A 57,671-nucleotide genomic window follows, 5' to 3' on the forward strand; every position below is an offset into this window, starting at 1 on the left:
TCGGTCCGCCCCTGGGGAATCTGCTTGCGGCGGGAGTCCTGGCGTTATTGGGTGCGGTGCTGTCCGAGGACGCCTTCCTGTCGTGGGGTTGGCGTGTCGCGTTCGGGCTGTCGGCGCTGCTCGTCGCGATCGGACTGGTATTGCGGCTGTATGTCGCGGAAACCCCGCTGTTCGAGCGGACCCGAGCGGCGACCAGCCCGCGCCTGGTCCGGATGCCGCTGAGTGTGGCGATCCGGGATCACTGGCGCAATATTCTGCTGGCGGCATTCACCCGCTTCGGTGAGAACGCGGGCTTCTATATCTTCTCGCTGTTCGTGATCACCTACGTCACCCAGATCAAGGACCTCGACCGCGGGATCGGGTTGACCGCCGTAATGATCGGTATGGCAGTCGCATTGGTGACGATCCCGATATTCGCCGTCCTCGCCGACCGGATCGGCCGCCGCCCGATCTACGTCGGTGCCTCGCTGGCGACCATTGTGTGGGCGTTCGCGTTCTTCGCGCTGCTCGACACCCGCCGGACCGGCGCGATCATTCTCGCGGTCGCCGTCGGACTTCTGATCTTCGCCGCCTACAGTGCGGTGATCGGAGCTTTCTTCTCCGAGCTCTTCCCGACCGAGGTCAGGTACTCGGGGGTATCGCTGGCTTACAACCTCGCGTCGGTACTGGCCGGATCGCTGGCGCCGATCATCGCGATCGCGCTCTACGACCGGTTCGGCAGCGGATACGCGATCGGCATCTATCTTGCCGTGATGGGCGCGATCTCGCTGGCAGCCTCGCTTATCGCCCGTGAGACTCGCACCGTCGACCTGGCCGACATACCGACCGAAGAACCACACCCGCAAACCACCGACACACCAGCAGTAGTCATTCCGTAGCTCATCGAAAGGGCAGTCTCATGACGACTTCGAAAACCAGCGTGGCATCAGCGCCCGAGCTGGCCTACGAATGGTTGAAGAACACGATAGTGACCCTGCCCCGCGACGAAGAGATGTTCCTGTCCGAATCCCAGGTCGCCGCGGCGTCGGGTACCTCGCGTACTCCGGTGCGAGAAGCGTTGCTGCGCTTGGAAGCCGAAGGCTTCATTCGCCGGGTCCCGCACAAGGGTGCCTTCATTCCCGCACTGTCGGACAGTGACATCGAGGCCGTCATGCAGGCGCGCCGAGTAGTAGAGGAATGGTCGGTGACGGAGGTGGCTCCCAACCCCGGCCAGCTGCCCGCCCGGCTGCGCGGCCTGGTCGACAGTCAGGAAGCCGATACCGATCCGGTCGACTTCATCGCCCACGACCTGGAATTCCACACAACCATCATCCGCGCTGCGGGCAACCCGCTGATGCACGACTTCTACCGGTCGCTGCGGGACCGGCAGATGCGGATGGGCGTGCGGATCGTCATGGACGACGACGACCGCAAGAAACAAGTGCTTATCGAACACGCCGCGATCGTCGATGCGCTCGCGGCCAAGGACCATGCCGCCGCGGTTCAGGCCGTACGTGAACACCTCGACACCACCCTGTGCTCACTGAAGCAGCCGCGACTCTAACCGTCAGTGAAGGAATGCCGATGAAAATCGCTCTGGCCCAGATAGCCAGCCCGGATACCGAAACACCGGCCGACCGGCTGGAACGAGGCCGCCGAGCGGTGGCCGAAATATCCGAGGATGTCGAGCTCGTTGTCCTGCCCGAATTGTGGCGGGTCGGCTACAACCACTTCGACAACTATCCCGCGGCAGCGGAATCCCTGGACGGACCGACCGCGCAGGTGATGCGGGCAATCGCCCGCGACCGTGGTTGCTACGTCCATGCGGGGACCATCGTCGAGCAGGCCGACGCGGGCAAACTTCGAAACACCGCAATACTTTTCGGCCCAGACGGCCGACTCGTGCACCACTACAGCAAGATCCACGTCTTCGGATATCAATCCCGTGAGGCGCAGCTGCTCGAGCCGGGACACGCTATCGATGTCGCCGACACCCCATTCGGTGCGGTTGCGGCCACGACCTGCTACGACCTGCGCTTCCCCGGGCTGTGGACCGAACTTGTCGGCGCGGGAGCGCAATTGGTCATCGTTCCCGCCGCGTGGCCCGCCGCCCGGCTCGCGCATTGGCGGCTGATGACCTCGGCCCGCGCTGTGGACAACCAGGTTTTCGTCATCGCTTGCAATGCCACCGGCACCCATCAGGGCGTCGAGCTTGCCGGCCACAGCCGAATCGTCGATCCCTGGGGCGAGGTGATCACCGAAACCGATGACGCCGAAGGCATTTCCATCGCCGAGATCGATCCCGCCGTCGTCGACCGAACCCGCACGGAATTCCCGGTGCTGACCGACCGGCTCGACGACTACAGGTTCCTCAATACCCGAAAGGTTCTCGCGTGAACGCAACAATCACCGCCAACGTCCTGAGCTTCGAGGTGCTCGGCACCGGCAACACCATCCGATTCGGCACCACCCGCACTCTGGTCGCCGGTTACACCGGGCGTGACGAGGCGGCGGTGCGCCACCATATCGATGAACTCGCCGCGATCGGCGTCGCACCGCCCGAGCGAGTGCCGATGCTCTATCCGGTCGAACGTGACAGCGTCACAACCGCGGCCGGCACCATCGTCTCCGGCACCAACACCTCCGGCGAGGTCGAACCGGTCATCCTCCGGCACGACGGCAAGTTCTATCTGGGTGTCGGTTCCGATCACACCGATCGCCAACTCGAAACGGTCGATATCGGCGCCTCGAAACGTGCCTGCCCCAAGCCGATCGGGGCGGTAGTCGCCGAAATCGGCACCTGGGACGACTTCGACTGGGATGCCTGCGTCGCGCGCAGCCGAGTCGACGGAAAGCCTTACCAGGACGGCACTCTCGCCGCGCTACGCCGCCCGGCCGATCTGCTCGGGATCGTCGCCGAGCGGCTCGGCGAATCCGACGCCGACCTCATCTGCTTCGCAGGCACCCTGCCACTGCTCGACGGCAAGTTCGTTGCGGGATCCACGTGGGAGCTCGAACTCGTACTGCCCGACCGACGAGTGCTGACCCACACCTACACCACTAAAGGAGAGTGACCATGCGTACCGGAGCCGACTATCTCGCGTCACTGAACGATGGGCGCGTTGTGCTCGTCGACGGCAAGCAGGTCGATGATGTGACCACCCATCCGGCGTTCGCGCCCGTCGCGCACACTATCGCCGAATTGTTCGACCTCGCAGCCGATCCCGTCAACGGCATGCAGTACACCGCACCCGAGACCGGTGCCGTCGCCAACCGGGTGTTCGGCATTCCGCGCAGCGCGGAGGAACTGCGCCTGCGCCGCGCAGCCATCCAGACGTGGGCCCGGCACACCCATGGCTGGGTGGGCCGCAGCCCCGACCATGTCGGCACCTTCCTGGCCTCCTTCGCCGCGCACCCGGAAACCTTCGCCGAGGGAACACGTGACTTCTCGGCCAATGTCACCGCGTTCTACCAGCGGTTACTGAACGAAAACCTCTACCTCTCGTATGCGATCATTCCGCCACAGGTATCCCGCGCCACCACGGCCTCGGGTTGGGAGGGGGAGTACCTGCAGGTCGGCGTGGTCAGTGAGACCGAAGACGGCATCATCGTGCGTGGATCGCAGATGCTCGCCACCGGCGCGGCCATCGCCGACGAGATCTTCGTATCCTGCATCAAGCCACTCGGTCCCGACGATCAGGACTTCGCGGTGTCATTCGTCGTCCCGGCCGCCGCGGACGGACTCAAACTCTATTGCCGCAGGCCATACGCGCCGGCCACGACCAGCAGCTTCGACTATCCGCTGACAAGCAGGTACGACGAGCCCGATGCCCTGGTCGTCTTCGATGACGTGCTCATTCCCTGGGACCGGGTGTTCGTCGACCGCGACACCAACGGCGTGCGCCGCCAGTTCTTCGACACCGGCGCCCATGTGCTCGGCAATTGGCAGGCGCAGATCCGGTTCGACACAAAACTGCAATTCATCGCGGGCGTCGCTCGTCGCGTCACCCAGGTCAACGGTGTCGACAAGATCCCCAGCGTCCAGGAGAAGCTCGGGGAACTCGCGGCACTGGTCTCCGGTGTCGAATCCGCCGTTCTGGCAGCCGAATACACCGCCGAGCCCGATTCGGCGGGGCAATGGCTGCCGGGAAAGCGGGCGCTCTACGGGTCGATGGGGTTGCAGGCCGAGATCTATCCGCGAGTACTTGCCATCCTGCGCGACCTCGTCGGCGGTGGTGTGCTGCAACTGCCTTCCAGTATCGAGGATATGACCAGTCCGGTCACCGCCGCGGACGTCGCCCGTTACGTGCAATCGCCCGGGGTGTCGTCGGAGGAACGCGTCAAGCTTTTCAAGCTTGCCTGGGACATCATCGGCTCCGAATTCGCCGGACGGCATCAGCAGTACGAAATGTTCTACGCCGGTGCGCCATTCGTGGTCAAGGGTGCCTACACCTATCGCAACTACGGCTACGAAGAGCCCTTGGGGCAGGTCGAACAGTTTCTCGGCTCATACAAACTCGAAACCGCCTGAAAGGAAACCGCCACAATGGCCAAGCCCGAACTCGAGTTTTTTCCCGTCACCGACATCGAATACACCGTGTGCCCCGGTGACAATCCCGCGATTACCGAACGCGTCCTCGCCCGCGACCTGGAAGGCAAGGTAGCCAGCAGGATTCTGCGCTATGAACCCGGCGCGGACTCCTCGCCGATGGGTGTGCAGAAGCACGATTTCTGGGAGGAGGTGTACATCCTCGAGGGTTCGTTCACCGACCTGACGCTGGGACAAACCTTCACCGCGGGCATGTACGCGTGCCGCCCACCGGGTATGCCGCACGGCCCGTGGCGCACCGACGAGGGCGTACTCACCGTCGAAGTCCGCTACCGCAGTAGGTAGGCCGATCATGACACTCCCGGCATTCCACTGTCCGACACCGTTGGATATGCGACGCAGTATGGGCCGCTTCACCACCGGTGTCGCCGTCGTCAGTGCCGACGACGGCTCCGGCGAACCGTCCGCGATGACGATCAGCTCGCTGACTTCGATCAGTCTCGAGCCCGCGATTCTGCTCGTCTCCCTCACCCAAGGTAGCCGGACCACCGACGCGGTCGAAGGCAGCGGTCGGTTCGCCGTGTCCATCCTCAGCTCCCGTCAGGAGGCACTCGCGCGTCGATTCGCCACTCGTGGCGGCGCGAGATTCGACGGCATGCCCTACGACGTGAGCCAGTCGGGCCTACCCCTGATCCAGGACGCCCTGACCCAGCTGGAATGCCGGGTCCACACCGCCCACGACATCGGTGACCACCGCGTCTTCTACGGCGAGGTGACCGATATGCGTTGGCGTGACGGCACCGGATTGGTGTTCTACTCCGGCCGATTCGGCGACTTCCTCGACTTCGGCCACGACCAGGTGCCCTGGCTGTACTGAAGGACGGGCCGTGTGATCAAGACTGGCCCGTCTCGCGGTTGGTCTTGATCACACGCGGCTTACTGCCTGTCCCGATACCGACGGCCGTGACCGTGCCGCGATCAACTACCACCCGGTGGGATGACCGGTGCGGTCAGTCGTGGGCCGATGCTTGCATCACCTGCTCGGCGAATACCGGATTCGCCCGCACGATCACGTACTCGCGGTCCGCGCTGCGTGCGATGTGCCGGATCGGGCGAATACCGGTGAACGTGGCGGTGATCGCCATCAGTATCACTGGTGCGCCCAGCCCGATGACGAATGCCAGGACCACTCCGGAAGCTGGTTACGACCGCCGGGCGGGCGAGATGGCGTCGGCCAGCAGCCGCAGCTGCTCGGTGGCCGCGCCGAACAAGAATTCGCCGCGTTTGGCGGCGAGGAAGTACCGGTGCACCTGGTAGTCCAGGAAGATCCCGATGCTCGCGTGCACGTGCACCATCGTGTGTGCGACGCGGTGACCCGCCTCGGCCGCCCAGAACTTCGCAGTGGCGATTTCGGCGTCGGCGGGCAAGCCCTGGAATTCGCGCCAGGCGGCCTGCCACAGAGTCAGGCACACCGCCTCGACATCGATGTGCGCGTCGGCCAAGCGCTGCCGGACGGCCTGGAACGAGCCGATGGGCTTGTCGAATTGCTTTCGGGTCAGTGCGTATTCGCTGGTGAGTTCCAGTGCGCGTGTCAAGACACCGAGCTGGTGGGCACAGGCGGCGATGGTCGCCCGGCGATGCGCCCATTCGGCCGCACCGTCGCCGGGCGTCCCCAGAGTCGACCCGGTGCCGACGGTGACGCCGTCGAGTTCGAGCAGCGCCGCATCGGTGCTGTCGACGACGTGTTGTCCGGTGGCGTGCAGACCGGGGGTGTCACGGTCGAGTACGAATAACAGCGCTCCCTGCGGGGTTGCGGCTTCGATCAGAAACGCGTCGGCGAATGCCGCGGCGGGAACGGCACTGTGGGTTCCGCTGATCTGCCAGCCAGTCGCGGCGGATTCGGCGCGGAACCGGTTCTCTTCGGTGGTAAGTGCCACCGCAAGCGTGGCGGTTCCGGACGCGACGGGCGCGACCCACCGCTGCCACTGCCGGTCGTCACCGAATGTTGCGATCGCGGAGGCGGCCACCGCCACGCTCGTCAGGTAGGGGGCCGGGGCAAGGGTCCGGCCGATCTCGATGAGCACACTGCACTGCTCCGTCAGACCGAGCCCGCCGCCGATCGGAGCCGGCAGCGCGGCCTCGATCACTCCGGAGCTGGTCAGCGCTGCCCACAGCGACCGGTCGAGACCGGTGCCGTCCGGTGTGTTCTTCGCCGTCCAGTCGGTGAGCAGCGCGCGGGTCAGCCCGGCGAGATCACTTTGTTCTTCGGTGAAACTGAAGTCCATAACGGGATTCCTTTGGGAGAGGTCAGCGGGTAACGGGAAGTCCGAGAGCGGTTTTGGCGATGATGTCGCGCTGGACCTCGTTGGTTCCGCCACCGAAGGTGAGGATCAGCGACGATCGGTGGAAACGTTCGATCCGGCCGCGCAGTACGGCGCCCGGTGAGTCGGTGCGCACGATCGCTGATGTGCCCAGCACCTCCATCAGCAAACGGTATGCCTCCGTGGCCAGTTCGGTGCCGAACACCTTGGTGGCCGATGCGTCCGCGTGCCCGAGTTCGCCAGAGTCGGCGGCCCAGGCGATGCGCCAGTTGCGCAGCTTCAGGTATTCGATGTTGGCATGCACGCGGGCCAGATGCAGTCGAACCCATTCGGCGTCGATGACGCGCGAGCCATCGGCGCGAGTGGTTCGTTCGCACCAATCCCACACCTGTCGCAGCGACTCCTGCAGTGGCGCAGCGGAAGTCAACGCAACTCGCTCGTGGTTGAGCTGATTGGTGATCAGTGGCCAGCCGGCGTTCGGTTCGCCCACGATGTTGGTGGCGGGGACACGGACGTCGGAGTAGTAGGTGGCGCTGGTGCCGGGGCCGGCCATCGTGTGAATCTTGGTCCAGGAGAAGCCCGCTGCGGTGGTGGGCACGATCAGGATGGATAGGCCACGATGCTTGGACGCTGCTGGGTCGGTGCGTGCGGCCAGCCAGATGTAGTCGGCGTATTCGATGAGGCTGGTCCACGCCTTTTCGCCATTGATGACGAACTGGTCTCCGTCGCGGATCGCGCGCGTGCGCAATGAGGCGAGATCGGTGCCCGCCTCGGGTTCGGAATAGCCGATGGAGAAGTGCAGGTCGCCCTGTGCGATGCGTGGCAAGAAATACGACTTCTGTTCCGGGGTACCGAATCTCATGATCGTTGGGCCGACGGTGTTCACGGTCAGGAACGGGAACGGCACCCCTGCGGAGGCGGCTTCGTCGTTGAAGACGAGCTGGTCCATCGCCGGTCGGTTCTGCCCGCCGAACTCCTCGGGCCACCCCAGGGTGAGCCAGCCGTCGCGTCCGAGGGAGCGAACGACTTGTTTGTATGCCTCGGGTGCACCGTATTCGCCGCCCTGGCCTTCCAATGCCGCACGGATTTCAGGTGATATCAGGTCGGCAAAATAGGCGCGCAGGTGTTTACGTAGCCGCTGTTGATCCTTGGTGAAATCGATATTCATCCGCATCCCTCACTTCAACTTTTCGATTCTTTTCCAAAACTAGAACATGTTATTGCAAGATATGAAGTGTCGATCGCGGCAGGAAAATGCAGGCGGCATGGCAACAAGATGTCACGACCGCCGCAGCTGGACTCGGAATCTCCGGTGCTTCTCATGCAAGTCGTGGCCTGGTTGCTGTCGCTACACGGAGATAGGGGAATCTTGAAATGAAACACGTTCATCAGCTCGTTGCTTTTTGCGGGAACGGCACGAGGGCGCGCCGGAGCGTACCGAAAATGTCCGATACTCCCGCTAAGCTGTTGTCCACCTACGAGATTGACCGTGCGATCATCAAAGGCAAGCTGTCTGGTATACACGGGGAGGCCGAGGGTGAACTACGAGGCGACGGGATCCGCGCGACACGAGCTGAGAAATCTCGATGGCGGCGAGGGCATCGTGGAACTGCTCGCGAGGTCGCGACAGCTGATCGACCGTGCGATGGATGAATGCCGCGATGATCGTGCTGGCTCCCACGATATCGTGCGGGTGCGCCCGGGGGAGGGCTGGGAGCAGGAGCTTCAGCGGCTACTGCAACGGGCACGCAAGGAAGCGATGCTGGTGGTGTCGAGCCCGCTGCGCATCCAGCCGCACTATCAGTCCAGCCGGACGCTGGTGGAGGAGCTCCTTGCCGCGGGACGCGTGGTCCGTCTGCTGTACTCATGCCACTACGTCGAAACTCGAAGCCTGGACATGCTGTTACGGCATCCGCAGGTACACGCTCAGACGCGGGTGGTCGACGCGGACTTCTACAACATGATCATTATCGACACGCAGGTCGCCGCCATCTGGGGCGGCCTCGGGGAGCAGCGGCCACACGGATTCGTGGTCCGCGATACGACGTTGTTGCGAGTGATCCACCAGCTCGCCAGAATCCTGTGGGGATCGGCCTCGGACCTGTCGGTACATCTAGGCTCGCGATCGAACGAGTTCGATGACACGGCACTCGCGGTCCTGCGCGCGCTCAATCAAGGGCTCAAAGACGAGGTCGCCGCGCGCCACCTGTCGGTGTCGCTGCGGACCTACCGAAGATATGTGGCCGATATGATGGTGCGATTCGGTGTGACCACCCGATTCCAAATCGGTGTTCGCGCAGCGGAACTCGGTCTGCTCGAATCGTCCTGACGGGCACCGTGGCCGCCCGCGGTCGCGTCACGCACGGTGCTGCGTTGGGACAGCGCGGCGCTGGAGTGAGTCCGGTGTCGGGATTCTTGCCCGACGTCAGGCGGTTCGGTGCCACCCGTTTCAACTATGTCGGCCGGTCGGCGGCTCCGAGGGCCGATTACTCGCAGGAAGATGTCGCCTCCGTCCGGTAGTACCGGACGCTGCTGGCCGTTACGTGCCACCCGTGATGTAAATCCTCAGCGCGCGCATACATTCGGCTGGATCCTCCGCGCCGAATTTCCTGATGCATGGCGGTTTGCGCTCGTTCTCTCGAGAAGGCTGGTAGATGGATTTCGGATTCGATGAGACACAGCTCGCCGTCGACGAGGCGGTCCGCGGCGTGCTTTCGAGACAACCGGCTCCTGCCGATGCGTGGCGGATACTGTGCGACGGCGGCCTGCATGTTTTGGGGTTCCCGGAGGAATACGGTGGCGCAGGGCTGGGCGCGGTCGAAGTGGGAATTGTGGCTCGGGCGCTGGGCGAAGTTGCTCTTACAACACCCTTGCTGGGCACGGGCATTGCCGGGCTTGTGGCCTCGCGAGCACGGGCCGCGGATGTAACCGACTGGTGCAAGGGCGTGCTCGACGGGCAGGTAACGGCGGTCAGCGCGGGGATCGCGGGCGGCGGTGACCTGCCCGTGACGACGGCAGACATGGGGACGCAACGTCATACGATCACCGGCCGCTTCGCCGCCGCCCCACATGCGGAGCAAGCACGATGGCTCCTCGCACCCACCGCCGGCGGACCTGTCCTGGTAGATATCGACGACCGGACGGCGACCGCAACTCCGATCGAATGCTCGCTGGGCACAGAACAATCCGACGCACACCTCGACATGCAGTTCGAACTCGTCGATGCGAGATGCACAGCGCTGTTGCCGGTGCGTGCCGACCGGCCGGATCTGTATACCGATCTGTATCGCGCGGTCTTCCTGTCCTATGCGAGCGGACTGCTCAGCGGCGCACTGAAACTCACTGCCGAGCACCTGGGGTCGAGAACCCAGTTCGGGCGCCCGTTGGCCACATTCCAGGCGGCCTCGCAAGAGATCGCCGACATCTACGTTCTGGCCACCGCATTGGAATCGGTGTCGTTGTTCTGCAACTGGAGCATCGACAATGGCGGTCGGGCCGGCACCGAACTGGACGCGGCGCTGTTCTTGTTCGCCGGAGAGGGGCGTGCGGCGATGCAGATGTGCCACCACCTGCACGGGGGACTGGGTGTCGACGTCACCTATCCGATGCACAGGTACTTCTCACTCGCCAAGGACGTGGTCCGGCATTGCGGCGGTGAGAGGCAGAATCTCAGGAGGTTGGGTACCCGATGTTCATCGCTCTGACACCCGAACAGCAGTCGTTGCAGCGCGAGATCCGTTCGTACTTCGAAACTCTCGTGAGTGAACAGGACGCGCGGACCTTGTTGTCCGACCGGCACGGCGCGGTCGCGAAGCGGATCGTGCGACAGCTGGGCGAAGACGGCTGGCTGGGTGTGGGTTGGCCGAAGGAGTTCGGAGGCAAGGGATTCGGTGCGCTCGAGCAGCAGATCTTCGAGTCCGAGGCGGTGCGGGCGAGTATCCCGCTATCGTCGGTCACCTTGCAAACCGTAGGCCCGACGCTGCTGCGTTACGGCACCGACGAGCAGAAACAGCGGTTCCTGCCCGGAATCCTGCGTGGTGAAATCGAATTCGCGATCGGCTACACCGAACCGGACGCCGGCACCGATCTGTTCTCGCTGTCGACCACCGCGAAGAAGCAACCCGACGGTTGCTACATCGTGAACGGCCAGAAGACCTACACGACCGGCGGGCACACCGCGGATTACATCTGGTTGGCAGCTCGAACCGGTACGCGCGAGTCGCGGCACCGTGGGCTGTCCATTCTGATCGTCGACACTGCCGATCCGGGATTCGGTTGCACCCCAATCATTTCACTCGACGGCGCGCATCACACCAATGCCACCTACTTCCACGACGTGCGTGTTCCGGCATCGATGTTGGTCGGCGAGGAGAATAACGGCGTCAAATATCTGATCTCCCAACTCAATCACGAGCGGGTGATGCTCAGTCCGTCCGGTCGGATCGCCGCCATCTACGATCTGGTGTACAAGTGGGCCGTCTGCGCCGGGATGCTCGACCGAGACGATGTGCGGGAATGTTTGGGCGAGATTCTCGCGGTGCTGAAGGTCAACGACATAATGAATTGGCGGGTAGTGGCATCCACAGGCCCGGACGGGCCCAGGCAAGCGGATGCGTCAGCCTCCAAGGTCTTCCACACCACCCGGGTGCAACGCGTCGCCCGCATTGCCGAAGACATCATCTACGCCTGGGGAGACCTGAGCGACCCGTCCACAGCGCAGACCCTCAAAGCGCTGGACGTTCATGCCAAACGGAATGTCGTGATCACGTTCGGCGGCGGCGTCAACGAGGTGATGCGGGATATGGTTTCCGAGGTAGGCCTGGGTCTGCCGAAGGTGGCCCGGAGATGACAATTCGCACGGCAGAGGCATCAGACCTCGGCTGCTTCGAGACCGAGTGGGTACGCCTCGCCGATCACGCCGGCGGTACGCATCAGATGGTGACGGACCGGCCGCCGGTCACGTGGAGCAGATCGAGCTTTCCCGCGTCGGAGGTCGCGGCTGCCGCCGTGTAGGTCACCACGCGTAGGTCCGCGCCCGGAACGAGGAGGACATCGCAGTCGAGCCGGAGGTCGCCGACCTCCGGGTGGCTGATCGTCTTCTGATCTGTTACGTGCTGAGCTGCTGTCGCTGTGGCCCAGTATCGAGCGAACGCCGGGGAACTTTCGCGCAGGTTCTGCACGAGTTGGTCGAGTCGGGTGTCGGTGGGATAGCGAGTCACCGCGTCCTTGAGGTCGGCGACAATCGACGCCGCGAAGGCGTCTTCTCCGCGTTCGGACCGGAATGGACGTATCGAGGCACGCGCGGCGCCGCTACCGAAGACGGCGAGCGCGAGATTCCGCTCGGGGGCCGGGAGCGCGCCGGGATCGCCGTGCAGGGCTGTCCACATACTGTTCCACCACACGAGGGTCCAGTCGGCGGTGAATACCCCGATCGGGATGTCGCCGAGTCGTGCGGTGAGTCGCTGAATGCTGGCAGGCACATGGGTGCTGATGGTCCCCGTCCTGCGGCGGTAGCTGCCCGGCGCTGCGATACAGCTGATCGCGCTCGGCGCGGGAAAGCTGCAGAGCCCGGGCGAGAGCGGCGACCACCTGGGGCGAAGGGTTGACGGCGCGCCCCTGCTCCAGGCGCAGAATGTAGTCGACCGAGAGCGCGGCCAGCTGTGCGAGTTCCTCACGGCGCAGTCCCGGAGCACGACGGCCGCCGGCGACGGTGAAGCCGGCGTCGGCCGGGGAGAGACGGTCGCGCCATGCGCGCAGAAGTTCGCCGAAGCCGGCGCGGGAAGAAGCCATGGTTCCATTCTCACCGCTCGGCACCCGACGAGCCTGGGTACTGCTGGTCCTAGTGACGGTCACTGTACTGGTTGACCCAGGCACGAGCGACGAATGTAGGTGACACCCCAAGCAGTAGACCAGCCGAGGAGACCTCATGCACACCATCGTTATGACCGGCGCAAGTCGCGGGATCGGGCGGCTCGCCGCAGAGCAGATCCTGCGGCGGTCGCCGGATGTACACCTGGTCGTTGTCGCCCGAGGAACATCCGGGGCACAGCTCTCGGAGGAGCTCGGCGCGGGTGGACATCAGGTCTCGTCAGTCTCGGCGGACCTCGCCTCGCTCGAGAGTGTCCGGGCTGCCGCAACCGAGATCCGGGATCGGCTCGCCGCCGGTGACCTGCCGCCGCTGCGCGGCTTCGTAGGTAACGCTGGCATCCAGTACACGAACGCTCTCACCGCAGGGCCCAACGGGTTCGAATCGACGTTCGCGATCAACGTGCTCGCCAACCACCTGTTTGTCCGTCTGCTCGAGGACCGCTTCGCCGCGCCGGCCCGCATCGCGATCACCGTCAGCGACACCCACTTCGGCGATTTCCGGCACAACCTGGGCATGGTGCCCGGACCGGTCTGGCAATCCCCGGATGTTCTCGCCCGCATCGGTGCGTTTCCAGAGCCGGACACCGCGACCGCTGGTCGCACGGCGTACTCGACGAGCAAGCTTGCCGCGATCTATCTCGTGCACGAATACGCTCGTCGGCTGCCCACCGGGATCGATGCGGTCGCCTACAACCCGGGATTCGTCCCCGGCACCGATCTCGCCCGCGACGCGGACCCCGTGTCCCGGTTTGTGATGCGCCGCATCATGCCGATGATGACCCTGACACCGTTGGCGACCAGCCGCAGGGCTGCGGGGCGATTCCTCGCCGACGTCGTCCTGGGCACCACCGAGGCGCCGACCGGGTCCTACGTCGACCGTAGGCATGTGACCCGGTCGTCGGAGGAGTCGTATGATCCGCAGCGCGAAGCCGAAGTCTGGGAGACCGCCGAACGCGTCATCGCGGCATACGTCGACTGATCCGGAACTCCGCGCACACTCCCGTCGGCGGCGACGAGAGTGTGCGCTGCGGACCGGCAGCGATCGTGTGGCGAGCCGGTGCTCCGGCAATCAGTTACCGGTCGAGCAGCAGATCCTCATCATCATCGTCGACGACCTGCCGGGCGACCTCGACGAAACGCTCGGCCCTGCCGCCGTTGATCCGGGCGAACAGATGAGATTCGAAGATCGACTCCTGCCCTTCCGGGGAAACCATTCGGAACAGGTACCGGCCAGCGGTTCCGGTGTTCGTGCTGATCTGTTCCAACACCCGCATCTCGCCGCCACCGGCAACCATTCGGCGCATCTCGCGCACATGTGCGAGATACTCGGATCGTCCGTATACGCGGCCGTTGATGCGTTGTACGAAGTTCGGCGTGACCAATCTGTCAAGAGTGTCGTCGAGCGACTCGGCCGTTTCATCTCCGTAGAGCAGTTCGGTCAGCGCGGCGGGCAGATCGAATTCTTGGTTCATGTCAGTCTTTCTGCTGTTCAGTTGGATTCAGGAGCCGCGGCGGCACGATCGAGGAGCCCCTCGAGGTCGATCTCTCCTGCTGCTGTCTGGCCGCCCTCGTCGACGGTGCGCCGCATCCGGGCCACCACCTCGGGTGGGGACGGGTACACCTTGGCATGCGCATTGGCCTCCTCGGGGAGGTTCGGCACCGGGCCACTGGCCTCGGCGGCGTCGATCGCTTCGACCGCCGCAGCGGCGACACCGTCCGGTAGCGCGGCGATCCGGCGCGCCAGGTCGTCGACGTAGGCATCGAGCTGGTCGGCTGGCATGGCGCGGTTGATCCAGCCGTACTTCTCGGCAAGCTCGGTGCCGTACAGGTCGCCACTCAAGACAACCTCGATAGTGCGGGCGCGGCCGAGCAGTCGGTTGAGGTATTGAGTGCCGCCCCCGCCGGGGAAGATCCCCATGCGGGTCTCCGGCTGTCCGAGCCAGGTCTGGTCCGCTGCGGCGAATCGCATGTCGGCGGCCATCGCGAGCTCCACTCCGCCGGCGCGCAGCCGGCCCCTGAGTTTGGCGATCGTCACCTGAGGCAGACGCCGGAACCTCTCATGGAGCTGCTGCAGGGGGTTGAGGGTGGGGTCACCATCCGGATCGCTCAACGACGTCAGTTCCTCGGGGTCGAACATCCACTTGAAGTCCGCGTGCGCCGCGAAGAACTCGGGGTTGGCGCTGGTCAGCACGATCACCTTGATCGCGCCGTCGCGCTCCGCGCGTTCGACGAAGTGCCGCAGATCGCGGGCTACGGCGACGTCGATCGTGTTGACCGGGGGATTATCCAGGGTGATGGTCGCGACGCCGTGGTCGACGTCGACCCGCAGTGCCGAGTACTCGTACGAGTCGGTGGTCATAGGAAACTCCGATAACGCCGGGACGGCGGTGGTCATCGCCGTCGGTTGATCTGAACAGTTACACCGTATGTGTACGAGAATGCGCGTTTGTATGACTGAATGAGTCATATTCTTTGCCGAATAGCTCACCTTTCCGTGCTCCGTGGTTTGACGGCGACTAGGAGTCTTCGTAGCCTGATGGACATGGATCTGCTCGGTGACTGGCTGACTGTGGCCGGTGTCCACGGAACTGTCGGCGCCCATCTCGAGGCCGGTGGCGACTGGGGCGTGCGATGGGATGGCCAGGGTGATGCAGTGATCTATGCCGTGACCGCTGGTGCGGCATGGATTGAGCCGGAGGGGCACACGCCGGTCCAACTGGTGGCCGGTGACGCCTATCTGGTCGCGTCCGGGACGCCACACGCACTCGCCTCCAGCGCGGGTGCGATGCCGCGGCGTTGCGATACGCGGAGCGCGAACTCCACGTCAGGCGCCGGAGTGATGCGGCTGGGCACCGCATCTCCCGCGACCCATATCCTGGCGGCCCGCTACTCCTACGACACCGCGATCACCACGCAAGTGCTCGCTCTGCTGCCGACGACGGTCCACCTCCGTGCCGACTTCGGAGCCAGCTGCCTCGGCGATACCTTGCGCCTGCTCGCGCGTGAGCTCGGCCTATCACGCCCGGCAGCCGGCCTTGTCCTGGATCGGCTGGTCGACATCATGCTGGTGCAGTTCCTTCGCGTATGGATCGATAGCGCCGCGGAGCGACCGGACCATGGGCTCTCCTCGTTGCTGGGTGCTGCCACGGACTCGATAGTGGGCGAGGCGGTCGGCCTGATCCACGCCGAACCTGCCCGGCCATGGACCGCGGAGACCCTGGCCGCCGCCGTCGCGGTGTCGCGAGCCACCCTGATCCGCCGTTTCGGCGAGGTCGTGGGAACGACACCGTCCGCGTACCTCGGCCAGTGGCGGATGGATCTCGCGTCCCGACGACTCCGCGATACCGACGACCCGGTCGAGGCCGTGGCACATGACGTGGGCTACACGTCGGTTCCCGCATTCACCAGGGCCTTCACCCGCGCACACTCCCGATCGCCGGCTCGGTATCGGCGGTCTACAGCCGAGTAGTTCACGCGCTACCGGACATCGCGACGTTCCGGTTCAACCGGATCTGGTTGCGAGCGCGCTTCGATCCGAAGCATGTAGTCACGAATGATCGAGACGTACTCGTTGCGAAGTGGCTCGTGTTCGAGGTATCCCATGTGGGCCGCGCCGGACTGCGTGACATGTTCGGAGTCGCGGATCCGGTCGGCGATGTCCGCGAGGTGCGAAGGGACGCACTCGTCGAACTCTCCGCCGAGTACCAGCGTAGGAACGCGAATCCGTTCGAGCTCGTCGAATATGTCCCAATCGTGCAGGACTCCGGTCACGTGGTAATCCGCTTGTCCGATCATCGTCCGGAACGTTGTCAAGCTCATAAGATCCGGTTCGAGCTTTACTGTCGAGGTGCGCACAATGCATGCGCGCATGTATTCCTCTTGGGCAACGAGGTAGTCGGGATCGTTCATCTCTCCGCTCAACTCACGTCCGTAGGTGCGCTCCAAGACATTGCCCGGTAGCTTCGCCAGTATTTCGCGAACCTCGTTCTCGAACCTGGGTACGCTCGCCAATCCATTGGCGCAGATCAGACTCGTCCACTCGGGTGCCCGCTGTGCGGCGAACTGAAGGCCGAGCATGGCACCCCAGGAGTGGCCGTAGACGTGCGGGCGTTCCAGACCCAGGCCTTCGGTCACTGCACCGAGTTCGTCGAGAAAGCGACTCACTGTCAGCAGCGCGGGGTCTTCTATCGGATCCGAACGTCCCACCCCGAGCTGGTCGTACCAGATGACTTCACGTTCTCGCGCGACCGGCTCGAAAGCTTCGAACAGTGGATCGCTGGGGTAGCCCGGTCCGCCGTGAATGAGCAGAAGCGGCACGCCACCGCTGCCCATCCTGCGATACCAGACTTTGCCTCCTGGTACGGAGATCTTTCCTTCGTCCATTGCTATCAGCCTCGTACCTGAACGGCGGAACGGAGGGTATCGCTGTCGACCGGTACATCGTAGGTGTACTCCTCTATTCGGTCGATGAGAAGCCCTTCGAACCGAAGGTACATCGCAGCGTGGATTTCGCTATGGGACCCGTCGTTCAGAACCAGGTGAAGTATATTCTGCTGGAGAACCTCATTTGAATTCTGGAACTGCCGAGTAACGTCGTATCGCAGCGAATCGACGGTAGCGACAAGCGGTCTCAGCTGTTCTATCTTCTCGTCGATCGTCAGTTCTCCTTTGCCGTCGTTGTGCCACACGGTGGCTGTGCTGGTGCACATCGACCGCATATTTTCGAAATCGCACGCTTCCAGATATCGCAGGCACTGAATCGCCGTCTCGCTGATGTTCGTTCCCATGTCAATTTCCCCTTGCTTTGCTCGATGTCTAATGCGGAACCGGCGAAACGCCTTTGTATCCCGTTGTCTCGGCGTGGAGGCAACGGACTTCAGTGTATGGAGAAATTATCAAAATGTAAGTCTTGACTTACCTTTCGATATCAAGCAGTAGGGTCCGGTCATGCGAAAAGTCTGTCCACTCGGATCCATCCGGCTCGGAATTGTCGCCCGGTTTATATCTATGCCGGGAGAAGGCCGGACAGTGCGGCGGCGAAGTGCTCGGCGGCTGTGTCGTGGAAGGTGATTTCCCGGCCGGTTGCGGCGGAGAGTGCTTGGGCGATTTCGCCGTGGGGCACGGCGCGAGGTCCAGTCAATGTGTAGGTCAGTGCGTGACCGCGCAGGCCGAGTCCGGTTGCGTGCTGGCGGTGGGGATGAAAGACAGTGCGAGGGCGAGAAGGATGAACGCTGCCTCACCCAGGAACGCAGTCGTGAAGGAGATATCTCCGTGTGCCCCCGCGGCGCCGATGGCGATCCCGGCCAGGGCTGCGAGCCCGACCGCACTGCCCAGGTGCTGGGCAGCATTGACCAGCCCACTGAGCAGGCCTGATTCGCCTTCGCCGCTATCGCGCACCGCCGTTGCCATAGCGTTGACGACGCCGAGGCCGAGACCGCCGCCGATCAGCAGGAACGAGCCGACGAGATGCACGGAGAGGCCACTGGTCGCCGGATTCAGCGCCAGCCATACAAGGCCGGCGAACAGCAGGACGAGGGCGACCGGCACCGCGCGGGACAGACCGATGCGTTTTGCCAGCAGTGGCGCGAAGGCGCTGCCCACGATGATCATGACCGCGATGGGGATCTGTGTCATCCCGGCCGTCGTCGCGCTCATTCCGAGTACTTCTTGCTGGTACCCGGGCAGGAAGAAGAACAGGCTTGTCAGCGTGGCACCAAGCAGCATCATCACCACGCTCGCCATGACCACCGGCTTCCTGCGGAATACGCCGAGCGGGACCAGGGGATGTGTGGAGCGCTTTTCGGCGATCACGAATGCAACCAGGCAGGCGAGGCCGATCGCGATACCGGCGACCGTGCTGGGCGCATCCCATCCGCTTTCGGAGGCAGCGACCATGCCGAGCGCGAGGGCGGTGATTCCGGCAGTGGCGGTAATGGCGCCGAGTAGGTCGAACCGGCCGGCCCGGCCCGGGACCGGCGGCACCGAGCGCGACACGATGATCGCGCCGATGATGCCGAACGGCACCGGAGTCCAGAACACCGACTGCCAACCCAGCAGATCGGTGAGTGTTCCACCGAGGAAGACGCCGAAGAGACTGCCGGCACCCGTGACAGCGCCCCAGATGCCCAGGGCGCGAGTGCGTTCCGCAGGAGTCTGGTAGAGGACGAGTACAAGTGCGAGCGCGGACGGTACCACGATCGCGCCCCCGATCCCCTGCCCGATCCGCCCGGCGATCAGCATGGGCACGCTGGTGGCCAGGGCGCAGAAAGCCGATGCCGCGAGGTAGATGGCCATTCCGGCCATGAACACTTTCCGGCCGCCGAGCACGTCGGCGAGACGGCCGCCGAGTAGCAGCAGACCGGCGAACGCCACCAGGTAGGCGTTCACAACGACGGTCAGTTCGGCGGCCGAGAGTCCGAGACCTTCGCGGACGGCCAGCCCGGCGAGGTTGACCATCGAAGTATCGAGAACGATCAGGAACATGGATGTCGCCAGGCCGAGCATTGCCACATTGCGTGGTACTCGCAGGCGAGCATGCTCTGTGGTGGGCAGGGTTTCACTGCTCATTATTTCGCATTTGCTGTTCATCATTTTCGCCCTTGTCCAGTGAGTCTTTGCTGCGTTTCGATAGTGAGTGATCACTATCAAACGGGTAAAAAAATCCGCGCCCTCCAGGTCAGGATCCGGAAGCCAGGAAGCGATCGGCCCACGCATCGTGTTCGGCCCGAGCGGGCAGGTCCATGGATGCGGCCACCATGTACAACATGCCCGCCGCGAAGAAGTCGTGTGCCCGGTCGGTACCGACCTCCGGCATGGCCTCCATCTGCTCGAAGATATCGCGCGTCGATCGGTGCATCAGGTCGCGGATGCTGGGATCCTCGCAAGCCGCGTACCCCTGGAGCAGCATGAGCATCAGCTCGCGGTTTTCCATCAGTACGCCCCAGGCATCCGCCATCGCCCGCAGCGGATCGCCGTCCGCCGCCTCACCCGTGACGATCATCTCACGGGCAACCGTCGCGAACGTCTGCTCCAGCACCGCGACGAAAAGCTCCGGCTTGGTGGAGAAGATCCGGAAAAGGTTCGGGTGTGAGATCCCCGCCTCCTTGGCGATGTTCACGGTCGAACCGCCGTGTAATCCCTTGTGGCTGAACTCCTTCAATGCCGCGGCGAGGATCTGCTCACGGCGCTGCTCGATGCTGACCCGTGGTCTCCGCTCTGCCGACATGTTTGATAGTGAACACTCACTATCGTATCGGTGTCAACCCCAGCGATGTCGCTCTCGTCGGATATCGTCGAACAGCACCATGTGCGGCTTCAGCGCCGGGGCCGTGCGATACCGGTGTGCTGCTGCTACCTCCGAAGAGCCGGAACGGTAGGCATCGACGCGGTCGCCGAGTTCTACTTGGCCGAGCAGGGTATTCATGTTGGTGACGGCTTCCCCACGGGGCGCTGCTGCGCGACCGTGGGGGCCCTCGATGACGTTCTCCAACACCGTGCGGTGCGGGGGTTCGGTCAGCCGTCGACCGCTTCGGTGTTGGTGTCGTCCGGAGTCGGGTCGGGGGCTCCCGACGGTGTGGCTTCGGTGTTGGTGTTGTCCGGAGCCGGGCCGAGGGCTCGTGGCGGCGCGCTCAGGGCAGTCGCCGCGCCGAGTCCCGCCCCCAGCCCCGCACCGATGGCGGCGAGGGGAGCAGCCATGAGGGCAGCGCCGTACGCGGCGCCGACGGGGGCCGCGGCGAGACCGATCGGCGAGAACGGCAAACCGATGGCCAGGCCGAGCGCCCCGCCGACTCCCGCCCCGATGAGCGCGAACGGGCTCGCGAACGCGGCGCCCGCGGCGGCGCCGATCGCGGCGGCGCCGACGGTCTGGCCTGCGACGCGGTCGGAGCGGGTGCGCTCCATACCGACCGAATCGAGGAACGTCGCGAGGTTGGCCTCGGTGATCGCTGCGCCGTCGTTGAGCTGAACAGCCTGCTCCCGGGGAAGCCACTCCGGTGAATCGACCTGCACGTCACCGAACCGCAACGCGCCGGGGGGTGGTGCGATCGCCGGTACCGGGGCGACCTGGGCGGGCGCGTGCAGCGCCTCCAATGGCGACAGGTAGTCGTTCTTCGGTATCGGTCGCGCCCACTGCAACGAGCTCAGCGTGTCTTCCGGGATACGGTTACCCCGGTAAGGGTGCACGTTCGGGGCTTCGGCGGCGGGCCACTGCGGGGACTGGTTCGCCTCCGCCGTCTGGTCCGTCTCCGCCGTCTGGTTCGTCTCCGCGGTCTGGTTCGTCTCCGCCGTCTGGTCGGTCTGCACCGTTTCGTCGGTGGAATCTTCGCCGACGGAATCTGCGTCGGGGGCGGGGGCCGTGTGCTCGGTCTGGCTCACCGGGATGTACCGGTCGGGCTCGGCGTTCGCGGTGCCGTTCCCCGCCAGCGTGAGAACTACGGGAACCGCTCCCGCTATGACCACGGACCCCATCTTCTGCCGACGTGGGCTGACTGCTCTGTGCTTGCCGGTGCCCATCTATCACCTTTCATCTCATCGTGAAAGAGAAGTTGTCGCTCCACATTCGGAGCCGCCGGATGACTCGGATTGGTGGAACGTTCTGTGATAAGCACTAAAACCTGCTGAGACCAGGATTTTCAGATTGTTCAGCGCCATGGATTCCGCGCATCGACACACTACCGGCCGCATGACGCGAGCTCGGCGGCTGCCACCGCCTCCGCACTGATAGGTTGCCGGCGCCGACGAGACGGATGATGGCGGTGCGGTCGGGGAAGATACCGACGATGTCGGTCTGGCGGTGGTGGTCAGCCTTTGAGCTCGGGGAACTGGTCGTCGCGCCACTCGCCCGGTTCGCCTTCTTCGGTGGCGAGCAGGTCTTCGCGGGCGCGTAGTTCCACCCGGCGGATCTTCCCGGAGATCGTCTTGGGCAGCTCGAAGAACTCCAGCCGCCGCACCCGTTGGTACGGCGCGAGGTGCTCGCGGGCATACCGCAGGATGGAAAACGCGGTGTCCTTTGTCGGTTCGGCCCCGGGCACGAGCGCGATGTAGGCCTTGGGCACCGCCAGCCGGACCGGGTCCGGGGATGGCACCACGGCGGCCTCGGCAACGGCCGGGTGCTCGATCAACACCGATTCCAACTCGAACGGGCTGATCTTGTAGTCGCTGGCCTTGAACACGTCGTCTGTGCGCCCGATGAAGGTGATGTAGCCGTCCTCGTCCCGGCTGGCGACGTCCCCGGTGTGGTAGAAACCGCCTGCCATCGCTTGGGTGTTGCGTTCCTCGTCGTCACGGTAGGCGGTCATCAGGCTCATCGGGCGCTGCTCGAGGTCCAAGCAGATCTCACCCTCACCGATACCGTCCACCCGTCGCCCGCTCGTGGGGTCGACGAGGACCACCGGGACCCCCGGCAGCGGGCGACCCATCGAGCCGGGCCGCACCGGCGTGCCCGGAGTGTTGCCCACCTGGGCGGAGGTTTCGGTTTGCCCGAACCCATCCCGGATGGTCAGTCCCCACGCCCGCTCGACCTGGCTGATGACTTCGGGGTTGAGTGGTTCGCCGGCGCCGATGACCTCGCGCAGGTCGGTGGGACGCTCGCCGAGTTCGGCGTTGATCAGCATCCGCCACACCGTGGGCGGTGCGCAGAACGTGCTGACCTGCCGCTCGCGCAGCCTGCTCAGCAACGCGGCGGCGTCGAACCTGCCGTAGTTGTAGACGAAGATGGTGGCCTCGGCGATCCACGGTGCGAAGAAGCACGACCATGCGTGCTTGGCCCAGCCCGGCGAGGAGATGTTGAGGTGCACGTCGCCTGGCCGCAGGCCCAGCCAGTACATCGTGGACAGATGACCGACCGGGTACGACACCTGGGTGTGCTCAACCAGTTTTGGGCGTGAGGTGGTGCCGGAGGTGAAGTACAGCAACAGGGTGTCCGACGGCGCGGTGCCCGGATGTGGCATGGGGGTGTGCTCGCCGTGGGCCGCGGTGCGCAGATCTGCCCAGCCCGGCGCCTGGCCGACGCTGATCCGCGTGTAGTCGCCGGGGACGTCGTCGAACTTGGCCGTGTCGGCGGCGTTGCAGATCACGTAGCGGGCGCCGCCGCGCGCGATCCGGTCGGTGAGTTCGGCGGGGCCAACCGCGCTGGTGGTCGGCATGACCACCGCGCCGAGTTTCATGATCGCCAGCATCGACTCCCACAGCTCGACCTGGTTGCCGAGCATCAGCACCACCGGGTCGCCCTTGGTCATCCCGCGCGCGGCGAGCCACGCCGCCAGCAGGTCCGAGGCACGCGACATCTCTGCGAACGAGCGCACCGTTTCGGTGCCGTCCTGCTCGGCGATCACCAGTGCCGGGCGCTCGTTGCCGCGCGCGATGGCGTCGAACCAGTCCACAGCCCAGTTGAAGCGTTCACCGAGTTCCGGCCAGCGGAACTCGGTGACGGCGCGGGCGTGGTCCTCGCGCAGCGCCAGCAGTTGGTCCCTGCTCGTACGGTAGGCCGTGGTCGCATCCATCGCCCATATCCCTTCTCGGTCTCGCCAGCTCCTCGCGTGCTCGCCCGTTGATTGTGTGTGCGGTGAGGGCCGACGTGATACCCGCAAATGGGGGTAGCGGCGTGGACTCGTATTCGCGGTGCCGGTGGTGGGCGGGGACCGTCCACAGTGTCCGCTACGGCGCGGTGCGAGACGAGCGACTGATCGGGGACCGGACGTTGTGGGCGGCCGGAGTGATCGCGACGCAGCTGGAGCGGGACATCGCTGCGGTAGCGCAGCCCTCGTGCGTGGAGCATGAGTGGTATGTCGCGGCTGTAGTCCAGGAGTCATCGTCATCGATCGGTTCGTGGTCATCGGGGGAGGCGGCAACCGTGGGCCCCGGCGTGTCCGGAGGATCGCCGGCTCCTGTTCACAGTCAATCCGACGTTCGTGGCGATGAAGACGAGTACTTCCGCAATTTCAGTGTCTTCGAACAGGACGACCATCGCCAGCGAAGGTGATCTTGACGTGCGCAGAATCCGCTGCCACTCCGGCGTTTCCTAGCTGAATCAGATCCACTGCCGTGGTCCGCGGCGGCACCGACTCAGCGCCGCACTTGGGCCGCGGGCGTAGGAGATCGCCACCGCTGGCACGTCCGCCCATTCCCTTGACCACCCGGATCCTCCCATGTAATTATCTTAGCGGTAAGATAATTACATGGAGTAATGCCCATGTGAGTTCGGATGAACAGGCCACGCGCAAGCATGAAACGGTGCGCACTGACGCCGAGGCCGTCCCGGTCATGGCGACACGTTGACACGCACATCGAGATCCAAGAGGCAGTTGGGAAGAACATATGAGTAAGGCCAAGACAGTCCTCGTGGTCGGCGGAGGTATCGCCGGATGCTCGGCCGCGATCGCTCTGGCAACAAAGGAATCCACGTCGCCCTCATCGAGAAACAATCCGAATGGCGGTTTCAGAGCTCAGGGATCTTCGGCTACAGCAGCGGGCTCGAGAACTTCAAGCACCTCGGGTAGTCCGGGTACGTGATACCCGACGGGCGAAACGTCTATCTCGATCACCTCGGGCATCCCATCGTCGACGTCTTCTATCCCACTGGCCCTACCGTCCGATCAGCGGCGATTCTCGGCATCAAACGGGCAGAAATGCACCGCGTCCTCACCGAGCGCCTCGAACGAATGGGCGTCGACATCCGGCTCTGCACCACAGTCAGACACATAGCGAACCCCGCCGACCCGCTGCGTGACATGAATCCGGAAATGACATCGTTTCGGGAAACACCGACCTGGGTGAAGGTTCTCGGCGAACATGTCAGCCTCCCGCGGAGCTGCGGAGGCGGGTGATGGAAGGGCAGGCATACGGCGCCGAGCTGCTGTGCCTCAATCACTCCTGAACGTCAACAGCGGGTCTCGCCGTCGTCGAGGTCGGCGAGCAGGCGCCTGCGGACGCTGGCTGGTCGCTTCGAGCCGGGCGACTTCTCGATCCCCGTCACGCGTGCGTGCGACGTCGATCAGCACTTGTTCAGTGGCCAGCCGGGCCCGGATATGCGGCGCATACTCGCTGGTGGTGAGGAACTTCGGGCAGGTCAGGATCAGGTCGCACTCGCACGGACCCTCGGCGGGCAGCCGCAGGCAATGCTGTCGAGGTTCGCCGGGTATGTCGAGTACCGCTTGTTCGCGGCGGCAGATTTCGAATTCGAGCGTGTCTCGTCCCTTTGGGGTGTGTAGGAGGCCATTGACGACGGCGTACTGGTGGGTCGGTCCGATATCGGCGAGTTCGGTACGGGTGCAGGCGATCTCGGACAGCGGCGATTGCTGACCCAGGCACCCGGGTGCCTGGCGCTTCGTCCAGCGAGCGTAAGGGGCTTGACGAGTGACTGTGTTTGAGATTACATCTTAGCGGTAAGCGTCTTTGCGCTCACACAAATCGAAACACCCATAGGATGCTCATGACGACGACCGTATCGGCCAATGTGGCTGCGACAGCGGAGATGATCAGCGCCCGCCTCGAACGCCTGCCGATGAGTAGGTGGCATGTCAAGGCTCGCGTGATCGTCGGGGCCGTCACGTTCTTCGACGGCTTCGATCAACTGATGATCGCGTACTCGCTTCCCGTCCTCATTCCGAAATGGGACCTGACTCCCAGCGGTATCGCGTGGGTGATCGCGATCGGTGGTCTCGGGATGCTTGTTGGTGCGCTTGCCGGCGGGTGGTTGGCCGACCGTGTAGGCCGACTCAATGTGATCATCGCTTCGTTGGCTCTCTATGCGGTGATGAGCCTGGGCATGGCGTTCACCGACAGTCTGGTGCTCTTCCTCGTGTTCCGGTTCGTGCAGGGAATCGGGCTCGGCGCCGAGGTTCCGGTGGCCGCGAGTTACATCGGTGAGATCACCAAAGCCCACAAGCGTGGACGATTCGTGCTGCTCTACGAGGTGATCTTCCCGATCGGTCTTGTCATGTCGGCGATCGTGTCCGCGTGGGTGGTCCCCAACTTCGGCTACAAGGTGCTCTTCGCGCTCGGCGCGCTTCCCGTCCTGCTCCTGCCACTGATCTGGCGACTGCCTGAGTCGCCGCGTTGGCTGGCCTCCCGCGGCCGCTTCGACGATGCGCACAACGCGATGACGCGCATCGAGGACGAGGTCACCGGCAAGTACGGCAAGACGCTCCCTGCTCCGCAGCCGTTGTCGGCGGTCGCGGTCGACGCTCGTCACGGACGGTTCCGTGAAGCATTCCAGGGCGTCTACCTGCGTCGCACCCTGATGCTCGCCGGGATCTGGGGCTGCGCCTACTTCGTCAACTACGGCATCGCGTCCTGGCTGCCCTCGCTCTACCACTCCGCATTCGACGTCAGCGTCGAGACCGCTCTGCACTACAGCATCGTCACCAGCGTCGCCGGCCTGATCGGCTGCGTCCTCGTCGCCTTCCTCATCGACAACCTCGGCCGCCGCATCTGCATCACCGCATCGATGGTCTTCTGCTCGAGCTTGCTCTTCCTGCTCGCCGCCACCGGCGCCGACACCGCGACGAAGGTGCTGTTCTGGTCGGCCGGATCCGCCCTCTTCGTCTTCGCCGTCAACATGGCGCTTTACGTGTACACCGCAGAGTTGTACCCCACCCGGATGCGGGCTATCGGCTGCGCCATCGGCGGAGCGAGCGGACGCCTCGGCATCATCGTCGGACCGCTCGCCGTCGGCGCCATCCTCGACGGGGGTGGCACGCTCACCGTCGTGTTCGGAATGTTCTCCGCGGTCGCCCTGATCGGTGCCCTCGTCGTCGGCTTCTTCGCCGTCGAAACCCGCGAGAAGACCCTCGAGGAGATCTCCCAGTGACCATTCTCGACACCGCACCACAGACACTGCCGTTCGTCCCGGTCGCAGACCGGATCCTCGTCGCCGGAGAGTGGCGGCAGGCGAGTGGCCCGGCCTTCGCGGTCACGGACCCGTCGAACGGCGAAACCCTCCAGGTGATCCACCAGGCCACCGCCGACGACGCCGATGAGGCGATCCGGAAGGGCCGCGCCGCCGCCGACGACCCGGCGTGGCGCGCGCTGCTCCCGCACCAGCGGGCGAAGTGCCTGCACCGCATCTCCGATGCCATCGAGGCGAACACGTCCCGGCTCGCGCTGCTGCAGAGCTACAACACCGGCAAGACGGTCGCCGAGACCACGGCACTCGTCGGCAGCGCCGCCGCAACGTTCCGCTACTTCGCAGCCGTACTCGAGACCTCGGACGAGGACCTCACCGCCCCGCGCGGCAACTTCCTGACGATGAGCGTCCTCGAGCCCATCGGGGTGATCGGCGCCATCGCGCCGTGGAACTCCCCGGTCGCCAGCGACGCGCAGAAGATCGCCCCCGCCTTGGCGGCCGGCAACGCCGTCGTCCTCAAGCCCGCCGAGTGGACGCCGCTGGTGTCCCTCGAACTGGCGCGGCTGATCGACGAGTCGGGATTGCCGAAGGGCCTCCTGTCTGTGCTGCCGGGCAAGGGGTCCGTTGTCGGTGACGCCATCGTCCACCACCCCGAGATCGGGAAGGTGACCTTCACCGGCGGCACGAACACTGGACGGTCCATCGCCCACTCGGCGGCGGAGAAGCTGATGCCGGTGTCGCTGGAACTCGGCGGCAAGTCGCCGACCATCGTCCTCGACGACGCCGACCTCGACGCCGCCGTGAACGGTGTGATGTACGGGATCTTCTCGTCCACCGGGCAGAGCTGCATCGCCGGGTCCCGCCTGTTCGTCGACCACCGCATCTACGACGAGTTCGTCGAGAGACTGGTGGCCAAGACGTCCCGGCTTCGCCTCGGACCCGGCCGCGACCCCGACACCCAGGTCGGGCCGATGGTCCACCCCAAGCATCGCGACAGCGTCGCCGCATACGTCGACCTCGCTCGCGAAGAGGGCGGAAGAGTGTTGTGCGGAGGGAAGATCCCCGACGACGAGCGGCTGCGCGACGGCGCGTACTTTCTGCCGACGATCATCGACGGGCTGCCCAACGGTTCACGCACCTGCCAGGAGGAGATTTTCGGACCCGTCCTGGTGGTCCTACCGTTCGACGGCGACGCGGATCTGGTTGCACAGGCAAATGATTCGGTATTCGGGCTGGCGTCGGGCATCTGGACCGGCGACTACCGTCGCGCCTGGAAACTTGCCCGCCGACTACAGGCCGGCACCGTGTGGATCAACACCTACAAGCAGTTCAGCATCTCCACGCCGTTCGGTGGCATCAAGGAAAGCGGACTCGGCGTGGAGAAGGGGCGCAGCGGTATCGCCGCGTACTCCCGGCAGAAGAGCATCTACTGGGGTCTGGAGGCAGAACCCAATCCGTGGGCGGACTGAACCTCGCGTGACCGCCAAGGCGCGAAAGAAACTCAGCCCCAAAACTTACGGAAGTGAGTCTTCACCGATGACCATGCACGACAAGAAAGTCGACCATATTTCTCATGGCTACTCGCGAAGGAGTGCGTTCGCGCTGTTCGGAACGGGCCTGGCGACCCTCGCCGCCACCAGCTGCGCGGCCCACGCCACGTCATCGGATGAACACTACGATTCCCCCCTCCCGCCGGATGCCTACGAACTCACCGGATCGGTGGAAGGGTACAACACCAAGCTCATCCTTCTCGGCACAGCAGCCGGGCCGCTGACCGTTCCGGGACGCAGCGGAACCGCGACGGTACTGATGGTCGGGGATCGCCCGTACCTAATCGATGCTGGCCCGGCGTCGAGTCGCAAACTGGGGCAAGCCGGGATATCGGCGGCCGATCTCGGCGGCGTCTTCATCACACATATGCACAACGACCACATCGCCGACCTGTTCAACATCTTCTGGTTGCCGGGCGTCACTTTGGCCTACAAGTTCACACAAACAGTCCCGATCTTCGGTCCCGGATCCGCTGGCGCACTGCCCATTCCCTATCAAGGAGGCTCGATTCCGATCCAGAGCCCGTCGCGCCCAACTCCCGGCATCACCGAGATGCTCTCCGGCCTCCGCGATGCGTATGCGTACGAGATCAACATCCGTAACACAGAAAAGGCCGCACAAGCCGACTTTGGCCAGTACATCTCGGCACACGACATCCTGCCTCCGCCGTCGGCTGGCGCCTCCTTCGACAACACCGCACCCACCATGGAACCGTTCACCGTGTTCGAGGACGACCTCGTTCGCGTGACCGCGATACTCGTTCCGCACGGACCCGTGTTTCCTTCCTATGCGTTCCGCTTTGACACCGACGACGGTGCGGTCACCTTCTCGGGTGATACGGCCAAGTCGGACAACGTGATTCGCCTTGCTGCTGGAACCGATATCCTGGTGCACGAGGTTGTCGACATCGATTACTACGCGCGCACAATGAAAAGCCCAGCGATGATCGAGCATATGGTCGAAACACACACCATCGCCGCTGACGTCGGTCGAGTGGCGAGTGCCGCCGGAGCCAAGCATGTCGTTCTCTCGCACATCGGGCCCGGCGATCCCCGCGAAGTCGACGACGACCAGTGGGAAAGAGGGGTTCGGTCGACGTTCACAGGGCCGATCACGGTGGGGCATGATCTCGTGCAGATCGCGGTCGGTCGTCGTTCTGGGCCGTGAGGACGCTCTGCGACACCAGCACGTGATGCTGGACAGCGCCCTGGTTCGCGTACCTGCCAGGAGGAAATCCTTGGACGGGTCCCGGTCGTTTTGCTGCAGTTGGCGAATCATGGGCGAACTGAACCTCGCGTCACAGCCAAATTCGCGAAGGGATTCAGCGCCCAAAATTTATATTACTGCTAAGATAATGACATCAAAGATGCTGAAGGGAATGACATGAACGAGGCTGTTGCACGACTGAGATGCCTGCGCTCGGTCGAACTGCGCACGCAGGCCAGCGCCGAATCCACCGAGTTCTACTCGGAGGTGTGGGGACTTCATGTGGTCGAGCATGGCGTGAACGGCGCTTGGCTGCGAGGGACGGGTGAGCAGCACCACGCGCTGCAGCTCACCCAGGCGGCACGAAACGGCCTCGGCCGCATTACCTTCGCGGTAGCAACACCGGCCGAGGTGGACGAGGCAGCCCGCCGCCTCGAACTGCGGGGCGTTCCCATCGTCAGCGGCCCCGGCCCCACCAACGACATCGGCGGTGGCTACGGGGTCAGTCTCGTAGATCCCGAAGGCAGGGTGATCGAACTCCTCGCGGACTCTCTCGCGGTGCCGAAACTCGGCCAGGACGACGCCGTTCCGGTCGGCGTCACCCACGTCGTCCTCAACACCGTCGACATCGATGCCGCGGTGAAGTTCTACTGCGACGTACTCGGCATGCGGGTGTCGGACTGGTCCGAGCACCAGATGGCGTTCCTGCGCTGCAACTCCGACCATCACAGCATCGCGTTCAATCAGGCCGAGTGGACGTCGGTGAATCACGTCGCCTACGAGATGCCTACTGTCGACCACTTCATGCGCGGCATCGGCAGGCTCCGCCATCACGGCACCGTTCCGCTCTGGGGTCCAGGCAAGCACGGCCCCGGCGACAACACCTTCTCGTACTTTGCCGACCCGGCCGGGCTGGTCTGCGAATACACGTCCGGCATTGCGCAGGTCGACGAGGATCGGTGGCTGTGCAAGGTGTGGCGCCGGGTGCCGGAACTGTCCGACCTGTGGGGCACCGCCGGTCCGCCATCCAAGCAGGTCCGCGACCACATGGCCGGCGTTTCCGACCCCGGCGCGTTCGAGCGGTTCGACCTCGGGCGGGTGTCGTGACACACGTCGTCGAATCCGGTTCCGGGCCCACGCTGCTAATGCTGCACGGGATCGGCGGCAGCGCAGACAGTTTCGTGCCGCAGTTCGATGAACTGTCGTCGTCGCTGCGGCTACTCGCCTGGGACGCGCCGGGATACGGTCGCAGCGCGGACCCCGGACGTCCGTTCGACCTCGACGACTACGCCGACGCCGCTGCGGACGTGATCCGCGAGCACTGCGGCGAGGCGGGTGCCCACGTCCTCGGAATGTCATGGGGCGGGGTGGTCGCTACCCGCCTTGCGATGCGGCATCCCGACGTAGTGCGCAGCTTGCTGCTCGGCAGCTCCACCGTGGGATCGGGTGCCGACGAGCCGAGTGCCGCCCGGATGCGTTCTCGCGCTGCAACACTCGAGCAGCAGGGCGTGGAAGCCTTTGCCGCCGAACGTTCCCCGCGGCTGCTGTCCGGATCAGCGAGCGAGGTGCTCGTCGCCACGGCCACGCAGATCATGGCCGAGTCGATCCGGATGCCCGGCTACGGGTACGCCGCCGAGTCGATGGCGACCACCGATCACACCGCCGATCTGCCGAAGATCGACATCCCCACGCTTGTCCTCAGCGGGGACGAGGACAGGGTGACCGGAGTTCCCGCGAGCCTCGTTCTCGCACAGGGAATTCCGGGTGCCGGGTTCGTTACCCTCCGCAGTGCCGGACACCTCGCGAACCAGGAGCGACCGAGGGCTTTCAATGCCTGGGTCGAATCCTTCATCCACATCTCCGAACGCCTGCGCAACCACGTCTAGAGAAGGAGCACGACATGACACTCGAATACGGCACCGCCAACCTGAAGGAATTCACCGATTCGCTGATCCTCACCCGCGGCACCCGCCACGAAGACTGGGACACCCTGGGCTTCCAGGCCAAGGCCGGCGACCAGTTCAAGCGCGCCCAGATCCGCTACGTCGGCTCTGGTGCAACCGGTAACCACGACAACGACAACCGCACCATCTCGTCGCAGGGATTCACGTTCTCCAATATGCTGCTTCCCCCCGGTGCGGAGGGTCCCGAGCACACCCACCACGACGCCGAAGAAGCCTTCTTCGTGCTCGAGGGCGAGGTCGAGGTCGGTATCCACCGCGACGGACAGGTAGAGAAGCGCACTCTCGGCTACCGCGACATGATTGTCGTGCCCGCCGGAGTTCCCCGCAGCCTGAAGAACAACGGCACCACCAGTGCGCTGTTCTGCGTCATCATCGGCGCTCAGAAGCCGCAGATCCCGACGTACCCCGAGACCTCGGCAATGCACGGTGTGACGCGAGACTGACGTTGCGTCTGGTTGGGACGTCGGCAGGCTACCTGGGGCGTCGCCATAGCCAGAACATTGTGCGGCTCGGTACCACCGATGCGAAGTTCGGCTTCAGGAGAGCTCGTGTTTGATCAAGAGAAACTGGAGGAATCGATGGTTGTACACGCAGGTGCATCCCCAATGCGGGTGCGTCAGATGCGGATCGAATCCTCGGGCGTCATCTCAGTATTGCTGGAACGAGCCGCAGTCGCCTCTTGGACACCGGGCGCGCACGTGGATATGCATCTTGGCAGTACCACTGTGCGGCAGTACCCGTTGTGCGGAGACCCCGAAGACAAAACGAGCTACCGGGTTGCGGTTTTGCACCAAACGACCGGACGTGGCGGGTCTCGGTATGTACACGAGAAGCTGCGGCCGGGTGACCTGGTGTCTGTTAGCCAGCCGCGCAACAACTTCGAGCTTCTGCCCGCACAGCGGTATGTATTCACAGCAGAGGTCGGCTGAGCCGAGGAACCAATTGTTACCAGACGAGTCAAACGAGAGGGGCAGGTTGTGGACCTGCAACTGAAAGACCGCACGCACCTGGTGACCGGGGGCAGTTCCGGTGTCGGGCTGGCCACCGTGGCCTTGCTGCTCGAGGAGGGCGCCAACGTCATCACCTGCGCGCGCGACCGCAACCGGCTCGACGCCGTGATCGCAACGCTGCCCGGCAGCGAGCGGGTACACACCGGCTCTTGCGATGTGCGGGACCCTGTTGCGGTCGGCGCGCTGGTCGAGGCGGGTGTCGCACGGTTCGGCGCCCTCGATGGGTTGGTTAACAACGCAGGTAAGTCCCGTATGGTCCCGCGTGGCGAGGCAACTCTCGACGACTGGCGCGACGAACTGGACCTCAAGTTCTCCAGCGTCCTCAATACCGTTGACGCCGCACTGCCCCTGCTGCGCAAGTCTGACGCCGCGTCCATCGTCAACATCTCGGCGGTGTTGGCGCGCCAGCCTGAGCCGAGGCTGGTCACCACCAGTGCGGCCCGCGCCGGGTTGCTCAACCTCAGCAAGTCGTTGTCGCTCGAGCTCGCCGGCGACGGTATCCGCGTCAACTCGGTGTCGCTCGGACTGGTCGATACCGGTCAGTGGCGGCGCCGCTACGAGGAGTCCGGCACCGATGCGTCCTTCGAAGATTGGGAGTCGGAGATCGCCAAGGACCGTGGCATCGGTCTCGGTCGGTTCGGCCGAGCCGATGAGGTGGCCGCCATGATCGTGACCCTGCTGTCCCCCCGCTCGTCGTACGTGACGGGTACCAGCATCGACGTCTGCGGAGGCGTCGCCCGCTATGTCTGAGAGGAACACCATGTCTGTTGGCAACGGCGGTGACCTGCTGGTGCAGGTGCTGCGGGAGGCCGGCGTCGACACCGTCTTCGGAATCGTCAGCGTCCACAACCAGCCGCTTGTCGAGGCGGTAAGCAAGCAGTTGCGGTTCGTGCCCGTGCGGCACGAGGCCACCGCGGTCAGCGCCGCGGACGGATATGCCCGGGCCACGGGGGGCTTGGGCTGCGCCCTCACGAGCACCGGGACCGGAGCCGGTAACGCCGCGGGGTCGCTGATCGAATCCCTCAGCGCGGGAACGTCGGTGCTGCACGTGACGGGCAACGTCGAGAGCCGCTACCTGGGATCGGGTCGCGGATTCATCCACGAGACCAAGGACCAGCTCGGCATGCTGACGGCAACGTCGAAGCACGCCGCCACCATCCTCGACACCGACAGTGCGGGGAAGGTGTTGCGTGAGGGTATTGCCGCCGCGCTCGCTGCACCCGGCGGTCCGTCGAGTATCGAGTGGCCCATCGACCTCCAGTATGCAGAGCACGTCATCGACGTGGTCGAGCCAGTTGTCGAAACAGCGCGGACCGCCGACGCTGACGAACTCGCGGTCGCCGTAGCTCTGCTGCGCTCGGCGAAACGCCCAATGATTTGGGCCGGCGGCGGTGTGGCACGCGCCGGAGCGGAACTGACCGCGCTGCTGGAGCGGTGGGGAATCCCGTTGCTCACCAGCAACTCCGGGCGTGGCGCGGTACCGGAGGATCACCCGCTGTGCATCGGCAACTACGGCAATACCCCCGCCGGGCGGGAACTCCTCCAGGACGCCGACCTGCTGCTGTCGCTGGGGACGCACTTCCGGTCCAACGAGACCGGCGACTACGCGATGCCCATCCCTGCGGTGCACGTGCAGGTGGACCTCGACTCGGCGGCCATCGGACGCGTCTACCCGGCGCAGGCCGGGGTAACCGCCGATATTGCGACGTTCCTGCGGTCGCTGTCGGAGTTGGCGCCCGTCGACGCCGCGTGGACCGAACGCGCCCGCACCACCCGCGAACTCGTCCGCAGTAAGCAACGCGCCGGCCTCGGCGACCACGCTGTGCTGTGCGACGCCGTGCGCGCCGCATTCCCACACGATTCTGTAATTGCTCGTGATGTCACCATCGCGTCGAGTTCCTGGGGCAATCGGCTGCTACCGATGTTCGACCCCAAGTCCAATGTCTTCCCTCGCGGCGGCGGCATCGGACAGGGTTTGGGTATGGCGATCGGGTCCGCGTTGGCGGACGAGACCCGACCCACCCTGGCCCTGGTCGGAGACGGCGGCCTGGCCGTGCACTTCGGCGAGATCCTGACCATGGCGCAAGAGAAGCCGTGGCTGGTACTGCTGGTATTCAACGACGGGGGCTACGGGGTATTGCGGAACATGCAGAAGGGCAGCGGCGCCGATACGTACGGCGTCGACCTGGTCACCCCCGACTTCCCGTTGCTGGCACAGTCCATCGGCGTCCCGTACCTGCGGATCGGCGGTGCGGCCGAGGCACACGGTGTGCTCGCCGACGCTGTGTCGCGGCAGGCCCCGGTGATCGTCGAGGTCGACCTCGCCGCGTTCGGCGAGATGCCGGCTCCGTTCACACCGCCGGTGACAGTCCCCGGAAAGGAATCGAAATGACCACAGTTGGAGTGTGCGGCGGCGGCATCGGCGGGCTCGCCACGGCGATCGCCCTTCGGAAGTTCGGCCTCGACGTCACGGTCTACGAGCAGGCGAGGCAGTTCGCCCGCGTCGGCGCCGACATCAACCTCACACCCAATGCAGTCCGGGCGCTCGACGGACTGGGTGTCGGACCGGCGATCCGCGAATCCGCCGCCCGGCCGCAGTTCCGGATCAGCCGCACATGGGACACGGGAGCCGAGACGTCCCGGCTGCCGATGGGCGACAGCGCAGAACAGCAATACGGTGCTCCGCAGTTGACCATGCACCGGGGCGATCTCATGACCGCGCTCGAGAACCGGCTGCCGTCGGGTGCCGTCGAAATGGACCGACGGGTCGGCAGCATCGCGGACGGACGCATCGAGTTCACCGACGGCAGTGCGGCTTCGGCCGACGTGATCGTCGGCGCCGACGGCATCCACTCCGCGGTCCGCACGGCGCTCCTCGGACGGGACCAGCCGACGTTCACCGGCGTCGTCGCATTCCGTGCGGTCGTCCCCACCGAACGTGTCGGCGAGCTCCCCAACCTCGACTGCTTCACCAAGTGGTGGGGTCCGAACAGTTCGACGCAGATCGTGACGTTTCCCCTCAACCAGGGCAAGGACATCTTCGTCTTCGCTACCTGCGGCCAGGAGGAATGGACCGAGGAATCGTGGACCACACCCGGTTCCGTCACCGAACTGCGCGAGCTGTACCGCGACTTCCACCCCGAGGCGCGGGCCCTGCTGGACGCGTGCGACGACGTCCTGAAATCGGCGCTCTACGTTCGGGATCCGCTGGCGTCGTGGACCGACGGACGGTCGGTGCTCCTCGGCGACGCCGCACATCCGATGATGCCGTTCATGGCGCAGGGCGCCGGCATGGCCATCGAAGATGCCGTCGTCCTGTCCCGCTGCCTGAGCCTGTTCGACGATCCCGCGGTCGCCCTGCAGACCTACCAGGAGACACGACTGCAGCGGACCTCCCGCATCCAACGCGGCTCACGGTCCAACGAGTGGCTGAAGGTAGCGGGCAACGGCGACTGGGTGTACGAATACGACGCCTGGCACGTGCCGTTGGAATGAACGGAACCTGTTGTCCGACGCACGATTTCGCGGGTGAAGTGCCGACCCCCGCAACGATCGGACACCTCGGGCTGGGTCCGGCGTATCGAGGGAAGGTGGCAATTCTGATTGGTTAAACCCGGGCACCTTCCTATTGATTGAATCATTGAACATGTCGGTTGAATCGCATCGACCATTCGAAAGTGAGCATGCATCATGTCCAACGTTTCTTTGACCAGTGTCTCTACGCAGCATCCATACAGTCCTGCAGTAGTCGCTGGAGACTTGATCTTCGTCTCAGGTGCGCTCTCTATCGATTCTGGCGGAGTTGCCGTCCCGGGTCGCATGGAGGCTCTTGATGCCGCGGTGGATCGAATGCTCGAGCGGCTCGCTGTTGTCGGTGGCGAACTCAATCAAGTGGTCAAGCTTACCTATTATGTAACCGACATCTCATTGCGGGAGGAGGCGAATCGTCAGTTTGAGAGGGTCTTCACAGAGTCCCGCCCGGCGCGCACCTTCCTTGAAGTCAGCAAGCTTCCTTATGAGGCAACGGTTGAGATCGACGCAATTGCGCTGTCGGGACGTGATAAGGGTTAGCCATGGTTGCATGATTGGGTTCACGCCGTTTTTGGTTGCGTAGCATTCGACGAGGATGGAAATGGGAATCGGTAGAGAGCTGAATTTAGACGCCGTCGACGAGGCGGTGAATGATTGGGCGCGTGAACGGCCGGAACTCGACGTGTCCTCCATGGAAGTCTTTGGTCGGATGCATCGCTGTTATCTCCAGTATCAGGCGCTGCTCTCGTCATTGTTGGGTTCTTATGGATTAAATGTTGCCGCTTTCGATGTGCTTGCTGCGCTCCGCCGTTCCGGCGCTCCATATCAAATGACGGCTGGGCAACTGGCAGAGACGGCTCTGCTCACGAGCGGTGGAATCACTCTACGTGTCGACAAGCTCGAGCAAGCTGGTCTGGTGAAGCGCGAGCGTGACAGTGATGACAGGCGCGTTGTATATGTGCATCTAACAGACGAGGGACTCCAACTCGTCAACCGCGTCGCCGATGACCATTTTGAGAATGGAAACGCGCTGCTTGCGGGCCTGAGCGTCGCAAAACGCAAGGATCTGGCTAAACTGCTTCGCGCACTTGAATCCTCGATCGTAGATGGCGGATCGGTCGACCAGGAAGAAACCGCTTAGCGGTCAAAAGTGTGTGCTCACGGACACCGACTCGCAGCACGCCGTATGCCACCGCAATCCAGTGTGTGTTTTGATGAGGGGCACTCGCTGGACATGCTGCCCAGAGTTAAAGTCCGTGGGCATGCTCTTTGTGCGGACTGGGGGGATACCGAATTCTCCAAGACTCTCGACGCCGGTACCCGTGTCGTGCATGGCGAGGATGTCGATATCGCCGAGGTGCAACAAGAAATGCTGAAGTGGACTCCGGGACACAAGGATATGGCATTGAAAGCGGACCGAGCGGTCAGTGCAGCTCATAAGATCCTTGCGGCCTCGAGGCTCAGGAATCCGCTGAGTTCGAACACGTCTGACGTGTAGCCCTGCACCCGACAATCCCATCGGGGGAGACGGGTCAGGGGTTGGGGTGGGTTCGTATCTTGACCATGGGGAGGGTGTCGACGGGTCGGCTGGTGGCTTGTTCGATGGTGGTGCGGAGTTTGTTCCATGCTTTGGGGTGGTGCTGGATGTAGTGGGCGAGTGCGGTGGTGGATTCGTCGTCGGTCATCGGTGTGGCGGTCGCTGTGGTGGCGCGAGTGAATCCGGTGGAGATGCGCACCTGTGGGTTGGCTTGGATGTTGCGGTACCACTGTGCTGTGGTGCCGAATCCGGAGACGATGACGTACTCGTCCGGTTGGGGTTTGTCGACGACTTCGAGGACGACGAATCGTTGTGCGCCGCTGTGGCGTCCGGTGTGTTCGAGCATCAGTAGCCGGGAGCCGAAGAGGAATCCGAGTCCGGCGCGGTAGATCCAGATCGGGGTGCGGACCAGCCATCGGGTCTGCAACGCGCGGGCGCCGATCCGGGTTGCGAGGTTTGTGTTGGTCATGTCGGTGCTCCTCGGTCAGTCGCCGTCGTGCTCGCCTTCTGGTGTATGGACATCGCAGTTCCCTTCGCTCGCAACGCTTTCGGTCAGCCCTGCCGCGCGCAGCAGCGGGCCGGTCACATCCACCGACCTCAGGGCGGGGTCGATCATTCGGTGCAGGATCAGTCCGTCGATAAGCGCCAGCACCACCGTCGCAGTGGCCTCCGGGTCGGCCACGACCTGCTGGTCGCGGAACCAATCCGTCAGCGCGGTCCTGACTTCCACGACGAATTGGCGCAGTTCGTCGCGCAGCCGTTCGTGCCGGGTGGCGGCCAGCATCATTTCGCTCATGGCGACGGTCGCCGGATCGGTTGCGGTGTAGGAGCCTATGGCGGTGAGGATCTGGGTCATCGCGGCCGGTCCCGACGCCGCGAATACCCCGGCCATCACGTTCGCGTATTCGGTGCGTGCCATCTGCAGGGACGCATCGATCAGTAGGTCGGTCACCGAGTGGAAGTGGTAGTGCACCAGCCCGGGGCGCAGTCCGGCGCGTTCGGCCACCATTCGCGTGGTCACCGCGCCCCAGCCGAACTCGGCGATCGAGTCGGTCGCCGCCGCCATCAATCGCGCGCGAGTCTCTTCGCCCTGCTCAGCCGCCGTGACCATCATGTTCCTCTCGTCGAGCGGATTGGACAATCGCCTTGGGCGTATGCCCAATCTAACACTCAATAGTGACACAATCCAGTCATCGGAGGTACGGACCACGCGGTTCGTGACCTGTGGTCTGTTAATGAGTTCCCGCAACGGTGAGTGCGGCGGGGTGACCGGCGCGATCATCGCCGATCACCTTCGCCGGCAAACTTTTCGCAGGGGGGGTAGATGTGTCGTGATCTGGCAGATGTGCCAGGAATCGATGCAGGTCAGGATGCATTTCCGCTAGTCGGCTCCGGTGTGTGCGAGGGCTCTCGCACACAGTGTGCGGATTTGTGTCACGTATGACGGGAATCTGTGCGCGAGAGGGGACTTGAACCCCTACGTCCGTGGACACCAGAACCTAAATCTGGCGCGTCTGCCAATTTCGCCACTCGCGCGTGGTGGTACGACCGTCCAAAGACTACCGGGCTCGACCGTGATCGTGAAGCGCCCCCCTGGTGTGGCGTACTCGCGAGTAACTCCACCTGGGATTATAACGATTTAGTTACGGGCAACATGAGGGGCGCTCATGTTTCATACGTGTTGGTAACCGGGTCGACCAGCGGGTTCAAACATGAGGACAAGTCATGTTTCTTTTTATTCTGGTACCACCGTGCAGAAATATCCGGCGCCGAGATGGCTCGCGGTGGGCAAACGTGAGGATTTCCTCATGATTTTGTGTCATCCTCGCCTATATAAGGCCTATTGGTTGAGGTACACCCGCGCACCGGAGGGAGCGGCGTGTCTCGCGAGGGCATGTCGCCAAGAGAAGGAAGACGAAGCGTCTTGACGATCAACGAGAGCACCGAGACCGGGACCGGACAGAGCGCGAAGGTAGGGGCGTCGCGTTCGCCGCTGCTTGATCGGCTGTTGAACGGGACGCCGTATGCGTTGGCGTTCGGTGGACAGGGCGCGCAGTGGCTGCGCGAGCTGGAGGAGATCGGGCGTGACAGCGCGCTGGAACCAGAGCTGACCGCATTGGTCAACGAGGCGGCCGCGCTGCTGGAACCCGTTGCGACGCAACTGCTTGTGGTGCGACCGGCCGGTTTCGACCCGGTCGGCTGGATGCTCGAGGACGAGCTGGTCGACGGTGACGAGACGGTGGCCTCGGCGGCCCCCTCGAAAGATGTGCTCCGCTCGGCGGTTGTGTCGATGCCGGGTGTGCTGCTGACCCAATTGGCGGCCGTGCGGGCGCTGCGATTGCAGGGGCTCGATTCGACCGAGCACGCGCCGGTGGCGGTTGTCGGTCATTCGCAGGGACGCCTTGCCGCGACCGCAGTGCAGGCCGAGGGGCAGCGCGACGCCGAGCTGCTCGCGGTGGCGCAATTGATCGGTGCCGCGGCGGGGTTGGTGGCGCGGCGGCGCGGCCTGATGCCGGTGGGCGAGAACTCGCCGATGGTCGCGGTGTCGAATGTGGACCCCGAGCAGCTGCGCGCGGTTGTGGCCGAGGTGTCCGAAGGTGTGGATCCGGCTGCGGCGGCAGTGGTTTCGATTCGCAACGGGCGGCGGCGCGTGGTGCTGTCGGGTGCGCCGGCCCAGCTGGAGCGAGTGCGACAGCGGTGCCTGCAGATTCACGACGAACAGTCCCGCGAGCGTGACGCGAAGGCGCGTGGCGGCGCGGTATTCGCACCGGTCTTCGAGGATGTGGACGTCGATATCGCGTTCCACCATCCGGCGCTGGCGGACACGGTAGATCTGGTGGCCGGCTGGGCGACCCAGTGTGGCATCGACGCGGAACTGGCCGGTGCGCTGACCAAGGAGATCCTGGTCGACCCGATCGACTGGGTCGAGATCGTGGACGGCGTGGTTTCCGCGGGCGCGCAGTGGATTCTGGATCTCGGGCCCGGCGATCTGCTCAGCAGGCTGACCGGCGGCTCGGTCAAGGGCACCGGCGTCGGCACCGTCGCGGCGGCGACCCGCGCCGGGCAGCGTGCGCTGCTGACCCCGGGTGCGGCACCGGAGGTGGCGGCGCCGTGGACGACGTTCGCGCCGCGGCCGGTGCGGTTGCCGAATGGACGGATCGTGGTCGAGACCGCGTTCACCAGGTTGACCGGTCGTTCGCCGATCCTGCTCGCGGGCATGACCCCGACCACCGTTGACGCGAAAATCGTTGCGGCAGCGGCTAACGCGGGCCACTGGGCGGAGCTGGCCGGTGGCGGCCAGGTGACTGAACAGATCTTCGCCGACCGGGTGGCCGAGCTGAAGACGCTGCTGCATCCGGGACGCACGGTGCAGTTCAACTCCCTGTTCCTCGACCCGTATCTGTGGAAGCTGCAGCTGGGCGGTAAGCGACTGGTACAGAAGGCCCGTGCGGCGGGCGCGCCGTTCGACGGTGTCATCGTCACCGCGGGCATTCCGGAACTCGAGGAGGCCGTCGGGCTCATCGAGGAGCTGACCGAGGTCGGTATCACCCATGTGGCGTTCAAGCCCGGCACCGTCGCGCAGATCCGCGCGGTGCTGCGCATTGCCGACGAGGTGCCGGCCTACCCGGTGATCATGCATATCGAGGGCGGCCGCGCCGGTGGGCACCATTCGTGGGAGGACCTCGACGACCTGCTGCTCGCGACCTACGCCGAGCTGCGTAGCCGCGACAATGTGGTGGTGTGCGTCGGCGGCGGCATCGGCACCCCGGAACGGGCCACCGAATACCTGACCGGCGAATGGGCGGTGCCGTACGGCTATCCGGTGATGCCGCTGGATGGTGTGCTGGTCGGTACCGCCGCCATGGCGACGTTGGAGGCCACCACCGCACCCGAGGTGAAGCAGCTGCTCGTCGACACCCCCGGCACCCCGGATTGGGTCGGTGCCGGCACCGCGAACGGTGGTATGGCTTCGGGCCGTAGCCAATTGGGCGCCGATATCCACGAAATCGACAACGCGGCCTCACGTACGGGCCGACTGCTCGACGAGGTCGCCGGTGATGCCGACGCGGTCGCCGAGCGTCGCGAGGAGATCATCGCGGCACTCGACGCCACCGCCAAGCCGTACTTCGGTGATCTCACCACCATGACCTACCTGGACTGGCTCGAGCGTTATGTGGAGCTCGCGGTCGGTCTGGACCGGCGTAAGGACTTCGACTGCGGCAGCGACCTCGGCGACGCCATCCTCGACGCCACCAGTTCGGTGTGGCTCGACATCACCTGGCGTGACCGATTCGCGGAGATGGTGCGCCGCACCGAATCTCGGCTCAACCCCGCCGATCGCGGCGAGATCCCGACGCTGTTCGCCGGCGACGCGGACTTCGAGCATCCGGTCGAGGCACTGTGCACCCTGAAGAAGCAGTACCCCGCCGCCGAACAGACCCTGCTGCACCCGGCCGACGTGCCGTTCTTCATCTCCCTGTGCAAGACGCCGGGCAAGCCGGTCAATTTCGTTCCGGTCGTGGACGGCGATGTGCGGCGCTGGTGGCGCTCCGATTCGCTGTGGCAGGCGCATGATTCGCGGTACTCCGCCGATCAGGTGTGTGTCATTCCCGGCACGGTTGCCGTCGCGGGTATTACCCGGGTGGATGAGCCGGTCGGTGAGCTGCTGGACCGATTCGAGCAGGACGCCGCGTACTCACTCGTGCGCGCCGGTGTCGTGCCGGCCGCGGTCGACGCGCGTCGTGCCGCCGGTGTGACAGCGGGTGTCATCGATACCGTGCTGGCCGCGCCGGACGTGGCATGGTCCGGACGTACCACCATCAACCCGGTACACCGGCTCGGCGATCTCGCCGAGTGGACCGTCGACGGCGCGGGTGCGCAGCACCCGCCGACCGGCGCGACGCTGGTCGAGACCACCGGACCGGATGTCGAGGATTCCTACGTCGAGCTGACGGTGCCGCTGCTCGGTCGCGATGCAGTCCGCATTCGGATCACCGTCCCGGTTTCCTCCTACAATGGTGGCGCGCCAGTCATTACCGAGGCCGATGCCGACACCGCTATGTCCGCGCTGCTCGCGGTCGCCGCGGGCCAGTCGCTGCCCGAGGTGAAGGGGAAGGTCGCGCACCTCAATGTGGCGTGGACCCCGGACCTCATCGCCGATCACGCGGGCGTTACCAGCTCGGGTCTGCCCGCGGCTCTGAGCACGCTCGGCCGCACTGTTCCCGACGTCCTCGTCGGTGCCTGCTGGCCCGCCGTGTTCGCCGTGCTCGGCGCCTCTCGCACCGCCGATGACGCCAGCGTCATCGAGGGCATGCTCGATTTGGTCCACCTCGACCATCAGATCGCGCTGATCGGCGAACTGCCCACCGACACCAGTGTTCTCGTGGTGCGCGCCGAGGCGGGCGAAACGATCGACACCGATATGGGCCGGGTCGTCGAGGTGCGGGTGAAGGTCACCGGCATGCTCGACAAGCCCGAAACCGGGCTGTCCATGCCGACTCTCGCGACACTGACCGAACGCTTTGCCATCCGTGGCCGCAACGGTGTTGGTGAGCTCACCGATCCGCCGCGTGCGGGCGGCGTGCTGTCCGACGCTGCCACCGACACTCCCCGCAGGCGTCGCCGCGACGTCAAGATGGTCGCGCCGCGCACCATGCGCGCGTTCGCCACGGTGTCGGGGGACCATAACCCCATCCACACCAGCGACGCCGCCGCCAAGTTGGCGGGACTGGGTAGCCCGATCGTGCACGGCATGTGGCTCTCGGCCGCCGCACAACACGCGGTGTCGGCGGTCGACCCGTCGGCGACGGTGCCCGCGCGCACGGTGACCGCGTGGACTACCCGATTCCTCGGCATGGTGCGTCCCGGCGCTGACATCGACGTACGCGTCGAGCGGATCGCGGTGGAATCGGGCAGCGAGATCGTCGAGGTGTCCTGCCGGGCCGACGGTGATCTGGTGATGACCGCGACCGGCCGGACCTCGGCCCCGCGCACGGTCTACGCTTTCCCCGGCCAGGGTATCCAGCGCAAGGGCATGGGCCTGGACGCCCGCGCGCGCTCGAAGGCCGCCAAGCAGATCTGGGAGCGTGCCGACAAGCACACCCGTGCGGCACTCGGCTTTTCGATCCTCGCGGTGGTGCGGGACAATCCGACCTATCTCAAGGCGCGTGGTGTGGAACACCGGCACCCCGATGGCGTCCTGCACCTGACCCAGTTCACCCAGGTGGCGATGGCGGTGCTCGGCGTGGCACAGGTCGCCGAACTGCGTGAGGCCGGTGCGTTCGTCGAGGGCGCCATGCTTGCCGGGCATTCGGTTGGTGAGTACAACGCACTCGCCGCGGTGGCGGGCGTGCTGCCGTTGGAGGCGGTGCTCGAGGTCGTGTTCCAGCGTGGTTCGGCGATGCATGAGCTGGTACCGCGTGATGCGCAGGGCCGCAGCGACTATCGGATGGCCGCCATTCGTCCCTCGCAGATCGGGCTGCCCGATGACGAGGTCATCGGCTTCGTGTCGGGTATCGGCGAGCGCGTCGGCGAATTCCTCGAGGTCGTCAACCTGAACCTGCGTGGTTCGCAGTACGCGATCGCGGGTACCGTCGCAGGCCTCGAAGCTCTCGAGACCGAAATCGACCGGCGCCGTGCCGAATTCGGTGGTAAGCGGGCATTCATCCTGGTGCCCGGCATCGACGTGCCGTTCCACTCGACCGTGCTGCGCCGGGGCGTGCCGGAGTTCCGCCAGAAGCTCGAACAGCTGCTGCCGGAGGATCTGCACCCGGAAATCCTGGTCGGACGCTACATTCCGAACCTGGTGCCGAAGCCTTTCTCGCTGGAGCGTGACTTCATCCAGGAGATCGCGGATCTGGTGCCCTCGCAGCCACTCGACGCCGTGCTCGCCGATTTCGACAGTTGGGCCTCGCGTCCGACGGAGCTGTGCCGTGTGGTGCTCATCGAGCTGCTGGCCTGGCAGTTCGCCAGCCCGGTTCGCTGGATCGAGACCCAGGACCTGCTGTTCACCGACATCGCGCACGGTGGACTCGGTGTCGAGCGATTCGTCGAAATCGGTGTCGGCGTAACGCCGACCGTCGCGAACCTGGCCAGCCAGACACTGAAGTTGCCGAACTTCGCCACCGCGTCGGTCGAGGTGCTCAATATCGAGCGCGAAGCGGGCGTCGTCTACTCCACCGACACCGATCCCGCGCCCGTCGACGAACCGGTCGACGAGCCTGCCGAATCCGCGCCCGCCACCACCGCCGCGGTCGCCGCGCCGGTCGCCGCGCCCGCGCCGAGCTCGGGTGGCCCACGCCCGGACGATATTTCGTTCACCGCCGCCGACGCCACCCGCGTGCTCATCGCGCTGTGGACCAAGCTGCGCATGGACCAGATCGGCCCGGTCGACACCATCGAGGGACTGTGCGACGGTGTTTCATCGCGCCGCAACCAGCTGCTGGTCGACCTCGGCTCGGAGCTGTCGCTCGGCGCCATCGACGGTGCCGCCGACGCCGACATGGGTGCGCTGTCGGCCACCGTCGAGCGGCTGGCCCGCACCTACAAGCCGTTCGGTTCGGTGCTGTCGGATGCCATCGGTGATCACCTGCGCAAGGTGTTCGGTCCATCCGGCAAGCGGCCTGCCGCCATCGGTGAGCGCGTCAAGAAGGTCTGGGAACTCGGCGACGGCTGGGCCAACCATGTGACCGCCGAGGTATCGCTCGGCACCCGTGAGGGTGTCAGCGTGCGCGGTGGTGATCTCGGCGGGCTGGTGTCCAGCGTGAGCGACGCCGCGTCGGTCGACGCGGCCATCGATGCCGCGGTGCAGGCCGTCGCGGCCCGGCGCGGCGTGGCCGTGTCGATGCCGTCGGCCGGTGGTGGCGGTGGCGCGACCGTGGACGCGGCCGCGCTGGGCGAGTTCACCGAACAGATCACCGGACGCGACGGCGTGCTGGCAACCGCGGCGCGAGTCGTGCTCGAGCAGCTGGGGCTCAGCGAGCGGGTATCCGCGCCGGAGGCCACCGACGACGGGCTTGTCGATCTGGTGTCGGCCGAACTCGGTTCGGACTGGCCGCGATTGGTCGCGCCCGCGTTCGACGCCCGCAAGGCGGTGCTGATCGACGATCGCTGGGCCACCGCGCGTGAGGACCTCGCGAAGCTGTGGCTCCTCGATGACGCCGGTTCGGCCGACGGCCCGGTTACCGGGTTCCTCGGTGCGGGCGAAGCCGTTGCCGCGCAAGCGAACTGGTGGCGCGAGCGTGCCAAGCACGAGGCCCGTTCGGTGCTGGCCCGGCTCTACGAACGCATCGCCGAGGCCGCGCTCGACACCGAAGAGCCCGGCGTGTGGTCGGAGGATATCGCCGTAATCACCGGCGCGAGTAAGGGTTCCATCGCGGCATCGGTCACCGGTCGACTGCTCGGTGGCGGTGCGACCGTGGTGGTCACCACCTCCGGTCTCAATGACGAGCGGCTCGGGTTCTACCGCAAGCTCTACCGCGAAAACGCCCGCCACGGTGCCGCCCTGTGGGTGGTGCCCGCGAACATGGCGTCCTACCAGGATCTCGACGCGCTGATTGATTGGGTCGGCACCGAGCAGGTCGACAACGCCGGTGGCGCCAAGATCAAGACCAAGGACGCGATGACACCGACCCTGCTGCTGCCGTTCGCGGCGCCGCGGGTGGCCGGTGACCTCGCCGATGCCGGTTCCCGCGCCGAAATGGAGATGCGGGTACTGCTCTGGTCGGTGGAGCGGCTGATCGGTGGGCTGTCGCAGCTCGGTGCCGATCATGATGTCGACTCGAAACTGCATGTGGTGCTGCCGGGTTCGCCCAACCGTGGCATGTTCGGCGGCGACGGCGCCTACGGTGAGTCCAAGGCCGCCCTCGACGCCGTGGTCGCCAAGTGGCGGGCCGAGAAGTCCTGGTCGACCCGGGTCACGCTGGTACACGCGATGATCGGCTGGGTGCGCGGCACCGGGCTGATGGGCCACAACGATCCGATGGTCGCGGCGGTCGAAAAGGCCGGTGTGCACACCTGGTCCACCACCGAAATGGCCGACGAACTGCTCAAGTGGTGCAATGCGCGGGCGCGCGCCGTGACTACCGCCGCGCCCCAGCAGATCGACCTGACCGGCGGACTGGCCCGGGCGAAGCTCGACCTGCCCGCGCTGGCCAAGCAGGCTCAGGAGGCGGCAGCAGCCGACACCGACGAGGTCGAGGCCGGGGTGACCATCGCCGCGCTGCCCGCACCTCCGACCCTGACCTCCGCGCTGCCGGTACCCGAATGGGGTTCGGTCACCGCCGATCCCGCCGACATGGTGGTTATCGTCGGCGCGGGCGAGCTCGGCCCGTACGGCTCCTCGCGTACCCGTTTCGAGATGGAGGTCGAAGACGAACTCTCGGCCGCGGGCGTGCTGGAACTCGCCTGGACTACCGGTCTGGTCACCTGGGAGAACGATCCCAAGCCCGGTTGGTATGACACCGAATCCGGTGATTACGTACCCGAATCCGAGCTGGCGGAGAAGTACCACGACACGGTGGTCGCGCGCTGCGGTGTGCGCCGCTACGGCGACGACGGTGCCATGGTCGAGAACACCTCGCCGCTGATGACGTCGGTGTTCCTCGATCAGGACCTGTCGTTCACCGTCGGTGGCGAGGCCGAGGCACGTTCCTTCTACGCCGCCGACCCCGAGCACACGGTGATCGAATCGGTGCCGGACTCCGGCGACTGGAAGGTAACGCGTAAGGCGGGCACCGAGATTCGGGTGCCGCGCCGGGCCAAGCTGTCGCGTACCGTCGGCGGCCAGATCCCCACCGGCTGGGATCCCACCATCTGGGGTATCTCGGCCGATATGGCCGCATCGGTGGACCGGGTCGCGCTGTGGAACATCGTCACCACGGTGGATGCGTTCATCAGTTCCGGGTTCAGCCCGGTCGAACTGATGCGCTGGGTGCACCCGTCGCTGGTGGCCAACACCCAGGGCACTGGTATGGGCGGCATGTCGGCGATGCGTTCGCTCTACATCGACTCGCTGCTCGGCGAGCCGACGCCGAACGACATCCTGCAGGAAGCGCTGCCGAATGTGGCGCTGGCGCATGTGGTTCAGTCCTACATCGGCAGCTATGGCGCTATGGTGCACCCGGTGGCCGCCTGCGCGACCGCCGCGGTGTCGGTCGAGGAAGGCGTCGACAAGATCCGGCTCGGCAAGGCCGAACTGGTTGTCGCCGGTGGTTTCGACGATCTGGGCATCGAGGGCATCAAGGGCTTCGGTGACATGTCGGCCACCGCGGACTCGGCGGCGATGAGCGCCAAGGGCATCAGCGACCGGTACTTCTCCCGCGCCAACGACCGCCGTCGCGGCGGGTTCGTCGAATCGCAGGGCGGCGGCACGGTGTTGCTGGCGCGCGGTGATGTCGCGCTGGAGATGGGGCTTCCGGTGCTGGGCGTGGTGGCGTGGGCGCAGTCGTTCGCCGACGGCGTGCACACCTCGATCCCGGCACCCGGGCTCGGTGCCCTCGGTGTCGGCCGTGGTGGTCGCGAATCCCGTTTCGCGGCCGAGCTGCGCAAGCTCGGCGTCGGTCCTGACGACATCGCGGTCATCTCCAAGCACGACACCTCGACCGCGGCAAACGATCCCAACGAGTCCGAACTGCACGAGCGGTTGGCGGATGCGATCGGCCGTTCCTCGGGTGCACCGCTGTTCGTGGTCTCGCAGAAGAGCCTCACCGGACACGCCAAGGGTGGTGCGGCGGCCTTCCAGCTGATCGGACTGTGTCAGGTGCTCGAGCAGGGCGTTGTGCCGCCGAACCGCAGCTTGGACTGCGTCGATGACAAGATGCAGGACTATCCGCACCTGGTGTGGGCGCGTGAAACCCTGCGCTTCGGCGAGAAGTTCGCGCTCAAGGCCGGTCTGGTGACCTCGCTCGGCTTCGGCCATGTGTCGGGGCTGCTCGCGGTGGTGCATTCGGAGGCGTTCATCCAGGCGATCGAGCCGGCACGGCGTGCGGACTACCAGCGCCGGGCCCAGGAGCGTCAGCTCGCGGGACGGCAGCGGTTCGTTGAGGCCATGTGCGGCGGTGCCGCGCTGTATGAGCGGCCCGCGGATCGTCGTCTCGGCGGTGACGGCAGTTCGGCCAAGCAGATTCGTCAGCTGGAGGCGGAGGTGCTGCTTTCGGCCGACGCGCGTCTGAGCGGTGACGGCGTCTACCGGGTCGATGGCTGGGGTTGCAATACCGGGCAGGCCGCAGACGGTTCCCGCTCGGCCGAGCACGGCGCGTCGTAGGCTTCGCCCCCGTGACGATCCTTGGAATCGGGCTGGACTTGGTGACCATCTCCGAGTTCTCCGAACAGCTGCAACGGTCCGGAACAACCATGGTGCGTGAGAGTTTCACCGCGGGTGAGCGGCGCTACTGTCAGAGCAAGGGCACCGACCCGGCCCGTAGTTACGCGGTGCGGTGGGCGGCGAAGGAGGCGGTGCTCAAGGCTTGGGCAACGTCTCGGTTCGCCCGCCGCCCGCAAATCGGTGACAATCCCTATCCGCTCATCGAGGTGGTCAACGACGCGTGGGGCAGGCCGAGCATCAAGCTGCACGGCCTGGCCGCCGAATTCCTACCCCGCGTAAGAGTTCACCTATCACTGACCCACGACGGCGACACCGCCGCCGCCATGGTCGTCCTAGAAGACCCCGGCGAACTGGCCGACCTCATCGAAGGCCGCGAAGCCAACAGCTGACCGGACAAGACAATCGAAATGCCTGGGCAGGTGCCATCAGCACCCGCCCAGGTATTTCGCGTTCGCGTATACCGCGTTTGCGTCGCGGGCGACGCAGCACCTGATTTCGCAAGCACACGGGTAACTCCATGTACTCGCATCGAGCTAGCGTGAGAGGGGTGTCGTTGTCAAGGGTTGGTAGCGTTGGGTGCCGTTGGTTGACGTCAGCCATTAAATGGCGGGTTTGATGACACGCTTAAATTGACCGAGGTCAGGTCACAACAGGAAACTGTCGTCGCGATTGTCCTTCACGGAATGCACCATTGAGATTCTGTGCATCTCATTCCACAATCAGGACGTCCAGAACGCGAGGACCATGCACTCCTTCGACACGGTTCAGTTCTATGTCGCTGGTCGCGCTTGGACCGCTGATGAACGTGAGTGGTCGCCTCGGATCGAGAACCATGAACGCCTGCGGCACTGTTTCGACCAGTTGATCCGCGAAAACGATACAAATATGATGATCGGGAACGAGGGTAAGCACGCGGCGCCCTTGTGCGACGCCAGCATCGAGCACGATTGTTCCGGTAGCCGCGATGCCGACCGCGCAACCAGTTACCACGGCATCGACTTCGTCGAGCAGTGAGACCGGCAAGTTGTTGTCTATCAATACGTCTACAGCCGGTAGCCATTCGGCGGGCAGGTCCGACGGAATGACTATGCGCGCATCGGCCGCTAAGAGGCTCCGCACCGTCGTCGCTATTTCTTTACGTTTGATTCGGAACACTTGTGCACGGTAGTCGTCAACAGCAGCCGCGAACCGTGCGACATCTGCGGGGCCGTCGGATCCAGCTCTGTCGTAGTCACGGGGAACCGGCACCGTCGCCGGCGAACTCCCGGTTGCGCGACGGATGCGTTCGAGAATCTCGCTACGCCCGCTCATTATTCGACGCTCCCACGAGTTCGGGCCCACCACTGTCTGAAGGTTTCCTTCGGTGGTTCCGGCATGTCGCGGCTCATGGTCCACAAAGACCCCGGCCACGGTAACGACGTGAGATTACCGTCTCTGTTCGAAAGCAATCTGGCGATGCCGGCTGCTTTCTCTGCCATACCGAATCGCTTCGACGAATTCATTGCCCAGCCAGCGGCTCGCATCGCGATTACCTGCCCACCAGGAATTCCGCCGCGTTCCGAGTCGACTTGTTTCGCTCGTAGATGAACGAGTATCGATGGTATGTCGATGCGGACGGGGCAGGCGTCGAAACAGGCTCCGCACAACGACGACGCATATGGCAGAGATGCATTCGGATCACGACGTCCGGTAGATCCGGTGAGCTGCGGGCTCAGGATCGCACCGATCGGGCCGGGGTACACGGAGCCGTAAGCGTGCCCGCCGGTCCGTTCGTACACTGGACACACGTTCAGGCAGGCGCTGCACCGAATGCAATGTAGCGCAGCGCGTCCGACATCGTCGGCGAGGACATTCGTACGGCCATTGTCTAGCAAGACGAGGTGAAAGTTCCGCGGGCCGTCGCCAGGATGCACGCCGGTCCACATCGAGCTGTACGGATTCATACGCTCGGCTGTCGACGATCGCGGAAGCAGTTGCATGAATACATCCAGGTCCCTGAACTTCGGCACCAATTTTTCGATGCCCATCAACGTGATAAGAGTGTCGGGAAGCGTCAGGCACATACGACCGTTGCCTTCCGATTCGACAACAGCCAGGGTGCCAGTCTCAGCGACACCGAAATTTGCGCCGCTAATTGCGACCCTTGTAGTCAGGAACTTACGACGGAGATGTTCACGCGCGGCCATCGCTAGTGCCCGTGGTTCGTCGGTGATGTTTGCGTCGATCTCCGGCATCCTCCGCAGGAATATATCGCGAATCTCCGCACGGTTGCGGTGAATCGCGGGCACCAGGATGTGGCTCGGTTTGTCCTCGCCGAGTTGGACGATGAGTTCCGCGAGGTCGGTTTCGACGGCTGCAATTCCCTCGTTCTCGAGGTAATCGTTCAACCCGATCTCTTGTGTGGCCATGGACTTGACCTTGACAACCTCGTCGCTACCGGTCGCATGAACGAGATCGGTAATGATCCGGTTTGCTTCGTCGCCGTCACGCGCCCAGTGAACCACTCCTCCTCGGGCAGTGACGTTCGCTTCGAATTCTTCGAGCAACTCTGGAAGCCGGGCCATCACATCGGCTTTCAGAGCACTGCCCGCGGCTCTGAGTTCTTCCCAGTCAGCGCATTCTGAGATAGAGTTCAACCGTTTCTCGCGGATCGCCTTGGTGGCAGCGCCGACATTGCGCCGCATCTGCGTGTTCTGCAGTTCCTTGTGCGCGGCGTCGGGAAACCTATGTGTGCCGCGGAGGTTACCCAGGCCGGGCGTCGGTGTAAAAGAGGGTGAACCGAGAAATATCGTCACACTGCGCCTTCCGTGCTCGCAAGTATTTCTGCAAGGTGAACCGTTCGGACGCCCGAGCGCAGGCGGGAGAGCCCACCACCTATGTGCATCAGACACGAAGAGTCGCTCGCACTGCAGATTTCCGCTCCGGTGGACAGGACGTGCCCCATCTTGTCCGACAGCATTGCGGTCGACGTATCGGAGTTCTTCAGCGCGAACGTTCCGCCGAATCCGCAGCACGAATCCGCTGCAGGTAACTCGACAAGTGTTATCCCACGTACGTTTCGCAAAAGATCGAGTGGCTTTTCATCAACGCGTAGCATGCGTAGCGAATGGCAGGTGAGGTGGTAGGTGACCCGGTGCGGATAGTAGGCACCAACATCCGTGGTGCCTAGAACATCGACCAGAAGTTCAGACAGCTCGTACGTGCGCGAGGCGATGGCTTCGACACGCCCAGCCAAATCCTCGTCGCCGGCGCGCCGAGCAACCATCGCGTGCTGATGTCGGATGGATCCGACACACGAACCGGACGGGGCGACGATTACGTCCCAGTTGGATTGCTCGAAGACTTCGACGTGGTGTCGTACCAGCGGTGCGGCTTCTCTTAGATAGCCGGTATTTGTATGCATTTGGCCACAACAAGTTTGGCCTGATGGAAACACGACCTGATGGCCGAGCCGTTCGAGTAGGGACACCGTCGCCTGGGCCGATTTGGGGAAAAGTGCATCCACCAGACATGTGGCGAAGAGCGCGATACGCATACGTTGATATTCCTCCGAAGGTGCCGGTTTCTATGGGGTGTCCAGGTGGGAATTTCTGCGGGCGTACCGAGCTTCCGCACGGGAATCCGTCCCTCAATGCGGTCACGATCCGCGGGTCGGCTCGAAACATCCTCAATCAGTTTCGTCAGGACCTAGCCTCGACCGATCGTGTTCGGCTCGTGACGTGGGTCAACGGAAGGTTGGGTCTACTGTCTCCGGTCGCAGCCGGAGGGACTGCATTCCCCCGTCCACCGCGATCGAGGTCCCGGTGGTCGAACCGGAGAGGGGGCTGGCGAGATATGCGACGGCGCCTGCCACCTCGTCCGCGCTGACCAGGCGGCCGTGTGGTTGGCGGCCGTTCAGAGCGGCACGTTCGGCTGCGGGGTCCTCGGCCGAGTCCAGCAGCCGCCCGACCCAAGGTGTGTCTACGGTGCCCGGATTGACGCAGTTCACCCGGACTCTGTCCCTGATGTGGTCCGCCGCCATCGCCTGGGTCAGCGACAGAACGGCTCCCTTGGTCGCGCTGTACAACGCGCGCTGCGGCAGACCTGCTGTGGCTGCGATGGAGCAGGTGTTGACGATCGCGGCCGCCGGAGACTTGCGCAGGTGAGGCAGCGCCCGACGGCTGACTCGGACGATGCCGACGACGTTGACATCCCACACACGGTGCCACTCGTTGTCGTCGTTGTCCTCGACGGTCCCCACTGCACCGATGCCCGCGTTGTTGATCAGAATGTCCAGTCGGCCGAACGACGCGATGACAACGTCGATGGCTGCCTGGACCGAATCATCGTCGGACACATCGCAGACCACCTGGACCTGTCCGTCGGGCACATCCGAGGGGGTGAGGTCGAGCACCACAACGGTGGCGCCACGGCGTTGCAATGTCGCAGCGATGGCTGCGCCGATCCCCGATGCGCCGCCGGTGACCACCGCCACGAGGTCTGCCATCTCCTTGCTCATGAGGCCTCCACGACATCGGTCGCGGCGGCGGGCAATACGGTTCGGTAGTATTCCTGACGCTGGCGGCCCAGTCCGTCGATCTCCAGTTCGACGATGTCACCCTCCTGGAGGTAGGGGAAGCGTCCGGAGAGGGCAACGCCTTGCGGAGTTCCGGTCAGGATCACGTCGCCGGGCTCGAGCACCATGTATTGGCTCACGTGATGGACCACGGTGGCAACGTCGAAGATCAAGTCCGCAGTACTGGAATCTTGGCGCAGCTCGCCGTTGACCCATGTGCGCAGCCGGAGATCTCCTGCGTTCAGTTCGTCTGCGGGTACCAGCCACGGACCGAGCGGGGTCGATTGGGGAAGCGACTTGCCCTTCGTCCACTGCCCGCCCGCTCCAGATAACTGGTAGCCGCGCTCGGAGAGGTCGTTGGCGAGCACATAGCCGGCAATGGCGGACATCGCCTCCTCCGTCGTGGCCAGATAGCTGGCTTCACTGTGAAGGACAATGCCCAGTTCCACCTCCCAGTCGTACCGGTCGCTCAACGGCGGGATGGGGGCCTTGTCATCGGGACCCGAAACGGTGTTGCTCGGCTTGAGGAAAATCACGGGGGTGGTGGGAGGTTCGGCACCGGACTCGACAGCATGCGCGGCATAGTTCATGCCGACACAAACGACGTTGCCGGGCCGGGCAATCGGGCACCCTCTGCGGTACGCGGCGGTGTCGGGCAGCAGCGGCAGGGTGTCGGCAGCGAGCGCGGAACGGAGCTCGGCGATGCCACCGCTCGCAAGGAATGCACCGGAAATGTCTGCAGTCACGCCGGAAGCGTCGTAGACGCGTTCCAGCCCGTTTGTGTCGTGGGCGCAGACAACGGGAATCTCCTGCCCCGGAGTACCTAAACGTCCGATCTTCACTACTTCTCTTCCTTTCGGTGTTGGGGGCGGGGTGCGTTAGTCGGTGAACGAACCGGAGGATTTCTCGAGTTCGGTCCGGGAGGTGGTGCGCAAGCTTCGTCCCCGCGTTTCGGGTCCGACGAGTGTGGCAAGGAAACCGATTGCGCAGGCGGCGATCACGTAGAGGGCGACGAGCCGGGGGCTGCCCGATGCGGCCGCTACGAGTGCGACGGCAATGAGCGGGGTCAATCCGCCGGACAGGGCGCTGGCGACCTCGCGGCTGAAGGCCAGCCCGGTGAACCGGGATCGGCTCGTGAAGAGTTCGGAGAAGTACGCGCCTTGAGGGCCGAACATCGCTCCCACACCGATTCCGACGCTGGCCACCACGGCCAGTGTGACGCCGAGGGTTGATCGTGTGTTGTCGATGATCCAGAAGTAGGGATAGACGAAGACGGCGGAGAAGCCGATGCCGAACAGGATGACGGGCTTGCGTCCGATGCGGTCGGACAGTGCACCGAACAGCGGCAGGGTCACCATGGTGGTTCCGGTCGCCACTGCCACGGCGACGGGGCCGATGGTGTTGGCCAATTTGAGGGTGCCGGTCAGGTAGGCGGCGATGAAGGTGAGGTTGATGTAGGCCACGACGTTCTGCGGTGTCTGCATCCCGATCAGGGTGACCATGCTCTTCCACTCGAAGCGGAACACATCTTTGAGGGGGGCGACAGGTATCGCCTTCTTCTCCTCTTCTTCTTTCGCCTCGAGAAATGCCGGGCTCTCACTCAGGCGCAGGCGGATGAAGACCGCGACTGCGATGACGACGACGCTGGCCGCGAACGGGATGCGCCAGCCCCAGGCCAGGAACTGTTCCTGCGGCAGTTGGGTGATCAGGGCGAACGTGGCAGAGGCCATGAGCAGACCGAGGTACACGCCGACGGCCGGCCATGCACCCTGTAACCCTCTGGCCCGTGGGTTCGCGTGCTCGACGGACAGGATTGCGGCGCCGCCGAATTCGGCGCCGGCGCCGATTCCTTGAATCGCGCGCAGGATGATCAAGATGATCGGTGACCAGATGCCCACCTGCGCGTAGGTCGGGATGAATGCCATCAGTGCGGTCGACGTTCCCATCACGAGCAGCGTGATGATCAGGACGTTCTTGCGGCCCACCACATCGCCCAATCGACCGAAGATCAGGCCGCCGAGGGGGCGGATGAAGTATCCGACGGCGAAGGTGGCGAATGCGGCCATGGTGGCAACGGCGGGGTTGGCGTTGACGAAGATGATGCGGTTGAAGACCAGTGCGGCCGCGGTGCCATAAAGGTAGAAGTCGTACCACTCGAGGGCAGACCCCACCAGGGAGGCGGCTGCCACTCGTATGGTTTCTCGCCGGTCGTTCGTGTCGCCGGCCTCGGGTGGCCCGATCGTGTCGGTTTCGGACATTGTTCGATCCTTATGTTGGCATCGGCAGTTCATGCCGGGTTGCGGAACGGGTTGTGGTCAGGCGACCCGGCGATCGTCGATTGCGTCTGTGTCCCAATCGATCCCGATTCCGGGGGTATCCGGAGCAACGGCGTGGCCGTCGCGCACCTCGATCTCGGTTCGGGTCACTGATCGCAGTTGGGGGATGTGTTCGAGGTATTGCCCGTTGGGAATCGCGGCCACGAGGCTGACGTGCAGTTCCATGAGGAAATGCGGGCTGACGGCCACATTGAACGCCTCGGCGAGGTGGGCGGTCTTCAGCCACGGCGTGATGCCGCCGATCCGGGAGGCGTCGACTTGGATGATATCTGCGGCCCCGTATTGGAGGTATTCGCGGAAATGTCCGAGTGAATAGATCGACTCGCCGACTGCGATCGGGATGCTGGTTGAGCCGGCTACACGTGCGTGCCCACTCACATCGTCCGCGGGAAGCGGCTCCTCGAACCAGCTCAGACTGACCGATTCGAATGCGGCGGCGCGTCGGATCGCCTCGGCCCCCGTCATCGACTGATTCGCGTCGACCATGATGTCCAGCTCCGGTCCAACGGCGTCGCGAACGGCGTGCAGTCTGGCGAGATCCTCTGCAAGACTGGGCTTTCCGACCTTGATCTTGACTCCCCGCCAGCCCTTCGACTGGGAATTCAGTGCCTCAGCGACCAGTTCTTCGGTGCTGAGCTGCAGCCAACCGCCTTCGGTGTCATAGAGCGGAATTGTCTGGTGGTATCCACCTGCCGCGCGCCACAGCGGGGTTTCGGTGCGCCGGCAGTTGAGGTCCCAGATGGCTGTGTCGACGGCCGCCAGTGCGAGCGAGGTGATCACTCCGACGCTGGTGGCTCGGGACGAGTTGAAGAGGGTACGCCATACTGCCTCGGGATTTCGGCAGTCCATACCGAGAAGCTGGGGAATAAGGTGTTCGCGAAGCATGGCCAGCACTGCCCGGCCGCCCGTTCCGATCGTGTAGCCGTAACCGCGTCCCGTCTGTCCGTCCGAGGTGCGGAGCTCGACGAACAGGGTCTCTTGCTTCAGAAATGCCTGAACGGCGTCGGTTCGGACGGTTTCCGCCTCGATGTCTATGAGATAGGCCTCCGCGTGGACGATCTTGATGCCGGGAGTTGGACTGCTGACCTCAGCCGATGACGGTGCAGGGTATGCCATGCGTCACATAGAATCATATACTATATGATTTGACAACCTTTGTTGAGTTGACCTGGCGAGCCGATAGGTTGATTCGCCGCCATAGAATGCTGTCGTGTTGCGTCCTGAAAGCTGGCTTGTGGGTGGAAGTCCTGTTCCGGTAGGCACCGGAACGCCGGGAGCATGCCGGGGTTCGTCGTCGAGAGGTGGCCGACTGAGCGGGGTGTCGAATGCCTGTTCGGAGGTGGCAAGCGTGCGGACCGCAGCATGAACCGAACACTGCAGCCTCATGAGATTTACAACGGAGCAGGCGAGCCGGTCATGGCATGGCGAAGGTCACGTCCAGAGAGCCCTGCTCTGGGGAGCCCTGCTCCGGCGTCAGTTTTCGGATCCGTCCTGTAGGAGGCGTGAGAACAGGTGCGTAAGCACACGGGTGTGGTCGGACGGCCTGCACCGGCTGCGCGGCATCATCCCGCTCCCCGAGGGCAGCGTAAACCCCGTCGAGAAGATCAACGGTAAGACTGTGCGGGAAACCGCACGCAGGTTCACTCACATTGAAAGGGGAAAGGGGCGAGAGCCCCGGACTACCAATGACCACACACCTTCGAGCGGCGGCGTGAAGCGATGATCAGCAGGAAGGGCCGCATGGTCAGCAATAACGCGTATGAACGCATCACCGGCATGATCCTGCGCGACGAGCTCCGGCCGGGCACGAGAATCAACATCGACCAGATCGCGCACCAACTGGATGTCTCCGCGACACCCGTGCGGGAGGCCCTCGCACGACTGGAATCCGACGGCCTCGTGACCAAAGTCCATTTGAAGGGGTACAGCACGGCGGAGATGCTGGGGCGACGGCAGCTGGAGGAACTCTATGAGCTCCGGCTCAGGTTGGAGCCCTATTCCGCAGGCCGAGCCGCGGTCAAGGCCACCCAAGCCGAAATCGATTCCCTGCACGCCGAACTCGCCAGCTGCACGGTGGCACCTGTCCGGAGCGACTACG

General features: G+C 64.6%; 48 protein-coding genes, 1 tRNA gene and 2 pseudogenes (2 of these 51 only partly in view). 27 read left to right on the top strand and 24 right to left on the bottom strand.

Features of this window, described 5'->3' with window-relative positions; translation table 11 throughout:
• The 7 genes in view from LKE06_RS13290 to LKE06_RS13320 are tightly spaced (at most 20 nt apart) and all read left to right on the top strand, a layout consistent with a single transcriptional unit that may run on beyond the window.
• Positions 1–878: the 3' portion of an MFS transporter gene (locus tag LKE06_RS13290; protein ID WP_227998938.1), read on the top strand. The gene continues 493 nt to the left of window position 1, outside the view; the window shows 878 of its 1,371 coding nt (coding positions 494–1,371); its start codon lies off the left edge, out of view; its stop codon occupies positions 876–878.
• Between the two features lie 20 nt (positions 879–898).
• Positions 899–1,543, top strand: coding sequence for a GntR family transcriptional regulator (locus LKE06_RS13295; RefSeq protein ID WP_227998939.1), 645 nt, complete (start codon positions 899–901; stop codon positions 1,541–1,543).
• A gap of 20 nt (positions 1,544–1,563) precedes the next feature.
• Entirely contained in the window at positions 1,564–2,376 is an 813-nt protein-coding gene (locus LKE06_RS13300) for a carbon-nitrogen family hydrolase (protein WP_227998940.1), read from the top strand.
• Complete coding sequence (locus tag LKE06_RS13305; RefSeq protein ID WP_227998941.1) at positions 2,373–3,053, top strand: DUF2848 family protein; 681 nt, start codon at positions 2,373–2,375, stop codon at positions 3,051–3,053. The genes LKE06_RS13300 and LKE06_RS13305 overlap by 4 nt, the downstream gene beginning before the upstream one ends.
• Before the next feature lie 2 nt (positions 3,054–3,055).
• Positions 3,056–4,510, top strand: coding sequence for a 4-hydroxyphenylacetate 3-hydroxylase family protein (locus LKE06_RS13310; protein WP_227998942.1), 1,455 nt, complete (start codon positions 3,056–3,058; stop codon positions 4,508–4,510).
• Between the two features lie 15 nt (positions 4,511–4,525).
• On the top strand, positions 4,526–4,873 hold the full coding sequence (locus LKE06_RS13315) for a cupin domain-containing protein (protein ID WP_227998943.1): 348 nt from the start codon (positions 4,526–4,528) through the stop codon (positions 4,871–4,873).
• A 7-nt stretch (positions 4,874–4,880) separates the two neighbouring features.
• On the top strand, positions 4,881–5,405 hold the full coding sequence (locus tag LKE06_RS13320) for a flavin reductase family protein (protein WP_227998944.1): 525 nt from the start codon (positions 4,881–4,883) through the stop codon (positions 5,403–5,405).
• Positions 5,406–5,538: 133 nt separating this feature from the next.
• On the opposite strand, the gene LKE06_RS13325 is transcribed toward LKE06_RS13320, so the two are convergent.
• Genes LKE06_RS13325 through LKE06_RS13335 form a run of 3 tightly spaced genes read right to left on the bottom strand, consistent with a single transcriptional unit; the run spans position 5,539 to position 8,017 of the window.
• Entirely contained in the window at positions 5,539–5,718 is a 180-nt protein-coding gene (locus LKE06_RS13325; RefSeq protein ID WP_227998945.1) for a hypothetical protein, read from the bottom strand.
• A gap of 12 nt (positions 5,719–5,730) precedes the next feature.
• Positions 5,731–6,813, bottom strand: a complete 1,083-nt coding sequence (locus tag LKE06_RS13330; RefSeq protein ID WP_227998946.1) for an acyl-CoA dehydrogenase family protein — start codon at positions 6,811–6,813, stop codon at positions 5,731–5,733.
• Between the two features lie 22 nt (positions 6,814–6,835).
• Positions 6,836–8,017: an acyl-CoA dehydrogenase family protein gene (locus LKE06_RS13335; RefSeq protein ID WP_227998947.1), complete on the bottom strand. Its 1,182-nt coding sequence runs from the start codon at positions 8,015–8,017 to the stop codon at positions 6,836–6,838.
• 369 nt (positions 8,018–8,386) lie between these two features.
• Between LKE06_RS13335 and LKE06_RS13340 the strand changes: the two genes are divergently transcribed.
• From LKE06_RS13340 to LKE06_RS13350, 3 genes are all read left to right on the top strand, one after another.
• Positions 8,387–9,178, top strand: a complete 792-nt coding sequence (locus LKE06_RS13340) for a hypothetical protein (RefSeq protein WP_227998948.1) — start codon at positions 8,387–8,389, stop codon at positions 9,176–9,178.
• Between the two features lie 325 nt (positions 9,179–9,503).
• Positions 9,504–10,553 carry an acyl-CoA dehydrogenase family protein gene (locus LKE06_RS13345; RefSeq protein ID WP_227998949.1) on the top strand — a complete coding sequence of 350 codons (1,050 nt, stop codon included), beginning with the start codon at positions 9,504–9,506 and terminating at the stop codon, positions 10,551–10,553.
• Positions 10,538–11,698 (top strand): acyl-CoA dehydrogenase family protein, encoded by a 1,161-nt coding sequence (locus tag LKE06_RS13350; protein ID WP_227998950.1) that lies wholly within the window; start codon positions 10,538–10,540, stop codon positions 11,696–11,698. Before LKE06_RS13345 ends, LKE06_RS13350 begins: the two co-directional genes overlap by 16 nt.
• Before the next feature lie 82 nt (positions 11,699–11,780).
• On the opposite strand, the gene LKE06_RS13355 is transcribed toward LKE06_RS13350, so the two are convergent.
• Complete coding sequence (locus LKE06_RS13355; RefSeq protein WP_227998951.1) at positions 11,781–12,329, bottom strand: MmyB family transcriptional regulator; 549 nt, start codon at positions 12,327–12,329, stop codon at positions 11,781–11,783.
• Between the two features lie 112 nt (positions 12,330–12,441).
• Positions 12,442–12,786, bottom strand: a pseudogene (locus LKE06_RS32890) (helix-turn-helix domain-containing protein); the annotation flags it as partial.
• Here LKE06_RS32890 and LKE06_RS13365 point away from each other — a divergent pair.
• Complete coding sequence (locus LKE06_RS13365; RefSeq protein ID WP_227998952.1) at positions 12,776–13,696, top strand: SDR family NAD(P)-dependent oxidoreductase; 921 nt, start codon at positions 12,776–12,778, stop codon at positions 13,694–13,696. The pseudogene LKE06_RS32890 and the gene LKE06_RS13365 overlap by 11 nt on opposite strands.
• A gap of 94 nt (positions 13,697–13,790) precedes the next feature.
• Here the strand turns inward: LKE06_RS13365 and LKE06_RS13370 are convergent, their stop codons facing one another.
• Together LKE06_RS13370 and LKE06_RS13375 are read right to left on the bottom strand one after the other, a co-directional pair.
• Positions 13,791–14,189 (bottom strand): hypothetical protein, encoded by a 399-nt coding sequence (locus LKE06_RS13370; RefSeq protein ID WP_227998953.1) that lies wholly within the window; start codon positions 14,187–14,189, stop codon positions 13,791–13,793.
• 17 nt (positions 14,190–14,206) lie between these two features.
• The gene (locus tag LKE06_RS13375) at positions 14,207–15,076 is read right to left on the bottom strand and encodes an enoyl-CoA hydratase/isomerase family protein (protein WP_227998954.1); all 870 of its coding nucleotides are present in this window, start codon (positions 15,074–15,076) and stop codon (positions 14,207–14,209) included.
• Between the two features lie 183 nt (positions 15,077–15,259).
• On the opposite strand from LKE06_RS13375, the gene LKE06_RS13380 reads away from it, so the two are divergent.
• The gene (locus tag LKE06_RS13380) at positions 15,260–16,186 is read left to right on the top strand and encodes an AraC family transcriptional regulator (RefSeq protein ID WP_227998955.1); all 927 of its coding nucleotides are present in this window, start codon (positions 15,260–15,262) and stop codon (positions 16,184–16,186) included.
• Between the two features lie 8 nt (positions 16,187–16,194).
• On the opposite strand, the gene LKE06_RS13385 is transcribed toward LKE06_RS13380, so the two are convergent.
• The 7 genes from LKE06_RS13385 to LKE06_RS13415 form a co-directional block, all read right to left on the bottom strand.
• Positions 16,195–17,100, bottom strand: a complete 906-nt coding sequence (locus tag LKE06_RS13385; RefSeq protein ID WP_227998956.1) for a proline iminopeptidase-family hydrolase — start codon at positions 17,098–17,100, stop codon at positions 16,195–16,197.
• 5 nt (positions 17,101–17,105) lie between these two features.
• Complete coding sequence (locus LKE06_RS13390; RefSeq protein WP_227998957.1) at positions 17,106–17,504, bottom strand: hypothetical protein; 399 nt, start codon at positions 17,502–17,504, stop codon at positions 17,106–17,108.
• Positions 17,505–17,865: 361 nt separating this feature from the next.
• On the bottom strand, positions 17,866–19,284 hold the full coding sequence (locus tag LKE06_RS13395; RefSeq protein WP_227998958.1) for an MFS transporter: 1,419 nt from the start codon (positions 19,282–19,284) through the stop codon (positions 17,866–17,868).
• A 109-nt stretch (positions 19,285–19,393) separates the two neighbouring features.
• Positions 19,394–19,942, bottom strand: coding sequence for a TetR/AcrR family transcriptional regulator (locus LKE06_RS13400; protein WP_227998959.1), 549 nt, complete (start codon positions 19,940–19,942; stop codon positions 19,394–19,396).
• A gap of 287 nt (positions 19,943–20,229) precedes the next feature.
• Entirely contained in the window at positions 20,230–21,183 is a 954-nt protein-coding gene (locus LKE06_RS13405) for a hypothetical protein (RefSeq protein WP_372477364.1), read from the bottom strand.
• 332 nt (positions 21,184–21,515) lie between these two features.
• Complete coding sequence (locus LKE06_RS13410) at positions 21,516–23,216, bottom strand: AMP-binding protein (RefSeq protein ID WP_227998961.1); 1,701 nt, start codon at positions 23,214–23,216, stop codon at positions 21,516–21,518.
• 1,092 nt (positions 23,217–24,308) lie between these two features.
• Positions 24,309–24,506 (bottom strand): hypothetical protein, encoded by a 198-nt coding sequence (locus LKE06_RS13415; RefSeq protein WP_227998962.1) that lies wholly within the window; start codon positions 24,504–24,506, stop codon positions 24,309–24,311.
• Positions 24,507–25,138: 632 nt separating this feature from the next.
• Here LKE06_RS13415 and LKE06_RS13420 point away from each other — a divergent pair.
• The 12 genes and pseudogenes from LKE06_RS13420 to LKE06_RS13470 all read left to right on the top strand — a co-directional run bounded on the left by LKE06_RS13420 (position 25,139) and on the right by LKE06_RS13470 (position 36,963).
• Positions 25,139–26,524 carry an MFS transporter gene (locus LKE06_RS13420; RefSeq protein ID WP_305082799.1) on the top strand — a complete coding sequence of 462 codons (1,386 nt, stop codon included), beginning with the start codon at positions 25,139–25,141 and terminating at the stop codon, positions 26,522–26,524.
• Complete coding sequence (locus LKE06_RS13425; protein WP_227998964.1) at positions 26,521–28,029, top strand: aldehyde dehydrogenase; 1,509 nt, start codon at positions 26,521–26,523, stop codon at positions 28,027–28,029. The genes LKE06_RS13420 and LKE06_RS13425 overlap by 4 nt, the downstream gene beginning before the upstream one ends.
• Positions 28,030–28,096: 67 nt before the next feature.
• On the top strand, positions 28,097–29,278 hold the full coding sequence (locus LKE06_RS13430; RefSeq protein ID WP_227998965.1) for an MBL fold metallo-hydrolase: 1,182 nt from the start codon (positions 28,097–28,099) through the stop codon (positions 29,276–29,278).
• Positions 29,279–29,494: 216 nt separating this feature from the next.
• Complete coding sequence (locus LKE06_RS13435; RefSeq protein ID WP_227998966.1) at positions 29,495–30,424, top strand: VOC family protein; 930 nt, start codon at positions 29,495–29,497, stop codon at positions 30,422–30,424.
• Positions 30,421–31,203, top strand: coding sequence for an alpha/beta fold hydrolase (locus LKE06_RS13440; protein WP_227998967.1), 783 nt, complete (start codon positions 30,421–30,423; stop codon positions 31,201–31,203). The genes LKE06_RS13435 and LKE06_RS13440 overlap by 4 nt, the downstream gene beginning before the upstream one ends.
• A gap of 14 nt (positions 31,204–31,217) precedes the next feature.
• A complete protein-coding gene (locus LKE06_RS13445) occupies positions 31,218–31,724 on the top strand; it encodes a cupin domain-containing protein (RefSeq protein WP_227998968.1) in 507 nt (168 codons plus the stop codon).
• Positions 31,725–31,886: 162 nt separating this feature from the next.
• A pseudogene (locus tag LKE06_RS32895) lies at positions 31,887–32,198 on the top strand (ferredoxin reductase domain-containing protein); the annotation flags it as partial.
• A gap of 60 nt (positions 32,199–32,258) precedes the next feature.
• Complete coding sequence (locus LKE06_RS13450) at positions 32,259–33,041, top strand: SDR family oxidoreductase (RefSeq protein ID WP_227998969.1); 783 nt, start codon at positions 32,259–32,261, stop codon at positions 33,039–33,041.
• Positions 33,034–34,683, top strand: coding sequence for a thiamine pyrophosphate-binding protein (locus LKE06_RS13455; RefSeq protein WP_227998970.1), 1,650 nt, complete (start codon positions 33,034–33,036; stop codon positions 34,681–34,683). Before LKE06_RS13450 ends, LKE06_RS13455 begins: the two co-directional genes overlap by 8 nt.
• Entirely contained in the window at positions 34,680–35,786 is a 1,107-nt protein-coding gene (locus tag LKE06_RS13460) for an FAD-dependent monooxygenase (protein ID WP_227998971.1), read from the top strand. The genes LKE06_RS13455 and LKE06_RS13460 overlap by 4 nt, the downstream gene beginning before the upstream one ends.
• A 195-nt stretch (positions 35,787–35,981) precedes the next feature.
• Entirely contained in the window at positions 35,982–36,362 is a 381-nt protein-coding gene (locus tag LKE06_RS13465; protein WP_227998972.1) for a RidA family protein, read from the top strand.
• A gap of 61 nt (positions 36,363–36,423) precedes the next feature.
• Positions 36,424–36,963 carry a MarR family winged helix-turn-helix transcriptional regulator gene (locus LKE06_RS13470; protein ID WP_227999433.1) on the top strand — a complete coding sequence of 180 codons (540 nt, stop codon included), beginning with the start codon at positions 36,424–36,426 and terminating at the stop codon, positions 36,961–36,963.
• A gap of 391 nt (positions 36,964–37,354) precedes the next feature.
• Here the strand turns inward: LKE06_RS13470 and LKE06_RS13475 are convergent, their stop codons facing one another.
• From LKE06_RS13475 to LKE06_RS13485, 3 genes are all read right to left on the bottom strand, one after another.
• Positions 37,355–37,828 (bottom strand): nitroreductase family deazaflavin-dependent oxidoreductase, encoded by a 474-nt coding sequence (locus tag LKE06_RS13475; protein ID WP_227998973.1) that lies wholly within the window; start codon positions 37,826–37,828, stop codon positions 37,355–37,357.
• 15 nt (positions 37,829–37,843) lie between these two features.
• Positions 37,844–38,470 carry a TetR/AcrR family transcriptional regulator gene (locus LKE06_RS13480; protein WP_227998974.1) on the bottom strand — a complete coding sequence of 209 codons (627 nt, stop codon included), beginning with the start codon at positions 38,468–38,470 and terminating at the stop codon, positions 37,844–37,846.
• A 343-nt stretch (positions 38,471–38,813) separates the two neighbouring features.
• Positions 38,814–38,895 (bottom strand) — tRNA-Leu (locus LKE06_RS13485).
• Positions 38,896–39,283: 388 nt separating this feature from the next.
• On the opposite strand from LKE06_RS13485, the gene LKE06_RS13490 reads away from it, so the two are divergent.
• Together LKE06_RS13490 and acpS are read left to right on the top strand one after the other, a co-directional pair.
• Positions 39,284–48,622, top strand: coding sequence for a type I polyketide synthase (locus tag LKE06_RS13490; protein ID WP_227998975.1), 9,339 nt, complete (start codon positions 39,284–39,286; stop codon positions 48,620–48,622).
• 11 nt (positions 48,623–48,633) lie between these two features.
• On the top strand, positions 48,634–49,071 hold the full coding sequence (gene acpS / locus LKE06_RS13495; RefSeq protein ID WP_227998976.1) for a holo-ACP synthase AcpS: 438 nt from the start codon (positions 48,634–48,636) through the stop codon (positions 49,069–49,071).
• 319 nt (positions 49,072–49,390) lie between these two features.
• Here acpS and LKE06_RS13500 read toward each other — a convergent pair whose 3' ends face one another.
• The 7 genes from LKE06_RS13500 to LKE06_RS13530 all read right to left on the bottom strand — a co-directional run bounded on the left by LKE06_RS13500 (position 49,391) and on the right by LKE06_RS13530 (position 56,689).
• Positions 49,391–49,993 carry a LutC/YkgG family protein gene (locus LKE06_RS13500; RefSeq protein WP_227998977.1) on the bottom strand — a complete coding sequence of 201 codons (603 nt, stop codon included), beginning with the start codon at positions 49,991–49,993 and terminating at the stop codon, positions 49,391–49,393.
• Positions 49,993–51,477: a LutB/LldF family L-lactate oxidation iron-sulfur protein gene (locus LKE06_RS13505; protein ID WP_227998978.1), complete on the bottom strand. Its 1,485-nt coding sequence runs from the start codon at positions 51,475–51,477 to the stop codon at positions 49,993–49,995. Before LKE06_RS13505 ends, LKE06_RS13500 begins: the two co-directional genes overlap by 1 nt.
• Entirely contained in the window at positions 51,474–52,217 is a 744-nt protein-coding gene (locus LKE06_RS13510; protein ID WP_227998979.1) for a (Fe-S)-binding protein, read from the bottom strand. Before LKE06_RS13510 ends, LKE06_RS13505 begins: the two co-directional genes overlap by 4 nt.
• A 189-nt stretch (positions 52,218–52,406) precedes the next feature.
• The gene (locus LKE06_RS13515) at positions 52,407–53,180 is read right to left on the bottom strand and encodes an SDR family NAD(P)-dependent oxidoreductase (RefSeq protein ID WP_227998980.1); all 774 of its coding nucleotides are present in this window, start codon (positions 53,178–53,180) and stop codon (positions 52,407–52,409) included.
• Positions 53,177–54,079, bottom strand: a complete 903-nt coding sequence (locus LKE06_RS13520; RefSeq protein WP_227998981.1) for a fumarylacetoacetate hydrolase family protein — start codon at positions 54,077–54,079, stop codon at positions 53,177–53,179. Before LKE06_RS13520 ends, LKE06_RS13515 begins: the two co-directional genes overlap by 4 nt.
• Positions 54,080–54,115: 36 nt before the next feature.
• Positions 54,116–55,495, bottom strand: coding sequence for an MFS transporter (locus tag LKE06_RS13525; RefSeq protein ID WP_227998982.1), 1,380 nt, complete (start codon positions 55,493–55,495; stop codon positions 54,116–54,118).
• Positions 55,496–55,552: 57 nt separating this feature from the next.
• Positions 55,553–56,689 carry a mandelate racemase/muconate lactonizing enzyme family protein gene (locus LKE06_RS13530; RefSeq protein WP_227998983.1) on the bottom strand — a complete coding sequence of 379 codons (1,137 nt, stop codon included), beginning with the start codon at positions 56,687–56,689 and terminating at the stop codon, positions 55,553–55,555.
• A 624-nt stretch (positions 56,690–57,313) separates the two neighbouring features.
• On the opposite strand from LKE06_RS13530, the gene LKE06_RS13535 reads away from it, so the two are divergent.
• A protein-coding gene (locus LKE06_RS13535; protein ID WP_227998984.1) for a GntR family transcriptional regulator crosses the window boundary here: on the top strand, positions 57,314–57,671 show its 5' portion. The gene runs 314 nt beyond the window's last position; the window shows 358 of its 672 coding nt (coding positions 1–358); its start codon is at positions 57,314–57,316; its stop codon lies off the right edge, out of view.

Origin of the sequence: Nocardia australiensis (genome assembly GCF_020733705.1) — a bacterium.
Taxonomy (GTDB): domain Bacteria; phylum Actinomycetota; class Actinomycetes; order Mycobacteriales; family Mycobacteriaceae; genus Nocardia; species Nocardia australiensis.

What these genes read in the sequence shown, in the direction of transcription:
- LKE06_RS13295 (WP_227998939.1), top strand. Translation starts at nt 899, where the DNA reads ATGACGACTTCGAAAACCAGCGTGGCATCAGCGCCCGAGCTGGCCTAC.
- LKE06_RS13300 (WP_227998940.1), top strand. Translation starts at nt 1,564, where the DNA reads ATGAAAATCGCTCTGGCCCAGATAGCCAGCCCGGATACCGAAACACCG.
- LKE06_RS13310 (WP_227998942.1), top strand. Translation starts at nt 3,056, where the DNA reads ATGCGTACCGGAGCCGACTATCTCGCGTCACTGAACGATGGGCGCGTT.
- LKE06_RS13315 (WP_227998943.1), top strand. Translation starts at nt 4,526, where the DNA reads ATGGCCAAGCCCGAACTCGAGTTTTTTCCCGTCACCGACATCGAATAC.
- LKE06_RS13320 (WP_227998944.1), top strand. Translation starts at nt 4,881, where the DNA reads ATGACACTCCCGGCATTCCACTGTCCGACACCGTTGGATATGCGACGC.
- LKE06_RS13330 (WP_227998946.1), bottom strand. Translation starts at nt 6,813, where the DNA reads ATGGACTTCAGTTTCACCGAAGAACAAAGTGATCTCGCCGGGCTGACC.
- LKE06_RS13335 (WP_227998947.1), bottom strand. Translation starts at nt 8,017, where the DNA reads ATGAATATCGATTTCACCAAGGATCAACAGCGGCTACGTAAACACCTG.
- LKE06_RS13345 (WP_227998949.1), top strand. Translation starts at nt 9,504, where the DNA reads ATGGATTTCGGATTCGATGAGACACAGCTCGCCGTCGACGAGGCGGTC.
- LKE06_RS13350 (WP_227998950.1), top strand. Translation starts at nt 10,538, where the DNA reads ATGTTCATCGCTCTGACACCCGAACAGCAGTCGTTGCAGCGCGAGATC.
- LKE06_RS13365 (WP_227998952.1), top strand. Translation starts at nt 12,776, where the DNA reads ATGCACACCATCGTTATGACCGGCGCAAGTCGCGGGATCGGGCGGCTC.
- LKE06_RS13370 (WP_227998953.1), bottom strand. Translation starts at nt 14,189, where the DNA reads ATGAACCAAGAATTCGATCTGCCCGCCGCGCTGACCGAACTGCTCTAC.
- LKE06_RS13375 (WP_227998954.1), bottom strand. Translation starts at nt 15,076, where the DNA reads ATGACCACCGACTCGTACGAGTACTCGGCACTGCGGGTCGACGTCGAC.
- LKE06_RS13380 (WP_227998955.1), top strand. Translation starts at nt 15,260, where the DNA reads ATGGATCTGCTCGGTGACTGGCTGACTGTGGCCGGTGTCCACGGAACT.
- LKE06_RS13385 (WP_227998956.1), bottom strand. Translation starts at nt 17,100, where the DNA reads ATGGACGAAGGAAAGATCTCCGTACCAGGAGGCAAAGTCTGGTATCGC.
- LKE06_RS13390 (WP_227998957.1), bottom strand. Translation starts at nt 17,504, where the DNA reads ATGGGAACGAACATCAGCGAGACGGCGATTCAGTGCCTGCGATATCTG.
- LKE06_RS13395 (WP_227998958.1), bottom strand. Translation starts at nt 19,284, where the DNA reads ATGAGCAGTGAAACCCTGCCCACCACAGAGCATGCTCGCCTGCGAGTA.
- LKE06_RS13400 (WP_227998959.1), bottom strand. Translation starts at nt 19,942, where the DNA reads ATGTCGGCAGAGCGGAGACCACGGGTCAGCATCGAGCAGCGCCGTGAG.
- LKE06_RS13405 (WP_372477364.1), bottom strand. Translation starts at nt 21,183, where the DNA reads ATGGGGTCCGTGGTCATAGCGGGAGCGGTTCCCGTAGTTCTCACGCTG.
- LKE06_RS13410 (WP_227998961.1), bottom strand. Translation starts at nt 23,216, where the DNA reads ATGGATGCGACCACGGCCTACCGTACGAGCAGGGACCAACTGCTGGCG.
- LKE06_RS13415 (WP_227998962.1), bottom strand. Translation starts at nt 24,506, where the DNA reads ATGTTCGCCGAGAACCTTCACCCAGGTCGGTGTTTCCCGAAACGATGT.
- LKE06_RS13420 (WP_305082799.1), top strand. Translation starts at nt 25,139, where the DNA reads ATGCTCATGACGACGACCGTATCGGCCAATGTGGCTGCGACAGCGGAG.
- LKE06_RS13430 (WP_227998965.1), top strand. Translation starts at nt 28,097, where the DNA reads ATGACCATGCACGACAAGAAAGTCGACCATATTTCTCATGGCTACTCG.
- LKE06_RS13435 (WP_227998966.1), top strand. Translation starts at nt 29,495, where the DNA reads ATGAACGAGGCTGTTGCACGACTGAGATGCCTGCGCTCGGTCGAACTG.
- LKE06_RS13445 (WP_227998968.1), top strand. Translation starts at nt 31,218, where the DNA reads ATGACACTCGAATACGGCACCGCCAACCTGAAGGAATTCACCGATTCG.
- LKE06_RS13455 (WP_227998970.1), top strand. Translation starts at nt 33,034, where the DNA reads ATGTCTGAGAGGAACACCATGTCTGTTGGCAACGGCGGTGACCTGCTG.
- LKE06_RS13460 (WP_227998971.1), top strand. Translation starts at nt 34,680, where the DNA reads ATGACCACAGTTGGAGTGTGCGGCGGCGGCATCGGCGGGCTCGCCACG.
- LKE06_RS13465 (WP_227998972.1), top strand. Translation starts at nt 35,982, where the DNA reads ATGTCCAACGTTTCTTTGACCAGTGTCTCTACGCAGCATCCATACAGT.
- LKE06_RS13470 (WP_227999433.1), top strand. Translation starts at nt 36,424, where the DNA reads ATGGGAATCGGTAGAGAGCTGAATTTAGACGCCGTCGACGAGGCGGTG.
- LKE06_RS13475 (WP_227998973.1), bottom strand. Translation starts at nt 37,828, where the DNA reads ATGACCAACACAAACCTCGCAACCCGGATCGGCGCCCGCGCGTTGCAG.
- LKE06_RS13480 (WP_227998974.1), bottom strand. Translation starts at nt 38,470, where the DNA reads ATGGTCACGGCGGCTGAGCAGGGCGAAGAGACTCGCGCGCGATTGATG.
- LKE06_RS13500 (WP_227998977.1), bottom strand. Translation starts at nt 49,993, where the DNA reads ATGAGCGGGCGTAGCGAGATTCTCGAACGCATCCGTCGCGCAACCGGG.
- LKE06_RS13510 (WP_227998979.1), bottom strand. Translation starts at nt 52,217, where the DNA reads ATGCGTATCGCGCTCTTCGCCACATGTCTGGTGGATGCACTTTTCCCC.
- LKE06_RS13515 (WP_227998980.1), bottom strand. Translation starts at nt 53,180, where the DNA reads ATGAGCAAGGAGATGGCAGACCTCGTGGCGGTGGTCACCGGCGGCGCA.
- LKE06_RS13525 (WP_227998982.1), bottom strand. Translation starts at nt 55,495, where the DNA reads ATGTCCGAAACCGACACGATCGGGCCACCCGAGGCCGGCGACACGAAC.
- LKE06_RS13530 (WP_227998983.1), bottom strand. Translation starts at nt 56,689, where the DNA reads ATGGCATACCCTGCACCGTCATCGGCTGAGGTCAGCAGTCCAACTCCC.